Origin of the sequence: Sphingorhabdus sp. EL138, from assembly GCF_945890115.1 — a bacterium.
Taxonomy (GTDB): domain Bacteria; phylum Pseudomonadota; class Alphaproteobacteria; order Sphingomonadales; family Sphingomonadaceae; genus Sphingorhabdus_B.
The window spans coordinates 1-56,312 of the sequence record NZ_CAMDCK010000002.1 but is presented as its reverse complement, the minus strand read 5'-3'; the positions used below and the strand labels follow the sequence as shown (position 1 = coordinate 56,312).

Below are 56,312 nucleotides of genomic sequence, written 5' to 3'. Positions count from 1 at the left end.
CTGGACCATGTCCGCGCCGCCCATGACCGTATTCGCGATTCCATCGTGGCAACGCCGACCCTGCACAGCCAGACTTTGTCGAAGCTGACGGGCGCAAATATTTACCTGAAGTTCGAAAATTTGCAGTTTACGGCAGCGTATAAAGAACGCGGCGCGCTAAATGCGATCCTTCTGCTTTCGGAAGAACAACGCAGCAAGGGCGTGATCGCCGCGTCGGCTGGCAACCATGCACAAGGCTTGAGTTATCATGGCACCCGCCTTGGTATTCCAGTGACCATCGTCATGCCCGTACCAACGCCGACGGTTAAGGTCATGCAGACAGAGAGCGTTGGCGGCAAGGTTGTCCTGTTTGGGGAGACTTTTGACGACGCCTATAAACATGCACGGCAGCTTGAGACCGAGCAGGGGCTGACCTTTGTGCATCCTTTTGACGACCCGAATGTTGCCGCAGGGCAGGGCACTGTTGCGCTTGAGATGCTTGAAAGCATTCCGTCCCTCGACATGCTTGTGGTGCCTATTGGCGGCGGCGGCTTGCTCTCTGGCATGGGGACGGCCGCGCGCGCGTTGAAGCCCGATATCGGCCTCATCGGTGTTCAAGCCGAACTTTACCCATCCATGTATGCTTTGCTGAACAATCTGCAGATGCCATGCGAAGGCGACACTTTGGCGGAGGGCATAGCCGTCAAAATACCCGGCGCATTTACCAGCGAAGTCATCCGCGAACTGGTCGACGACATAGTCCTCGTAAATGAAGCGCAACTGGAAACTGCGGTCAGCCTGCTGCTGCAGATTGAAAAGACCGTTGTCGAAGGCGCCGGTGCGGCGGGCCTTGCGGCGGTGATGGCCCATCCTGAGAAATTTGCCGGCAAGAATGTTGGCATCGTCTTGTGCGGCGGTAATATCGATACGCGGTTGCTAGCAAATGTCCTTTTGCGTGATCTTGCGCGGTCCGGTCGCTTGGCGCGTTTGCGTTTGACCCTTCAGGACCGCCCCGGCGCGCTGTTCAAGGTGATGCGTTTGTTCAACGAGCATAATGTCAACATCATCGAAATTTACCATCAGCGGATTTTTACGACTTTGCCGGCCAAGGGTTTGATTACCGATATTGAGTGCGAAGCGCGGGATGCCAATCAATTACAAGGACTAGTTGATGGTTTGAATGCGGCTGGCTACAAAGTCGAACGGGTCGAGCTGAATAAATGATAAGGCATTGCAAGAAAGATGGTAAATGCGCTTTCCAGCATTGGATGCGCGGTGCATAAAAGGTAAATAATGTATTAAAGGCCAACGCTGCCCAGCGGAGAGAATATGAGTGCACCAGTCCGTTTTCCGCGATTTTTTGTAACCAGCCCTGGCCCTTGTCCTTATCTTCCGGGCCGGACCGAGCGGAAAGTCTTTACCGAACTCAACGGCAACCACGCCGATGAACTGAACGAAGCGCTTGGCCGCATTGGTTTTCGCCGCAGCCAGAATGTCGCTTACCGGCCAAGCTGTCTGGACTGCAAGGCATGCGTGTCGGTGCGCGTGCGAACGAACGAATTCCAGCCCAATGCCACACAGCGCCGAATTTTGCGGCGCAACGCCGATCTGGTTGTGAGCGCCTGCCGCCCTTGGTCAACGACCGAGCAATATGATCTGCTCAGCCATTATCTTTCCTCTCGCCATCCCGACGGTGGCATGGCGCATATGGATGATATGGATTATGCGGACATGGTCGAACAATCGCCCGTGCGCAGCCAAGTGATTGAATACCGGGCTCCGCCGCGTTCCGGCCGGATTGGCGAATTGGTTGGTGCGTGCCTGACGGATCAGCAGAGCGACGGCATGTCGATGATCTACAGCTTTTACAATCCGGAGATTGAAGGTCGCTCTGGTCTCGGCAACTTCATCATCATGGACCATATCTTGCGCGCCAGGGCCGCCGGGTTGCCTTATGTCTATTTAGGCTATTGGGTGAATGGTGCGGCACGGATGCATTATAAGACCCGCTACAGGCCGTTGGAACGCCTTGGGCCTGATGGCTGGGAATGTTTCGATCCCGATGCGGAGACGGTCTAGGGTCAGGATAAAGGCGTTAAAAGGCCGTCAAATTCTGTCAGAAATCATCTGGGCAAGCAGCTCAACGCCCTTTGCGTCTTCGGCATCAAAGCGGTTCAAGGTTGGGCTATCAAGGTCAATGACCGCGACAACCGTGCCATTATGTTTCACAGGCACCACCAGTTCCGAAGCACTCTCGGCATCACAGGCAATATGGCCGGGGAAGGCGTGGACATCTGCCACCAACTGCGTCTCGCCCGATTGCGCCGCGGTCCCACATACGCCTTGGCCAAAGGGTATCCGAATGCAGGCTGCCTTGCCCTGAAAGGGCCCAAGGACAAGTTCGCCATCGACCACGCGGTAGAAACCCGTCCAGTTTACGTCCGGCAAAAACGCCCAAAGCAAGGCGGCGATATTCGCCATATTGGCAATGGCATCAGGCTCACCGCTGGTCATCGCGTCGGCAGAGCGGACCATTTCTGCGTAAACTTCGGATTTCGGCGCGCTGGTATCAATGTCAAATGTGTACATTCTCTGGCCTTATCAATCGAAACTGACCTTGCCACGGTTTTTCTTGATCGTGGATCGGCCCTTTTTGGTATCAACCCGCCGTGCCTTGGCGGCTTTGCTTGGTTTGGTGGCGACGCGGCGGGCTTGGCGGATATGTGCGCGGTCGATCAGATCGATGACCCGGGCGCGTGCGTCCTGCCGATTGGCTTCCCGCGTGCGGTGACTGCGGGCGGTAACAATCAGTTCCCCCGACAACGTCATCTTGCTGCCCGCTAGAATCTTCAACTGGCGAAAGGCATAAGGTTGCAGACCCAGCGCGTAGACATCGACACGCAATTGGCAGGCGGTCGCGACCTTATTGACATTCTGCCCCCCCGGTCCGGTGGAGGCCAAGAAGGTTTCTTCAAGATATTCTTCGGGAAGGTCAAAAGCCATGGTGATGGCAATAGCAGTCAACGCCAGATTTTGCCAATGTCCCACGCATGGATTACCGCGAGTCCACCAGAATGATTTCGGCGTCCTCGACTGCGCATATGGTGATAATGCCTTCGCCGATGGCCACACCATCGCGGGCATGCGCACGCTGCCCGTCAATCTCAATCGCGCCGGTCGCCGGCACCATATAGGCATGACGATTGGCGCCGATAGCATATTCCAGGCTGTTACCCGCCTTGATAGTCGCGCCAAGCACGCGGGCGTCGGTGCGGATAGGCAGGGCGTCACTATCTTCGTCAAAGCCGCTGGCAAGGATTTGCCATACGCCCGAACGGTCATTCTTGGGGAATGGCTTTGCGCCCCAACTTGGCTCACCGCCGGTCCGATTTGGCAGGATCCAGATTTGGAACAAGGTCGTTGGCGTATTTTCTAGATTATACTCCGCATGGCGGATGCCGCTACCTGCGCTCATGACTTGAACATCGCCGGCCGCCGTGCGGCCTTCATTGCCAAGACTGTCCTTGTGCGTGATCGCGCCAGTGCGGACATAAGTGATGATTTCCATATCCGCATGGGGATGGGGTGGAAAGCCGGACTGCGGCGCAATCAAATCGTCATTCCAGACGCGGATTGCACCCCAGCTCATCCGTGCAGCGTCGTGATAGCTGCCGAATGAAAAATGGTGATGTGCATCAAGCCAGCCATGGTTCGCCGCACCAAGCGTTTCAAAAGGCCGAATTTCAAACTTAGTCTTTGTATCGGTCATATCATGTACGCCTTTAGCAGGATGTTTTCGATGTGCCTAAGATAGATCACAGCCTCGCGATGCCAAAGTGGATTTGATCGGAGAAGGTTTTGCCATTGGTTTGCCTATTGCTGCGTCGCTCGATAGCAGTTTGCGGGCGCATAAGCAGCGCGATGTGATGCTGCACAGCTTGCGATCACCTTCGCTGGCCTGCCGCCACGGACGATTGCTATATGTGGCTTAACGACGGGGCGGCAGGCCTGCAAAAGTGATCGTGCTTTCCGCGCCTGTCGCACTTAATGCACTGACCCCAACAAAATGATCATCCACGATCACGCCCTCCAGCAATGTTTCGGTCCCTTGCAGTTCACGGACAAAGACCCAATCCTGTGCATCGGCGCGGCGTTGATACACGCGATAGCGTTGCGCGCCGGGGCTAGCGTCCCAACTGACATTGGTGTTGGAGGTAACCGCGCCGCCCAATGTTGCAGAGGCTGGCGCTGGCGGGGCATCGGCCAAGGCCGTTGCGGTCAGAATGTTTAACATGGTCACCTTTGCCAAATAGGCAAAGTCCATCTTGTCGACGGTGTCGCCATATTCAATGCCGTTTTCGGTGCGCAGATCTTGATGCTGGTGATGATAATTTTCAACGCCGACGGTGTAACGGATGGCCGGAAAGCCAAGCTCGAGCGCGGGCAAATGGTCCCCGCCGCGTGCAAAACGGTCAGGTCGGCGGACGCCAAAGACGTCAAGCTTCACGTCCGGATAGGCCTGCGCCGCAACCTTGTCCGCATAACGCATTAGCGAACGGCTTGGGCCGTCATCTTCACCGCCGCTATTCCGCCGCGCCATTTGCCCAGCCAGATCTTCGGATGCCCGAATGCCTTCGCTAAACACCCGCACGACATTATCAACCTTGCGCCCGTCAGTGCCCAGCGTGCCGCCGACAATATCATTGTTCAACATCGCGCTGACTTTCCAGCCACGTTCCTTGGCAGTTTCAGCGAGCAGCCGCCCACCCATCAGGCCCTGTTCTTCGCCCGACAGCAAGGCAAAGACAATGGTCGCTTCATATTGCGGCTGTTGCGACAATATACGCGCCGCCTCAATCACCAAGGCGCTGCCCGAACCATCGTCATTGGCGCCCGGCGCATCCTTGGTAAAATCCATCACATCGGACACGCGGCTGTCGATATGTCCGGCGATTATGATGACATGGCCCCAGCCCATTTTGCCGGGCTTGATCGCGAGCACGTCGACAATGTTAACGCCATTGGGAATGCGCGGGCCGGACATGTTGCGTTCGAGCAATTCGGTCTGCAAGCAGCCATTGCACGCCTTGGCGATTTTCTCGAACTCGGTATGCGCCCATTTACGGGCCGCGCCGATACCGCGTTTCGGGTCCGTGGCCGATGACAATGTATGGCGCGTGCCAAAGCTGACGAGTTTTTCAACATCCGCCTTCAGGCGTTGTGGATTGGGATTGCTGGGGGGGCTGGCCATTGCGCTTATAGGGGATGCCAAACTAATGGCGATGATGCCTGCATATGCGCATAATTTTTGCATTATCGTTCCTGTCCTATTCCGTCCGGCGCTTTAGGAAAGCGGTCAGCCTTCAACCGCGAAAATCAATCCGGCATTTTTCTGCAATCGGTCCACAAGATGCTCGCTTAAGGCCGCGCCCGGCGTGGTGACGCCGCCAGCGCCGTCAACTTCGCACAACGCAATGGCGGTTTCGCTAATCATCTTGCTGGTCGAACCATAGCCGGGGTCACGGTCGCCCTTGACGCTGAATCGCGCCGTGCGGCCATCGGGATATTCAGCAACGAACAAAACGTCATAAAAGCCGGTTTCGCGTTCTTCCTTGGTCGGGCCTTCGCCGGGTTTGGGGTCATCCGCGCCGCCCATCATGGGGGTGGAGGCGACATGCTTGGCAATGGCCTCACCCTGTTCGCCCGGGCCCGTCAGCATCATTTCATCATAGATAAAATCAGCGCCATATGCATGGCCGAGCAAATGGTTGGTGCGGTGGACATTTTTGGTGTTGATCGGGGCCATGACGAAATTGGTCGCCCAGCTGCCCAAGCTTTCGTCATATTCGGGCTTATTACCCGCAGGTTGCGGCGGGCCCGCAAAATCGGCGGATAGGCTGAATGGATTGGTCAGATAGCCGATGACCGCAGGGTCTTTACTTGCGGCGGCCATCGTCGCTTTCAGGCTGGCTGCGGTGCCGCCCGAAAACGTACCCTTCATGGCGCGAACACGGCCCTTTACCCGAGGCGCAGGCGCGCCGAATGTCGCCACGCAATGTTTTTGCAGCATCATCACGCCCAAGTCGAAGGGGATGGAATCAAAGCCAGCGGAAAACACGATCCGCGCGCCTGATGCCTTGGCAGCGGCATCATGCTGGTCGATTTTCTGGCGCATCCAAGCAGGCTCGCCGCATAAATCGGTATAATCGGTTCCATTGGCAACGCAGGCGGCGACAAGTTCATTGCCATAAAGCTGATAGGGACCAACGGTTGTCAAAACGACCTTCGTCCGCTTAACCATCGCATCGAGCGTAGCGGGGTCAGACGCATCGGCGACAATCAAATCTGTGTCTGCGGCGGCACCAATCAGGTCGCGGACTTCCTCCAGCTTGGAAAGGCTGCGCCCCGCCATCGCCCATTTCAGGCCGCTCTTGTCCTTGAGATATTGGGCCACCAAACGCCCTGTATAGCCCGTCGCGCCATAAACAATGATATCGAATTCGCGTGGGGTATTTGGCATGGATAATCCTCTCTTTGGGCGTGACGGCGTGATAAGTTTACAAACATATATGCATAAGCAGCCTTTTTTGTAAACTTAGGCAGCGCGCGGTTTCACCTTGGCATTGCGGCGCGGCGGGGGCAAGCGCAACACTTTCATGATATGCTTTGTATCAGGGCCAGTTTGGACTTCAAACACGCCGCCCAACCGCATTTTAATCGAGGTGACGCCGTAAATGGCGCGTTCCATGGCATAATCAAACATCATGCCCCGCCCGAACCCCAATGCCCGGTCCCATTCCTCCGCAAAGCTGCCCGCGTCGGCACGTTTTTTGAGGTTATAGGCCGAAATCCGCGACATCCCCACCGCCCGCGCCGCAGCATCAACCGTGCCCAGCGCCGCCAGCGCAACCAAAAACAACCGCTGCCGCTCCGGCGTCCAACCATCATGCCGCACACGGTCAAGCGCGACGGGGGTGAATTCGGGTTCATAGTCTGATATGGTTTGCATGGATTGGCTGTATTAACCTATATGGATAATATAGTCAAGCTGTTGGTTTTCCGGATATGTTTGTTTGTGATAAGTTTTGGACGTTTCATCACTCAAGCAGCTAGCTTGTAGGCGGAAGCATCAATAGCATTGGGTTCTCGACGTTATACATGGAATTTAGCCAACTTGCCTTACCCAGTCTCTACAAATACTCTCGATCCGCTCGATCTCGCTATCCGGTAGAACGCCGGTGTGCATTATTATGTTTCGAGACATCTCAAGATCGGTAAACCGTGAGTTCACCCAAGCCTGAGTGGGAAACAAGTCTGAAAAGTCATCCCACCGGTGAACTATAATTTGGGCCAGATTACCAAACATCGTGTAGCCGATCGAGGCTACTGATCTTTGACTATGGTACCGATTCTTTTCCTCAGTATCTTTGAGCTTTGCAACCGAATCTCTTATTTTGTTTGGAACACAAATTTCCCACCAGTCAATCCCATGACGCTCTGCTAGCCTGTCTGTAATTAGTTCCCGCACGGAGTTTTCCAGACAAAAGAAAACGACATAGATGGATGACATTTTGTTCGCCTGGTGAATAATACGTGGACTAAAATCAAAATTGATTAAGCGTTCGACAGGCATCTCGCTCAGACCATTCCTAACGGTTATCCCATCGGCTTCTAAGCGCTCGAAGGTGTCTCCAAGCAAGATCCCATCGAAAACAAACTTTTTTAAAGTGTCAATATTATTCATATATTTCAATCAAATGATTAGATTATCTCTAAGGCTTTTGAAAATAGCGTTATATACTGATATGTCGGTCGTTGGCGGTAGGTGTATCTGAATATTATAGTGGAAACTGCTCAACCGTTTCCCATCGTCATCCTTTACAGGATCATCAATTTTGGGTTTTTTTTGCTTCTCTTCCTTCTCATTCTCATCTGTCGAGGCTAGAATATTATTGAAATTCGCTAAAGCTATGAGCGTTTTAAACGTGTTATAATATCGCACAACTGTAACTGCATCTTTCCCAGTTACACGCGAGATCGCACCTTTAATCTCGTCTTCCGAACTCTTGTGAATGTCGGTATTGATTGCGTAGATATCAGCGTATAATTCTCGAATTCTCTGGGCGAGCGCTTTGTCTCGTTTTGTTTTGTCCTTCAAGTCGTCATAGTGCTGAGTGGGCACACCGCTCTCGGTCAAAAACCCTAGCCTCTTAAAAAGCGGAATTACGGCGCGGTCGTTTGAACTGTTGAAGCCCAACTTTTTTAGAAATTCGTTTGAAAACGTGGAAGGCTTTGCCGCGCTGTGAATAGCCTCGATGATTGGACTGATTTTGTTGTTTGATACCATGTACGGATAATCATCTGCCATGCTGCCCTCCATTGACCCATGCTAAACAATTACACAAGTTTCTTGGAAACTCAACAACGTAAGATAGGTAAGCAGCGGACCCCCGCAGTTTTGGTTGCCACCGTTTCCCTTAAACAAATGCCTAGCATGTGCAGCTGGACCGCCGATCAAATGCGAAACGCGCGAAATGCGGGATTCGCATCTTTCCTCTTCAAAACCGGACAGTCCGCTCCCACCCATTTCCAACCATCCAACCATCCAAGTCTGTAAACCCCTTCACAGCTTCGGCAATGTCACCCCGCGCTGGCCCATATATTTGCCTGCGCGGTCGGCGTAGCTGGTTTCGCAGGGCTGCTCGCCTTTTAGGAACAGGAACTGGCACGCGCCTTCATTGGCGTAGATTTTGGCGGGCAGGGGCGTGGTGTTGCTGAACTCCAGCGTTACATGGCCTTCCCAGCCGGGTTCCAATGGCGTGACGTTGACGATGATGCCGCAGCGGGCATAAGTGCTTTTGCCAAGGCAGATGACCAGCACATCGCGCGGCACGCGGAAATATTCGACGGTGCGGGCCAAGGCAAAGCTGTTGGGCGGAATGATGCAGACATCGGTCTTGCGGTCCACAAAGCTTCGCGGGTCAAAATCCTTGGGGTCGACGACGGAGCTGTCGACATTGGTGAAAATCTTGAATTCATCGGCCACGCGGGCGTCATAACCATAAGAGGACAGGCCATAGCTGATGCAGCCATCCCGGCGCTGCGCCTCGACAAAGGGTTCAATCATGCCCGTTGCTTGCGCTTGTTCGCGGATCCAGATGTCGGACAATATGGACATAATCACTCCCTGTTAACCGAACCGCTTTTGCCAATTTGCGATGTGCGTGCAAGAGGTGGTCACGAAAAAATTGTGCGTATCTTGCGCACCCCAAAAGCGGATTACTTCAAGCTGGCCGGACCAAAGCCGTGCGGCAGCAATTCCGACAAACGATATGTCGCATAGCCCGTTGCATAAGCGCAATGCACCGGAATGTCGCTTTGGGTGAGGTCGGCCACTTCCTTGATAATCTGACGGCAACGCCCGCACGGCGTGATGGGGTCTGCGCCCGTGCCAACATGTCCGGCCAAGCCGCCCGCGACAGCGATTTCGCGGATCGCGCGCAATTGGCCGTCACTATTGGCTTTAGCGATGGCGACGGTTTCGGCGCATAATGTCATGCCATAGCTGGCATTTTCAAAGTTGCTGCCGGTCACAATCTCTCCATTGTCGAGCAACAAGGCCGCGCCGACATGAAAGTTGGAATAAGGCGCATAAGCGGTCTTGGCCGCGTCGATGGCGGCTTGCACCAAGCGTGCTGTCATCGCGCTCATTTGCGCACCACGACCCAGCGCACTGCACCGTCAATGCCGCTGACGCGGCGCTGCGTGTTGGCGGTCCACATGACCCAAGGCCTTGCGGAATAATCGGGGGAGATGCCGTTCCCCTCAAGCCAGATGTTGCGATCAATCGACTTACCCACTTGATACTCCCGCTCGAATGCGGGCGTGAGTAACAGGATTGCGGGGGTGCCGCTATGCGCCTCAATCTGGTTTAAGAAAGTTGCCAATTCCGCCAAAATCAGCGCACGGTTCGGGCGGCTGTTGCAGCCTTCGGCAAAATCCATTTGTACCGCAGGGGGCAGCGCCCGGTCGTTGCGGGGCACGCTGGTGATAAACATCGTCGCCTGTTCGGACGCCGAACGGCACAGGTCATAATGATGCAGCGCGCCAAAGCGAATACCCGCCTCTTGCACCGCCGCCAGATTGGCCTGAAACTGCGGATCGCGGCCACGCGCGCCTTCGACGGCGGTAATATAAGCGAAATCGACGCCCGTTGCGGCCAATTCCGACCATCTGGGTTGGCCGTTGCTTGCGTTCGCGATGATGCCCTGCACGGGATAGCTGTTGCGCGATGGGGTCCAGCCGGTGACAAAATTCCACAGCCCATAGCCGAGAAAGGCTATAGCCAGCAGCACCACGCCCCAGCGGATCAATTTGCGATTTCGCTTTAGCATGCAACCCCGATTACGTCTTTTGATTCGACTGTATTACTAGGCGCTCCCGCCTTGCGAAGTCGAGGGGTGTTATGGCATGCTGGACGCTACGCTTTAATATGTAGCACGCAGATCAGCGTAAACAGGCGGCGGGCGGTGGCAAAATCCACTTCTACTTTGCCGTCCAGCCGCTCCATCAACAGTTCCGCCGCTTCATTATGTACCCCGCGTCGTGCCATATCGATGGTCTCAATTTCCGCCGCGCTGGCCTTGCGAATGGCTTGGTAATAGCTGTCGCAAATGGCGAAATAATCCTTCAATGGACGCCGAAACCGGCCAAGGCCAAGCACCAAGGTTTCGTGCGGCGTCCCATCTTCCCGGCGGATATCGAGGATGAGGCGGCCTTCGGCCACGCTGATGCTTAAATGATATGGTCCTGCATAGCCGTCGCCCATATCGCGCAGCGGCTTGAAGAAATTATCTTCAATCAGGTCGAAAATGGCGACGCGGCGTTCCTGTTCAATATCGGCATTACGCCGCAGGATCGTCGCTTCGTCCAGTTCCACTTTGATGATGCGCGGGTCCGCCATAGGTCTGTGTTAGCTTCAGATATTTTTGGGGCAAGGGGTTAAGGCGATACAAGCAAATGCGTTGTGCAAAACATTGTCCACAGCCATATCCCCGCACTTCTTTTTTGCCCCCCTTGCGCAGGGGGATATGGTAAAGGATAGGGAGCCATGGCCGAACTCATCAGACTTGCCGCAGCAAATGAAGCTGAACCCCAACGCTTACCGCGCAATATTGAGGCGGAGGCCGCTTTTTTGGGCGCTATCCTCATTGATAACCGCGTGATTGAGGATGTCTCGATCAAGCTGCAACCGGATCATTTTTTTGAACCCCTGCACGGCCGGATTTATGAACATATCTTGCGCCTGATTGACCGCAACATGCTGGTCACGCCGGTTACGTTGAAGCCGTTTTTTGAAGCGGACGAATCGATGCGGGAACTGGGTGGGCCAAGTTATCTTATCAAACTCACCGCCGATGGCGCAGGCTTGATTGGCGCGCGCGACTTTGCGCAGCAGATTTACGATCTGGCCTTGCTGCGGGAACTGGTGACGGTGGGCCGGACTCTGGTCGACAATGCGCTCGACACCAGTGAAAGCGTCGATCCAAAGGGACAGATTGAAGCTGCGGAAAGCGCGCTGTATAAAGTCGCCGAGGGTGAAGGCGAAACCGGCTCCATGAAGAGCTTCCTCACCGCATCGACTGAGGCCATTCGCAATGTCGAGAAGGCGCTTAATTCAGGTGGCAGCCTTTCGGGTATCACCACTGGCCTTAACAGCATCAACACCAAATGCGGCGGCTTACACAATTCCGACCTTGTGATTTTGGCCGGACGTCCCGGCATGGGTAAGACATCATTGGCCACCAATATCGCGTTTAATGCCGCACGGCGCTGGATACGCGAGCGTGAAGACGGCATCGAAGAGTCCAAGGGGTCTGGTGCAAAAGTCGCCTTTTTCAGCCTTGAAATGTCCGCCGACCAGTTGGCGACACGTATCCTCGCGGAGCAATCGGGGATTAGTTCTGAATTGCTGCGCATGGGTAAAATTTCCCGTGACGACTTCCGTGAGTTGTCGCGCGCGTCGCGCGAGTTGCAGGAATTGCCGCTCTACATTGACGATACGCCGGCGCTCACCATTGCGGCATTGCGCACCCGGGCGCGGCGGTTGCAGCGGCGGCACGGAATTGGCCTGATCGTTGTTGACTATTTGCAGCTCCTTCAAGGCTCAAGCCGCGCGAACGACAACCGCGTCAATGAAATTTCGGAAATCAGCCGGGGGCTGAAGACCTTGGCGAAAGAATTGAGCATCCCTGTTATTGCGCTGTCGCAGCTTAGTCGTGCGGTCGAACAGCGCGAAGACAAGACGCCAATGCTGTCCGATCTGCGCGAGTCCGGCTCTATTGAGCAGGATGCCGATATGGTATGGTTCGTCTACCGCGAAGATTATTATGAACTGATGAAAAAGCCCGATGAGGGCACGCCGGCATTTGAGGCTTGGAACGAAAAAATGGAGCGGATTCACGGCATTGCGGAATTGATTATCTCCAAGCAACGCCATGGTTCGACCGGACGCGTGCGGATGAAATTCGAAGCGAAGATCACGCGCTTTAGCGACCTTGCCGATGACCAATATGCCGATGCGGGATATGATTGAGGCGCGTTAGGAACGAAGGTTCATTTAAAGCCTCGTCACCCTGAACTTGTTTCAGGGTCCATCGTGCTAAATGACCGGCGGTTGCAGCTGATGAATAGACCCTGAAACAAGTTCAGGGTGACGAAGTAGGGAGTTCAGGGTGACCAAGTAGGGAGTTCAGGGTGACGGCGGAGTGAGACGGAAAAGGGCGTTCTGAGGAGAAGCCCGTTATCCCCCCCGCAACCGCGCCCGCAGTATATAATTCAACGCCATGTTATCACTCAAATGCAACCCGGACATTGGCGAAAAGGCGATGCCCTGCATGTCCACGACCTCCAGCCCTGCATCTGCAAGCAAAGCGGTCAATTCTTCGGGTGTCAGGAACTTGTCCCAATCATGCGTGCCGCGGGGGACCTGGCCAAGCCGTTCTGCGGCCTCCACCAGAAATACGCGCGACGCTGCTGTCCGGTTGGGCGTCGAGAGCAGCAATAGCCCATCGGGCCTGAGGTGGCGGACCAATTCGTGGATGAATGCCGCTGGGTCCATAACATGTTCAATGACCTCCATGCAGGTCACCACGTCAAACTGCCCAAGGCCCTGCGCAGCGATTTCGCCAGCGCGGTAGTTTATGGCAAGGCCGGACAAATCGGCATGCGCCTGTGCCGCCGCGATATTCTCCGGCGCGGCATCAACGCCCGTAACATTCCCGCCAAGCCGCGCCAGCGGTTCGCACAAAAGGCCGGCGCCGCACCCAACATCCAACACCATTTTGCCTGCCAAGGGGTGTCGCGACTTCGCATCACTGCCCAAATGCGCGTCGATGGCAGACCGGATAAAGCGCAACCGAACGGGGTTTAGCTTATGCAGCATCGCAGAGCTGCCCTTTGGGTCCCACCATTCAGCGGCGAGAGCACCAAAATGCGCCGCTTCCGCAGCGTTAATTGTCTTGGGTAAGCTTGCGTTTGTCATATCCTGTCCCTATCAGGGCACGCGATTGTAATATAGCAATTATTGAAGGTTTTCATGGCGCGCATAGTAATGAAATTTGGCGGCACGTCTATGGCCGGCACCGAACGCATCCGCCGCGTGGCCCAATTGGTGAAGCGTCAGGCCGAACGCGGCGACGAAGTGGCTGTCGTCGTGTCCGCCATGGCGGGTGACACGGATCGGTTGGTCAATTTCTGTCGGGAGGCCAATGCGCTCTACGATCCGGCCGAATATGACGTGGTTGTGGCTGCGGGTGAACAGATTACCGCTGGTTTGCTGGCTATCACCTTGCAAGCGCTTGGCTGCGAAGCGCGCAGTTGGTTGGGATGGCAAATGCCAATCCATACCGACAATGCCCATGCCAAGGCGCGTATTGGGGGCATTGATACCGACGATTTATTGGCGTCGATGCAGGCAGGGGTTATCGCCGTCATTCCGGGGTTTCAGGGGCTGACCGATGATAATCGTATCACCACTTTGGGCCGTGGCGGGTCGGATACATCGGCCGTCGCTATTGCCGCCGCGGTAAAGGCTGACCGCTGCGATATTTATACTGATGTGGACGGCGTCTACACCACTGACCCGCGCATTGTTGCGCGCGCGCGCAAGTTGAAAGCGGTCACCTACGAAGAAATGCTTGAGCTGGCCTCGGTTGGTTCAAAAGTGTTGCAAACCCGCTCGGTCGGCCTTGCGATGAAGGAAGGCGTGCGGGTTCAAGTGCTGTCCTCCTTCCTTGACGACAGTGCACCCGACGCCGACAGCATCCCCGGCACGATGATACTGACCGACGCAGAATTGGAGAATAGCCAAGTGGAACGCCAACTGATTACCGGCATCGCGCATGACAAAAATGAAGCGAAAATAACGCTCACCCGCGTCCCCGACCGTCCGGGCGCAGTGGCCAATATCTTCACGCCCTTGGCAGATGCCAACATTAACGTTGATATGATCATTCAAAATATTGGCCGTGATAAGGGGGAAACCGACGTGACCTTCACCTGCCCGCAAACCGACCTTGCGCGCTGTACCGACATTTTGGAAAACCGCCGCGATGCCATTGGCTATAACCGGCTTATTCCGGACACTAAGGTCGCGAAAATCTCGGTGGTGGGCGTGGGTATGAAAAGCCATGCCGGCGTTGCCGCAACGATGTTTAGCAGCCTTGCCGACCGCAAAATCAACATTCAGGCGATTTCAACGTCCGAAATCAAAGTCTCGGTGCTGATTGATGAGGATGAAACTGAGCTTGCCGTCCGCGTGCTGCATACCGCTTATGGCTTGGACGCGGAGTGAGCCTCAACACGTCGTCGTCACCCCCGCGCAGGCGGGGGCCCAACCCCGACGCTTCCATAATATAGGACAGGAGTTGGATTGCCGCCTTCGCGGCAATGACGATCTATGTATAAAAGGCTCGATATGACTAAACTCCAACATCTCATGCAACGCGGCACCGACTTTCTGGGCTGCGACGTCGCGATTATGTGCGGGGCGATGTCTTGGGTGTCGGAGCGCAATCTTGTGTCGGCCATCTCCAATGCGGGTGGCTTTGGCGTGATTGCCTGTGGCGCGATGACGCCGGAATTGTTGGATACCGAAATTGCCGCGACAAAGGCGCTTACATCCAAGCCGTTCGGCGTAAACCTGATCACTATGCATCCCCAGATTATGGACTTGATTGCGATATGCGCGCGCCATCAGGTGAGCCATGTCGTGCTCGCGGGGGGGCTGCCGCCCAAGGGCAGTATTGAGGCGATTAAGGATTTTGGCGCGAAGGTTATTTGCTTTGCGCCCGCGCTCACGCTGGCGAAGAAATTCGCGCGCTCCGGCGTCGATGCGCTGGTGATTGAAGGCAGTGAGGCGGGTGGGCATATTGGGCCCGTGTCAACATCCGTATTGGCGCAGGAAATCTTGCCCGAGCTTGGCGAACAATTGCCGATTTTCGTCGCGGGCGGTATTGCCCGTGGCGGCGCGATTGCAAGCTATCTGGAAATGGGCGCAGCGGGTGTTCAATTGGGCACGCGCTTTGTGTGCGCGCATGAAAGCATCGCGCACCCCAATTTTAAGGCCGCGTTCCTGCGCGCCAATGCCCGCGATGCGATCGCCAGCGTACAAATTGACCCGCGCTTGCCCGTCATTCCCGTACGGGCGTTGAAGAACAAAGGCACCGAAGAGTTTACCAAGAAACAGGTCGAAGTCGCGGCCATGCTTGATCGCGGCGAAATTGATATGGAAACGGCGCAGCTTGAGATCGAAAAATATTGGGCAGGGGCACTGCGCCGCGCGGTGATTGACGGCGATGTCGAATATGGCTCGGTCATGGCTGGACAGTCGGTGGGCATGGTCCATGTGGAGCGGCCTGTCGTCGATATCATCGCGAAGCTGGTGGATGAGGCCAACGCCGCACTGGCGCGGTAACGAAAATATCCTCCCCATCGACGAGCGATGGGGAGGATTTATAGTGTTGTCTCGAAAAATTGGTCGTGAAGTTCCCCTCCCGCCTGCGGGAGGGGCTAGCGGAGGGGCGAGCGCAGCGAGCTTCGTCCTTTACCCTCCCCCGACCCCTCCCGCAGGCGGGAGGGGAGAAGCATTTTGTCTCACGGGTCCGCTAGATGCCGCCTGCCGAGGTGAAGGACAGATAAACCGTCTTGCCAACACAACACAGTGTGCGCATATCAGCGACATGACCGATGATGCCCCGCCGGAACTGACGCCACTTGACCCTGCATTCATAACGACAAGCCGGATCGCCACCGCTTTTGGCTTGCTGCCATTTGTTGTTGGGGCAGGGGTGTTGGAGTTTGCACAGTTGCTTCCCTCCGGCACCTTCCTTGTCCCCATGCTTTTGGTCTATGCGTTTGGCGCATACACATTGCCAGCCCGCAAATATCGGCATTGGGGCTATGATATGGGAACGGACCGGCTGCGCGTTGTGCGTGGATATATGTTCTACAGCGACACGATTGTTCCCTTTGGACGGATCCAGCATATTGATGTGGACCAAGGGCCAATTGACCGACGCTATGGCCTTGCCAAGCTGACGGTGCACACGGCGGGTAATCACAACAGCACCGTGGCGCTGCCGGGCTTGGCGCATGCCGACGCTCTGGCAATGCGGGAGGCCATTCGCGCCGCCATTCGGCAAGATATATTGTGAACCAAGCCACGGACGACCCTAGGGACGGGACAGGGCAGGACGGCGCGCGTTTGCATATAAGCGGCCTGTTCGTGGGTTTTATTTCGGGCCTGCCGCAACTGCTATTCCCTTTGCTTGCTGCGGTTTTTGGCGCGCGGAAAGCAGATAATCCTGCGCTCATCCCCATCATGATTGCAGCAGTGCTGGTTTTAAGCTTTTTCTTCCGCTGGCTCATATGGCTGCGTTTTCGCTATCATGTGGGGGCAGATGATGTCCGCATTGAAAAAGGCGTGTTGAACCGCACTGCCCGCTCCATTCCTTATGACCGCATTCAGGATGTGAGCATTGAACAAAAGCTGCTGGCGCGCATCATGGGCCTCAGCGAGGTCAAGTTTGAAACGGGCGGCGGCGATGGGGATGATGCGACGTTGCGCTTCGTCACTTTGGAGGAAGCGAACCGGTTGCGCGCGTTGATCCGCGCGCGCAAGGCTGGCGTAACGGTGGCGCAAGATGTTCCACAGACCGTCGAGCCCGAAGATGCAGAAACGATCTTCGCGATGGATGGCAAACGCGTTTTCATCCTTGGCCTCTATTCCTTTTCCCTCATCATATTTGCGGTTCTTGGCGGGCTTGCCCAACAGTTTGATTTTCTGTTGCCATTTGATTATTGGGATCTCAAACGCTGGGTGGGCTTGGCGCAAGAAAGCGGCGTGAACGTCAACGCGATCAATGGCGTCGGCATAGCAGCGCAATTGATCTTGGCCTTTGGTGCGTTCAGCAGCCTGATTTTCATTGGCTTGGCCACCGGTGTTGTGCGGACATATTTGCGCGAACACGGGTTTCGCTTAACCCAGACGGCAAAGGGGTTTCGGCGGCAGCGCGGGCTGTTCACCCTTACCGATGTTGTCATGCCTACGCACCGGGTGCAGGCCGCCGTCGTGCAAACGGGTCCGTTCCGCAAACGGGGCGGCTGGCACAGCCTGAAATTCGTCAGCCTAGCGCAGGATAGCAAGGAAGAAAGCAATTATGTCGCCGCGCCATTAGCCACATTGGATGAGCTGTGGCGCATATCGCAGGCTGCGGGCATTGATGCACCGGATGGCGACGAACGGCTACGCACAGGCGTAGCTTTGCACTGGATAATCCAGCTGGTCCTGCTTGTGCCGCCCTTATTGGTTGCGATGGCGGCATTGGTGCTATTTGCAGAAACGCCCCTTGCGCCGACATTGTTGCTATTGCTGTTGTTGGTCCCTGCCGCATTGCTGTTTTGGTGTGACTGGCGCAAATACCGCTTCGGCTTAGATGATCAGCAATTATACCTTCGGCGCGGCTGGTGGCAGCAGCAATTGACGCTTGCACCACAAGTGAAGGTGCAAAGCGTGGAGATTGCGCAAGGGCCATTGGCGCGGCGCTACGGGCTGGCCTCGCTCAAATTCGGGATCGCAGGCGGCTCGCTGGAAATGGTGGCCCTGCCGCTGGCGACGGCGCAGGCCATTCGCACAGCGGTTATGGAAAAGGTCGCAGCCGTCGATTATTCAGCGATCAATCAATCGCGTTAGCCATCTGCGTTTCGATGATGCTGCCATCATCTTTGCGTAGCGTCATTGTCACCTTCTTTGCCGCCCAATCAATGTCGATCTGACCAAAGTTGGGAATGCCCCAGAACCCGCCAGTCCGGCGTGGGTCGGGTTCACGCTCGCTGCCATCGCCTTTGCCAAAGGCGAAATTGAGCGAGCTGGATGTGAAATCCCATAAGGGCTTGGAAAGGCCCGGTGCATTGGTCTTATAGAAACCGCCGCTATGTCGGTCACCGGTCAGGAAAATGGCGTTGTTCACGCCCTTTTGACCGAGCAACGCATATAGGCGTTCGCGTTCCTTGGGAAAATTGGACCAGCCTTCGAAATTATGTGCGTCGGTAATCACCTGCGTTGATGAAATGATGAAGCGCAGTTCGGCTGGTTTTTCGAGTTGCTGCGCCAACCATTCCCATTGCGCTTGGCCCAATATCGTCGCTTTGGGGTCCATATTGGGAATGTACCAACCCAGCGTCGGGCCGGGGTCGCGATAGGGCATAGTCGCAAGGTCAGAACGGAAAAAGCGGCCATCGAGCATGATGAACTGCACGCGCTTGCCCTCTGGCCCGACTATGCGGCTTTCATACACGCCCGGACGGGACTTTACCTCGTCTGAGGATCCCCAATAAGTTTCATAGGCTTTCTCCGCCCATTCCTTAAACGCAAAAGCGCCGCCTGCGTCGTTGGCGCCATAATCATGATCGTCCCATGCGGTCATCATCGGCACGCTGCGGCGGAAGCGGTCAAATTCCACGCGGCTATTCAGCTTTTTATAGCTTGCCGCCAGCGTCGGGATATCCGCGCCATTGGTGGGCCTTGTGTCGCCATAGACATTGTCACCAATCAGCAGGAAAGCCTGCGGGTTCTGCGCGGCGATGACGTCCCAGAATTTCATGTCGCGATTTTCGTTCTGACAACTCCCAAAGGCGAAACGCGTGATGACCGTATCCGCCGCTAGAGCGGGGTTAGAAGCGGCCTTGGGCAACTTTACGTCTAGGGTCGCGTAATAAGGCCGAAGCGCCTCCTGCGCGCTTTGCGGGGTAACTGCGGCCATGTTGGACGTCGACGTAACGCTCATGGCGCAGCCAGAGAGCAAGAGAGCGATAATCGGGAGGGCATATTTCATGATCTGACCTTGCCTTTGATGAACAACTGGACGGCCCCTTCCTCGTCCTTGAAAAGATTCGCGTCAATCCCGTAAACATGCGCGAGGTTGGCGGCGGTGATGACATCTTCGACGCTGCCTTGCGTGAATAGCCGGCCTTTGTGCAGCAACACTATATGGTCGGCAAAACGCACTGCATGGTGCAAGTCGTGCAACACCGCGACAACCCCTTTTCCGGCTTTGGCCTGTTGTTGCAGCAAGTTTAAAATATCGAGTTGGAACCCGGGGTCGAGATTGGCCAGAGGTTCATCCGCCAATATCCATGAAGGTTCCCCCGCCAGCACCCGCGCCAGCAGAACACGGGCACGTTCGCCGCCGGATAGCTGTGTCACCGGACGATCAGCGAAATCTTCGGTGGCGGTCGCCGACATCGCCGCAGCTATGGCCCTGCGGTCGTCTGCGGATGTCCCTGCACCGCGCATATGGGGAATGCGGCCAAGTGCAACCAAAGCCTTTGACGAGATCGCCCAATGCGTTTCTGCGCCTTGCGGCAACAGCCCGATGTGCCGAGCGCGGTCAGTCGGGGGCATGCGGGTGATGTCTGTGTCATGCAGGCTGGCGGTGCCGGTTTGCGGTTCCAAAAGGCCAGCAAGGCATGCCAGCAAAGTAGATTTTCCCGCGCCATTGGGGCCAAGAATGACGGTGAGCTTTCCGCTTTCAAATGTCGCGTCAATCCCTTCCAACGTGGGCCGACCTGTATGGGCAAAACCAAGATTGCGGACGGTCAGGGTCATGCGGCACCCTTGCGATAGCGCAGAAGCAGCAGAAGGAAAAACGGCGCACCAAGCACGGCCATCGCAATGCCCAGCCGCACTTCGCTGGGGCCGGGAACCAACCGGACAAGGCTATCGGCGGTCAGCGTAAGGATCGCGCCGCCCAAGGCCGACGGCAGCAATATTTTCGATGGCTGCTCGCCATAAATGGCACGGATAAGATGCGGGACGATCAACCCGACAAAGCCGACCACACCTGACACCGCGACCGATGCGCCCACAGCCAGACCAACGCCCAGCACAATGATCCACTGCAGCCGGAACAGGTTGACGCCAAGGCTTTTTGCGCCATTTTCGCCCAAGGTCAGCGCATCCAGTGCGCGGCCCGTAGAAAGCAATAAAGCGACGCCCAGCGCCATGAACGGCAAAGCGGTCCAGACATCGGCCATCAACCGGTCGGTCAGCGCGCCCATCAGCCAATTGATAATTTCACTGGCGGCGAACGGGTTTGGCGCGATGCTGATGACAAAGGCGGTCAGCGCGCCCGCCAAAGTCGACAGCACCATGCCGCCAAGGATGAAGCCCATGGGACCGCCGCCACGTGAAATGGCGAGCAACAACAATATGCTCGCACCAGCGCCCAGCATCGCGCAGGCGAACAGGCCGAAGGGCAGCATGTTGAGCCCAAGGTAAATCGCACCGACGCCGCCCAGCGCTGCGCTCGCCGAAACGCCCAGCACGGTTGGGTCAGCTAAAGGATTACGCAGATAGCCCTGCATGACTGCGCCCGAAAGCCCGAGCACTGCGCCAATGCAAAGGCCAAGTAGCGCGCGGGGCAAGCGCAGTTCCAAGAAAATCCAGCCATCGGCATTGTCCGCCGCCCACGAACTCGGCCAAATCCAAACCTTTCCGGCCATGAGCGACAGCAGGAACGCCGCAACCGTGAGGAGCAGGAGGAGCGATGTTAAGGCGCGCTTATTCATGGCTTATCCTGATGGAAAGTAGCGCGTGTCTTGGACAATATCGATGACGTTTTGATAATCGTCGGCCCGCCGCAATATTGGTCAGGGAATTCGACAATGCGGGTGCGATCACCCAAATGGGCAAGCAGTTTTGACCGAGCGCTCATTTCCAGGGCATCGGAACGGCGCTCGCGGGTTGGCATGAAGATCACTTGTGGCGGGTTGCGCATCAGGGTCTCTAACGGCAACATCCCCCATGATGATAGGCCATATTGCGCGCTGGCATTGCGAAAGCCGTGGCGCATTAACAATTCGTCCTGCAACGTGCCTTTGCCCGCTACAAACTGGCCACTTTGCCAGATAATCGCCGATACAGGCGGTCCGGAAATGGGGGTGCTGGGTAGCGATTCCTGAATGTCGGAAATCAGCCTTTCTCCAGCATCAACCCTGTTGATTGCAGCAGCAATTGTCCGGATCTGTTGCAACTCGTCGGCGACCGTCGGCGCGACCCCCAATGCCACGGTTTTAATGCCGGCGCGCGCCAGAAAGGCGTTGGTGCCGCCGCTTGCAAGATTTCCGGTGAGGACCATCTTGGGCCGCGCCAACAATATTTCCTCTGCGCTTATGCCAATGGCGGGCAATTGCCGCGCCCATGCCAGTGGCGCGGACGCGCTATCCGGTTCATGCGAATAGATGCTGACCGCGCTGATTTGTCCGGGCAAAGCGATCTGCGCCAGCACGGCATCAATGCACGGATTGTTGGACACGATGCCATGCGGCGCAATGACCGGTTGGCTGGCGCATCCCGCCACGGCAAAAGCCGAAAGGAGGCACCAGCCAAAGCGCATCAGAATTTGGCCCGCACGCCAATCGTGGCACGGCGACCAAAGCTGTTATAGCCCGCGACCATAATATAATCGGCATCGAACAGATTGTCGACGCGGCCATACATCTCCAACCCGTCGCTCAGTGGCATCGATGCCCGAAGCCCGACCAATGCATAGCCATCAAGCCGGACGGAATTTGTGGCATTGTCGAAGCTGTCGCCGATGAGCAGTAAACTGCTCCCCACCGACAAACCAAAGGGCGTCTGCCAATCTGCGGTCAGGCTCATGCTATGTTGTGGGCGCAGGGCTTGGCGATTGCCAAAATTGGCCCCTGCGGTGCGGTTGATGGCGTCCACTAAAGTATAGCTTGCGCGGATGTCGACGCGGTCGGTGGGGTTCAGGCTAAGTCCCGCCTCAAGCCCCTTTGACGTTACCTTGTCGATATTCTCCGATGTAAAACTGATCGCCGAAAATGCGATGAGGTCATTGCTGCGGCGATTGAAATAGGTCGTGAAAATTTGGACCTTTCCGTCCAGAAATTGATGTTCAACGCCAAGGTCGAAATTGCGCGCGGTTTCGGGCTTGAGGTCCGGATTGCCATAAGGCGGCTGACCTTCGGTCAATGTCGGTGCGCGAAACCCTTCACCATAGGTCGCCCGGAACATCGTCCGGCCAGCATTGGGCGTAAAGGCGGCGTTACCGCCAAAGGTCGTCTGTCCGCCATAATCGCCATACACATCATGGCGGACGCCAGCGGTGACCGTCAGGCCAGCGACCGGACGCAATATCATCTGGCCAAAGCCGCTGGTAACGTCATTGCGGGCGACATTGGGTTTAGCGCCTTCGAACGACGTGCTGGTGAAACTGCGTTCATATTCTGCGCCCGCAACCAAGGTCAGCGTTTCGTGCACGTCCAACGCGCTATGCAGTTCGGCCCGGTCAATGGACCCGCGCAGGTTGAAATTATTGTAACTGCCCACCACTGGGTCCGTGCCAATGCGCTTTATCTCGGTGCGGGTATACGCAATGCGGTTCTGCATTTTGCCATCGAACGCATCGATATTCGCCCCGACATAGCCTACAAATTGGCGGTTGCGCGACACGGGCAAGCCGTTGGCCCCGACGCCAAAGGCCGAGTCATACGCAACCGTTGCGCGGTTGTAATAAGACCGGACATCAAGCGTGAAACTGTCACTGACACGCGCCTTCAACCGCGCATTGCCCGTCTTATTATCATAACCATCGCGTTCGGTGCCGCCTGCAAGTGCAGAAATGCCGTCGGTGTCGACGAAGGAACCGCCGATGCTGCCTTCCAATAGGCCATTGCTGCCCGCAATATTGGCGTTCAGCCTTTTGGTGTCATGGCTCCCATATTCGCCCGCAATGCGGCCCTCAAACCCGCTGACGGGCGCAATCCATTGGACATTGACGACGCCGCCAATGGCTTGGCTGCCCCAGATGACCGAATTTGGGCCACGCAAGATTTCGACACGGCCGATATTGCCCGTCATCAATCCGCCAAAGTCAAATGCACCATTTGGGCTGGTCAGGTCGTTGATCCGCACGCCGTCGATCAGGACTAAGGTCTGCGCACTGTTTCCGCCGCGAATGAAGGCACTGCTCTGGCTGCCAAGGCCGCCGCGCGTGGCGATGCTGACGCCCGGCACAGTTTGTAAGGCCTCGGATATGGTGGCGCTTTGTAGTTGGTCAAGCCGGTCGCGATCAACAATGTCGATAGCCTGTCCGGTTTCAGATCGCGGCTGTTCAAAGCCGCTGGCGGTCACAATGATGTCCTCCTCTGCGGTTTGCGCAAAGGCGGTTACGGGCAGCATCGCAAATGCGGCTGCCGAATATTTTAACAAGGTCATGTCTTTATCTCCTTCGCATGACGTTCAACCAAATGTCGTCACGCGGAGGAAAACCCCGATTGCGCCAGTGTCCCGCAAGCACAAAGGACAAACCGTAATCAGGCAGGTCTCCTGGCTCCCGGGTCACTGCTTTTGCCCCGCCTTCCCAGTTGCACGGTCACCCGTTTTTCCAGTGGCATTTGGAGCAAAAGCTCGCCGGTTACAGTTGCGGGAACAGCGCCGGATTTCCGCCGGCTTCCCTATTATCCACGCTCTCGCGCAGACCTGATACGTTTCAACGGGTTAGGCGGCTTTTTGATGCGGCGCAAGGGCTTTTGCGATGGGACGATTAATGCCGGGTTTTGCCGGGGCGCTGCATGCCCCAAAATTGGGGGCCTTCGGGGACTTGCCAACTATGTTTGATGGCAAAGCCAAAGCTTTGGTACAAAGGGATATTATGTTCATCGGCGGTTTCCAGATAGGCAGGCAGGCCATCTTGATCGACGCGGTCTAGCCCTGCGCGGATCGCCGCGCCGCCAAATCCCTTGCCCTGATAATCGGGGTCGCAACCGGCAAAATGCAAATACCAGACGGGTTCTTGCGGCAAATGTTTTTCGATCAAATGGGATATTTCAAGCCCGCGCAAAATCGAGAAACGCAATTGCTGTACAAAGGGAATGAACAGCCGCGCCGTGTCGAAGAGCGTATCGCGCGCTTGGCCGGGGCCGCGCCATAAGGTGACCGCTTCTATGCCATCGGTTCCGAACACGGCGCCTTTGCGATGTTCGTCGCGCAAGAACAAATGAAACGCACCTGTCAGCCGCCGTGCGCGCAATTTGGGGTCGGGTATGACATAGCTCCAGCCTGCCTCATTCTGGAACGCCCGCGCCAGCGTTTCGGCAATCTCCAGATTATCTGTGGGCTTGAGTAGCTTTGCGTCCGGCAAAATTACCCCTTTGCCTGCGTCATAATCGGCAGATTGCGGATGCGCTTGCCCGTTGCCGCGAACAAGGCGTTGGCCAATGCAGGTGCAGCAGGCGGAACGCCGGGCTCACCAATGCCGCCCATCGGTGCGCCGCTGTTGAGGAAATGGATATCCTGCACCAACGGTGACTGCGCCATGGTCAGCAACAGATAATCGCTTAGGTTGCTTTGCTGCGCCGCGCCTTTTTCCAGCGTGATCGCCTCGCCAATGGCCGATGATAGGCCCATGATCGTGCCGCCCTCAATCTGCGCCATGGCGGCGTCGGGGTTGACGATGCTGCCCGCGTCAACGACCGTGGTGACCTTATGCAATTTGGGCATGCCATCTTCGCCAACTGAGGCTTCAACGACCATTGCGACGATGGTTTTGAAGCTTTCGACCAAAGCCACGCCGCGTCCGCGTCCAGCAGGCAAGGGTGTGTTCCATCCGCTGCGCGCCGCGACTTCATCCAAAACGCGCAAATGCCGTGTATCCGCTTTCAAATGGTTGCGGCGGAAAATGACGGGATCTTCACCTGCGGCATGCGCCAGTTCATCCATGAAGCTTTCATTGTAAAAGCCTTGTTGTGTTGAATTGACCGACCGCCATGCGCCCGTATTCTGGTTCGACACATGCGCAAAATGCCGACGCGACACGGCGGGCAAGATGTACGGAAATACGGTCTCGCTCTCCGAACTTTCGGGTTGGGCATAATCATTGCGGTAAGCGGCAATGCGTTTCTTGTCCGTCAACGCCGCCGACAGCAAAGCCGAGCTTTGCGGGCGATATGCGCCTTGGGAAACTTCTTCCTCCCGGCTCCAGATCAGCTTGACCGGATAAGGTAATTGCATGGCAAGCTGCGTCACTTGGTCCACAATTTCCATATACATGGGCAAGCGGCGGCCAAAGCTGCCGCCAATGATCATGGGGTGGAACGTGACGTCATCCGCATCAAGGCCCGAAACCTCGACCGCCAGCATTTTGGTCGCCAACGGGTCTTGCATCCCGCCCCAAATGTCGAGCTTGCCGTCCTTGAAATGGGCGGTGAGGGCAAAGGGCTCCATCATCGCATGGTGAAGGAACGGCACCTGATATTTGGCTTGAATGGGCTTGGCGCCCAGCCCTGCTTGCACATCACCTTCGCCCGCTTCGCCATCGGCTTCTCCCTTGGCGATGATATCGTCATGCGCTTTGAAAATCGATGCGGTTGAAACGTCGGCATGGCCACCGTCGCTAAAGCTGGGTGCCAAAGCGCGTAGGCCGGAAATTGCGGGCCAATAGCCCTTGGCCACGACAGCAACGGCATTTTCAAGCTTGATGACCTTTTCCACACCCTTGATCGCCATGGCAGGCGCGGTGTCGACCGACGTCAGCTTACCACCGCGTACAGGGGCGGCTTGAATCGTTGCCACCCGCATATTGGGGATCGCAAAATCCATACCAAATTGCGCGCTGCCATCCACCTTGGCGGGAATGTCGAGGCGCTGCATCGATTGCCGCATCAGGCGATATTGTGTGGGGTCTTTCAGCTTGGGTTCGTTGTCGAGCGATAAGGTCGCTGCTTGCGCCGCAAGCTCTCCATAACGCAACGATTGGCTTGATTTGGCGTGAATGACGCGGCTGTCCTGCGTGGTCAGTTCTTCTACCGGCACATTTAACCGCTTGGCGGCGGTTTCCATCAGTGCAAGCCGCGTGGCCGCGCCCACCTTTTGAAAGGTCATTTGACCTGTGAACCGCAAGGCGGTTGAACCGCCGGTAATCTGCAGATTCATTTGCCGCGCGATGAACGCCAAAAAGGATTGCGGAATGCCATTGATAATTGCCGGTTGACCCGTCATTTCAGTCAGAAATCCGCGACCCAAGCCGACATTGGCAAAGGCCGGTTCCGCAGGCGCAGAAACGATGCGCACCTGTTCCCATGCCGCATCCAATTCTTCGGCGAGCATTTGCGCAAGGCCCGTATTTGACCCCTGACCAATGTCGGTGTGCGGCGAATAAATGGTGACGACATCGTCTTCGCTGATTTTCAGCCATGTCGCAAAGCTATGTTCGCCTTCGCCTGTTATGCGCGCCTTGGCGTCTTTAGCAGCGTTGCGGTCAGCAATCGAAATGCCAAACAAGCCCGCGCCGACGATGGCGACACCGCCGATTAAAAAGGCACGGCGCTTCACGCCTTTGCGCTTGAGCGGAGCTTCTGGTGCAATATCGGGCGTGGGGTTATCGGTCATCAGACGGCTCCCTGAGTAGCTTGGGCGGCCTGTCCGGTGGCGGCGCGAATGGCCTTGCGAATACGCGGATAGGTGCCGCAACGGCATAGGTTGGTCATCGCCGCGTCAATTTGCGCATCGCTTGGCCGACCGGTTTTTTCGATGAGTGCCACTGCGGCCATGATTTGTCCGGACTGGCAATAGCCGCATTGTGGCACTTGCGCCGCAATCCACGCTGTTTGGACCGCGTGCAGCGTGCCATCGGCGGATTTCAGCCCTTCAATCGTGGTGATTGATTTGCCTGCAACGTCGCTAACCGGCACGCTGCATGAACGGGTGGGTTCGCCATCGACATGCACCGTGCAGGCCCCGCAGGCAGCAACGCCGCAACCAAATTTTGTTCCCGTCAGGCCAAGTTCTTCACGGATGACCCATAATAATGGGGTGTCCGGTTCAGCGGACAATGCCACTGCTTTGCCGTTGATTGACGTTTGAATTGCCATGTGAAGAAGCTCCCAACCAATATCGCGTTTCATATAGCAACGCTTCTTTGACTTTGCTAGCGGGTAGCTATGAAAACAGGCAGTGCCAACCATGATCGCATCCTTGCCGCCGCACGTGATTGGACTGGCGCGCCGATGGCGATTGCGACGGTAGTTGAAACGTGGAAGTCTGCGCCTTGTCCAACGGGCACGCATATGCTGGTCCATGCCGACGGGCGGTTTGTCGGGTCGGTGTCCGGCGGCTGTGTGGAGGCCGATGTTCTGGAACGGGCACAGATGGTGCTGGCTGGCGCGCCACCGGTGTTGCGGCGTTACGGCGTTGCCGATGATGCGGCGTGGGACGTTGGCCTGCCGTGCGGCGGCGATATTGTCGTGCTGGTGCAGCCGGTGTCGGATGAAGGATTCCCCGAAAGCGTGTTTGCGGACATATTGCGCGCGCGCAGCAGCGGAGCGACATTATCCGTTGTGACAAACCTTGCCACGGGTCGCAGTAGGATATCGCAGCAGCCAGAGGCTGACGGCTTTATCAACGTCTATTATCCCCCTCGCCGCCTGTTGATTGTCGGCGCGGTGGAGATTGCGGCGGCATTATCGGCGATTGCGGTTTCGCAAGGGATAGATGTCACCTTATGCGACCCGCGTGGACGGTTTTTGACGGCGGACCGCTTCCCCGGCGTGCGCCTTGACGACCGCTGGCCGGACGAAGCGGTCAAGGCCTTCGCGCCCGACAGCCGCAGCGCGATTGTGACCTTGAGCCATGATCCCAAGATTGATGATCCCGCTTTGATATCTGCATTGGCGAGTCCTGCCGCTTATGTGGCGGCTTTGGGCTCATCACGGTCGCATCAGGCGCGGCTGTCGCGCCTGTCTGCGGCCGGTGTCGGCGCGGAACAATGCGCGCGGATAGAGGGACCAGCGGGCGTTGCGATCAACGCGATCAGCGCGCCGGAAATTGCGCTCTCGATTGCAGGCGGGATGATCCGCGCATTCAATCTAGGCCTGCGTTAATGGAGGCAAAGCAGGTCGCAATTGTCTTGCTCGCTGCGGGACATGCGCGCCGTTTTGGTTCGGATAAGTTGATGGCGGATTTGGGGGGCGCGCCACTGGGCATCTGCGCCGGGCGGACCTTGGCCGGCGTGGACGCCGCAGCGCATTTTGCGGTGTGTCAGCCCAAGGCTGGCATAGCGCCACATTATGCAGATTTGGGCTATAGAATTGTCGATAACCCGCGCGCAGCAGTTGGGCTGTCCACTTCGCTGCATCTCGCGGTTGATGCGGCTGCAAAGACGCAGGCGCAAGCCTTGCTAATTGCGCTGGCCGATATGCCATTCATTGCGGCATCCCATATCCACGCGCTGATGGCGGCGTGCCATGGCGACGTCATGGCATCGTCGGACGGAAACCAAGCCATGCCGCCCGCTATTTTCCCGCGATCAAGCTGGCCATTTTTGCTGGAGACCAAAGGCGATGCGGGCGCGCGACAAATCCTTGCGCGCGCCTGCAGCTTGGCCGCGCCCGCAGGCAGTTTGCGCGACATAGATACGCAAGATGATTTGGCTGCTTCAAAATCGCGGCCGCTTGGCTTAGACCAGATGACATGAACCAGCCCTCCGCTCGCCCCGCGATTGAAGCCGCCTTGCGCAACCCCAACCTCATGGCGGCGGCTGTGGCGTTGTCGGAAAACCGGTTGGAGGATGCAGAACCGATTTTGCGGGGCCATTTGCGTGATGCGCCAACCGATGTGGCGGCGATCCGGATGATGGCCGAACTGGCCGCGCGCGTTGGCCGGTTGAAAGACAGCGAGGCCTTGCTGCGCCGTGCATTGGAATTGACGCCCGATTTTGGCGCAGCACGGGCCAATTTGGCAACAGTGCTGTATAAACAAAATCGCTTTCCAGAGGCGTTGGAACATCTCAACGCCGTTTTGGCGCAAGGCGGCGACAACCCCGTTCAGCAAAATCTGAAAGCGGCGGCGCTTGGCCGGATTGGCGGCTATGAAGAGGCGATTGCCCTGTACCAGGAATTGACCACGCGCTTTCCCGACCATGCCAAATTATGGATGAGCTATGGCCATATGCTCAAGACCGTCGGTAATCAGAATGAGAGCGTTGCGGCCTATCGCCGCGCTTTGGCGGTCGAACCCACTTTGGGTGAAGTCTATTGGAGCCTCGCCAATTTAAAAACGGTAAGCTTCTCCGACGATGATGTTGCCGCAATGAACGCGGCTTTGACGTCTGACGGCCTTGGCACAGAGGATGCCTATCATCTCCATTTTGCACTGGGCAAGGCGATGGAGGAGCGCGCTGACCATGCCGCAGCATTCGCGCATTATGCAAAGGGGAACTTGCTACGTAGCGCCGAGCTACATTATGATCCGCAATCCATAAGCGACCAGGTCGATAAAATCATCACGCTGTGCACGCCTGAATTTTGGCGCGCGCGCGCGGGGCAGGGGCATGATGCGCCCGACCCGATTTTCATCCTTGGCATGCCGCGCGCGGGTTCAACGTTGATTGAACAAATTCTTGCCAGCCATTCGATGGTGGAAGGCACGATGGAATTGCCCGATATTCCGGCAATGGCGCTGCGCGAGGGGCGCGGGTCGGACTGGATTGACGCGCTGTCTGGTTTTAGCGCGCAGGACGCCGAACGGCTGGGCGCGGAGTTTATCGAACGCACATATATCCAGCGTAAGACCGACAAGCCGTTCTTCATTGATAAGCTGCCCAACAACTGGAATTATATCGCGTTCATCCGCCTGATCCTGCCCAACGCCAAAATCATCGACGCGCGGCGGCATCCACTTGATTGCTGCTTTTCCAATTATCGGCAGCATTTCGCAAAGGGGCAGGCGTTTAGTTACGACCTTGCCCATATGGGGCAATATTATGCGGATTATGTGCGGTTGATGGCGCATTTTGACGCGGGTAAGCCGGGTCATATCTATCGCGTCATTCACGAAGAATTGCTGGAAAATCCAGAACAAGAAATTCGCGGGCTATTGGATTTCTTGGGCGTTCCGTTTGAAGACAATTGTCTGAATTTCCATCAGAGCACGCGCGCCGTGCGTACGGCATCCAGCGAGCAGGTGCGGCGTCCGATCAACCGTGACGGCGTTGATCAATGGAAGCCTTATGCCGCGCATTTGGAGCCACTGAAACGCGCGCTGGGGTCGCTTTGGGAAATCTATCCTGCCACAGCAATATAGTTGCTGCATTACAACACAGTGACCTAAAATTACAAATAAATGACGCATATTGCGAAAACATATTGCGTGGACGCCTTATTGGGGGCCTATTTATTGCAAGGTAAACAGGGAGGGTTGCGACATGCGCCTAAAAAATCAGAAATCGAACGTTCGCACAGCATTAGTTATGTTGTTAACATCAACAGCTTTTGCCGTTCCTGCAATGGCGCAGGAAGCCGCTGACGCAGACAGCAATGTCATCGTCGTCACCGCGCAAAAGCGTGAACAGAATTTGCAGGACGTGCCGATCGCGATCAATGCCATTGGCAATGAAAAGCTTGACCAATTGCAGGTCAGCGAATTGCAGGATGTTGTGAAATTCCTGCCGTCGGTTACTATTCAGCAAGGCGGACCCGGCTTTGCGCAGGTCTATTTCCGCGGCGTCGCCTCGGGCGAAAACGCGAACCACTCGGCGTCGCTGCCAACGGTTGGTACTTATCTCGACGAAATGCCGATCACCACCATTCAAGGTGCGCTCGATCTGCATGCTTATGACCTTGCCCGTGTTGAGGCGCTCGCTGGACCGCAGGGCACATTATATGGCGCAAGCTCGATGGCTGGCACGTTGAAGCTGGTTACAAATGCGCCGGATCCATCCGGTTTCTACGGAAGCGCTGGCGTTGAGTTGAACACTGTTGCGCATGGCGACATCGGGTCGATTTACGAAGGCTTTGTCAACGTACCGATTGCGGAAGGTGCGGCCGCGCGTTTGGTTGGCTGGTATCGCGATGATGGCGGCTATATCGACAATATTGCGGGTAGCCGGACCTATGCCTCGTCAGGCATTAAGCAGAGCAACACTGCCTTGGTTGAGAAAAACTATAACGATGCCGAAACCTATGGTGCGCGTTTGGCGCTCGGCATCGACCTTGATGACAATTGGACGATTAAGCCAACAGTGATGGGGCAGGTTCAGAATACGCAAGGTAGCTTCTCGCAGGAACGTTCGGGGCAATCCAAGGCCGAACTGCAAACCGTTCAGTATAATCCCGAAGGCAGCCGCGATAAATGGATTCAGGCGGCAATGACGATTGAAGGCACAATCGGCAGCTGGGATGTGACCGCGACGGGCGGCCATTTGCGCCGCAAGACCGAAACGCAGTCGGATTATTCGGATTATGCGTATTTCTATGACGCTTTGTCTGGCTATGGCAATTATTTCTACGACAATGCCGGGACACTTGTGAACCCGAACCAATATATTCAAGGCGTTGATCGTTATAAGAAAAGCTTTGGCGAATTGCGGGTTGCAAGCCCTGCCGACGCGCCCTTGCGGTTCATCGGCGGTGTATTTGCGCAACGCCAATCGCATAACATCGAACAAAATTACATCATCGATAAAATTGCCGATTCCATCACTGTGAAGGGAACCGACAGCAATATCTGGTTGACCAAGCAACAGCGGGTTGACCGCGATTATGCGGCTTTTGGTGAATTGACCTATGATTTGACGGAGAAGCTCTCGCTGACCGGCGGCTTGCGTTATTATAAGTTCGATAACTCGTTGCAGGGCTTCTTCGGCTATGCGGCTGGATTTTCGAGCAAGACCGGCGAATCCGCCTGCCTCAACACCGATGGCACCACGCGGCGCGCCAATCCGGCGGGAACGCCTGTGCCAATCCTCGTCGATGGCAGCCCTTGCACCAATGTGGACAAATCCACGTCGGACAATGGTTTCATCCACAAAATGAACGCCACATATAAAGTCACCGACGATGTTCTGCTCTATACCACATGGTCGCGCGGTTTCCGTCCGGGCGGGATCAACCGTCGCGGCACCTTGCCGCCTTATGGTTCGGACAAGCTCGACAATTATGAATTGGGCTGGAAAACCACCTTCGGTGCATTCCGTTGGAACGGCGCCGTGTTTCAGGAAGATTGGAACAATATCCAGCTTTCATTCTTGGGTGCCAATGGCTTGACCGAAATCCGCAATGCGGGTGTTGCCCGTATTCGTGGTGTCGAAATGGACGCTGGCTTCCGGACGGGCGGTTTCAGCCTGAACGCTGGTTTCAGCTATAATGATGCGAAAAGCCAACGCGATTTCTGTAAGGTAGCCAACGCAACTTTTGATTGCACCACGGCGGGCAATGAATTGCTTGCGCCATCGGGATCGCGTCTGCCTGTGACCGCCAAGTTAAAGGGCAATGCGATTGCACGGTATGAATTCCCGATCGCCGATTGGGATGGTCATGTGCAGTTTGCGGTCAATCACACCGGCAGCCGCCGAAGCGATTTGCGGCCCGTGCAGAATAGCATCAAGGGCAATCTGGATGCGTATACCACGGCTGACGTCTCCGTTGGCGTGAAGCAGGAAGCATGGGCAATTGAGGCATTTGCCACAAACCTGTTCGACACACGCGGCGTGGTCAACACCGGCGTCCAATGTATTGAAACAACCTGCGGAACGGGTGTCACGGCATCAACGCCAACGGGCGGCGCCTTTTACGATGTCGTTATCAAGCCTCGCGTAATCGGTGTGAAAATCTCGCGTGATTTCTAACAATTTTTTTGCTTTTCTTGACGCAGAAAATTTGTAACAAGAGACATTGATAGGTCGTTCAGAAACGTACGACACACAGTTTGTCGCTAAAAGCGACAGGGGGAGGAAGCCGGATCTGAAAAGGTCCGGCTTTTTTGTGACGCTTTGGCTAGTCTAAGCAAATATGCGTTTGAACATACTGCGGTCGGCCAACACCTCTGCCGCGCAATTATGGCCGGGCGCACCTGTTACGCCGCCGCCGGGATGGCTTCCCGCGCCGCACATATACAGGCCTTTTAACGGCCCGCGATACGCGCCATGGCCCAAGATTGGGCGCGCGGACCATAATTGGTCAAGGCTCATATTGCCATGCATGATGTCGCCGCTGACCAGTCCGAATTTCCGCTCTAGCCCCTTGGGGCTGAGGATTTGGCGACCCAGAACCGACGCGCGGAAGCCGGGGGCATAAGCCTCAACTGTGCTGATGATATCGTCGGCGGCTTGGCCTTCTTCGGCATCCCAATCGCGGGGCGACTCATCCGCATTATTGGGCAGCTCAGGCGCAAATTGTTGGCAGAACAGGCTCGCCACATGCTGCCCTGCGGGCGCAAGGCTGTCATCGACGGTCGATGGGATGAGGATTTCCACGATAGGCTTTTGCGACCAGCCATCGCGCTTCGCATCCAAAAATGCGCGGTCCATATAATCCAATGTTGGCGCGATGATGATGCCCGATTGATGGTGCTCGCCCGTTTCGGGCAAGCAGGTGAATTTGGGCAGTTCGGACAAAGCGACGTTCATGCGGAATGTGCCGCTTCCAGCTTTAAAGCCCTTCACGCGGCGTTTAAATTCGGGTTTCAGGTCGGCGTCGTCAAATAGGCGTTCGTACAGCAGCTTTGGCCCGACGTTCGAAATCACGCGGTCCGCGACGATTTCCGCGCCGCTTTCAAGGCGTACGCCCGCGACCTTTTCGCCGTCCACCAAGACGCGCGATACGGGCGCTTCGAGGCTGATTTCGACGCCCAGATCGCGGCATACCTTCGCCATGATCTGCGTGATCGTGCCCATGCCGCCGATGCTGTGGCCCCAAGCGCCCTTATTGCCATTCACTTCGCCAAAGACATGGTGCAGCAAGACATAAGCGCTGCCCGGCGTGTCGGGGCTGGCATAATTGCCGACGACAGCGTCAAAACCAAACGCAGCCTTTACCGCTTCGCTTTCGAACCAACTGTCGAGGAAGCTGCGCGCCGATTTGGTGAACAGTTCCAACACATCACGCTGTTGCGACAGGTTGAGCTTCATCAGCCCGCGTCCCTGCACGGCGGCATCGATAAGGGTTTTTAGGCCGTCGCCGACATTGGGCGGCGACCGTAAAGCAAGATCGCGCAGGACGTCCGCGACACCTTCCAACATGTCATAATATTGCGGCAAGACCGCTGCGTCATGCTTTGAAAAGCGCGCGAATTCGGCCTGTGTGCGTTCCAGCCCGCCACCGAGTTTCAGATAACCGCCATCTTCTTGTGGCAGGAAATTGGAAATGGGCCGTTCAATAACGCGATAGCCATGGTCGACCAGCTTCATGTCAGAAATCACCTTCGGCTGCAGCAGGCTGACGGTGTAACTTGCGACCGAGTTGCGGAAACCGGGGTGGAACTCTTCGGTCACCGCCGCGCCGCCGACAACATCGCGGCGCTCGACAATGCGGACCTTCAGGCCAGCGCGCGCGAGGTAAAAGGCGCAGACAAGGCCGTTATGGCCAGCACCAATGATGAGGGCGTCATATTTCTGAGTCATTTTTTGCTCCAACCCGATGCCGGGCGTTGTTCGAGGCGCGCCTCTGGAATGATGTTGCGGATTTGGCGGCAGAAGCTTTTCAGGCACACTTCCTTGTCGGACAGCGGGCCCATGGAAAAACTGCGGCTCGCCATGCCTTGCTGCACGCGGGTGATGAGGACGGTGTCCTCTGCATTGACTTGCCGGTTGATCCGCCAGTTAAGGTAACGCGCCGCGCGCATTTCACGGCGCCATGCGTAATCGGGCGCGTCCGGAAGGACATAGCTGATTTCACGGATGACGCAGCTATCGGGCCCTGTGGGCAGCCATTGCATGAAATCCACTTGGTCGGGATAAATGTCGAAGGCAACCGACGGCCACAGCTTGAAATAGAGCCAGCGTTTCTGATTGGCGGCGGGCAAATGGGGGACCGGCGGCAGTAAGTTCTGATAAGCGCGTTCCGACCAGTTGGTCGATGGCCGGTCGACAAGGTCGCCCCACATGCGGTCGACATAAGGTTCCGCCTCAACACCATAGCTTTTGCCGAACAGGCGTGTGAGGCCGGGATGCGCGACGGGGATATGCAGGCCGTCAGAATAATTGTCGCCGACATTTTTCCAGTTTACGTCGCGCGGGCGCATGGTGACACGGCCAAGCGCCCGTAATTCTTCAAATCGGTAAGGTGCGACTTGCGCTTCATAAGGGGCCATCATTTCGGCAACCGAAGGCCCGCCGCTTTCCAGACGGACGAAGATAAACCCGCGCCAGATTTCCATATCGACGGGCACAAGGCCGGCCTTATCCTTGTCGAGCGTCGGGTAAGAGGCGCTGTCGGGCACGCCCGTCAATCGGCCATCAAGGTCATAGGTCCATGCGTGATAGGGGCAGACTAATTTCTTCGCGCAGCCAGCCGAACCATCGACCAAGCGGCTGCCCCGGTGGCGGCAGACATTCGTGAATGCGCGCAAATTGTCGTCCGCGCCGCGCACAACAATAACGCTTTCATTGATATAATCGAGGCTGTGCCAGTCGCCCACATGCGCGACGTCGCTGACATGGCACACCACTTGCCAAGACGGCCGGAAAATGCGGTCCACCTCCAGCGCGGCAAATTCGGGATCATCATAGGTCCAGGCCGGCAGGCTCCAGCCTTCCAAATGATCATCCGGTGTTTGAACGCCTGATTCGGACATCTTGCTCCCCTTGTTATACGAGTGTATAACAGCGGCATGCAACCGCGACAAGTCTTCACCCGAAAAAGTGCCGATACACGCCGCGACGCGTTGATTGCAGCCACGGCGCGTTGCCTAGCGACGCGGGGTGCACATGGGACGTCGGTGCGCGCAATTTGCCTGGAGGCAGGGGTGTCGGCGGGGTTGCTACGGCATTATTTTGACGGAATTGATGCGTTGGTGGCCACAACCTATCGCGCGACGGGGGCGCGCGTAGCGGCGGCGTTGCACGCTGCGGTTGAGGCTGTTGCGTGCGATAACCCGCGCGGCCGGTTGCTGGCCTTTGTCACCGCCAGTTTCCGCGCGCCGATTGCGGATCCGGAGCTGCTCGCCACATGGCTGGCGTTTTGGAGCCTGTCGCGCACGGTGCCGGCCATTGGCGACATCCATGACGAAATCTACGCTGAAAACCGGCAGGATATGGAGCGCCTCATCCTTGCCTGCCCACAGGCCCCAGCGGACGCCCGATTGGCGGCAGTGGCGCTGACCGCCTTGGTCGATGGTCTATGGCTTGAACTCAGCTTAGGCAACGCGCCCTTTAGCGTCAGTGAGGCGGAGGCTTTGGCCGAAAAATGGCTGGATAGTTTTATTTAGGACCGCAATCGCGCCTGTCACAGCGCTGCAACAGCAATCGATTAACGCCGATGACGAAGCGTCGTGACAATGCGCCGCAGGGATTGCTGGAAACGCAAAAGGGGAAGCCGATCATGTCATTTATAATCAACCGCCGTCATTTGTTGGCAACCGCTGGATTTGGTCTTGGCGGGCTGATGCTGCCCGGCGGCGCTGCGATGGCGCAGACGCTTCTTGGGCTCACCGGATTTACGCATAATGTCGCCAGCGGCGAGCCGGGGCCGGACTCGGTGCTGTTATGGACACGCTATGTCAACGCAACGGGCGGCGCATCCAAAGTGCGCGTCGAAATTTCCGAAAGTCAGGACTTTATCAAGATTGCGGGCGGCGGCGAAATGGTCACTGGGCCATGGCGCGACCATACGGTCAAAATCACCGTCGATAATCTTGCGCCCGGCAAATGGCATTGGTTCCGCTTCATCGCGCCGGATGGCAGCATTTCGCCTGTTGGCCGCACCAAGACTCTGCCCGTGGGCAAAGCGGCGAAATTCAACATCGCGATATTCTCTTGCTCCAATCTGGGCTTCGGTGAATTCAACGCGTATGGCCATGCCGCCGCGCGCGACGACATTGATCTGGTGCTCCACATGGGCGATTATATCTATGAATATGGTCGTGGTGGCTATGACGGCGGCGCAAAATTTGCCGCGCGCATTTTCCCGGCCGATGAAATCCTGACGCTGGCGGATTATCGTCTGCGCTATTCCAGCTATCGTTCGGACAAGCAGTTGCAGGCGCTGCATGCGAACTTCCCGATGATCGTCAATACCGATGACCATGAAACCGCCAATGACAGTTGGGAAGGTGGCGCGCAAAACCACAGCGTGGATGAGGGTGATTGGAATTCCCGGCGCAACGCCGCGATGCAGGTATGGCGCGAATGGTTGCCTGTCGGTGAGCAGCCATGGAAAGAATATGCGATTGGCGACCTTGCAACTTATTACCGCACAGACACGCGCACAGTGGCGCGGACCAAGCCTTATGCCTATGGCGAACTGCTACGTTCGGGTGATCCGGCAAAGGCACTTTCCGAATATCGCGACGGCGCATGGCGCGATCCGTCCATGACGATGTTGGGTAGCGAACAAGAGGCGTGGTTGTCCCGCGCGATTGTCCGCAACCGTTCCACATGGGCGGTGCTGGGTTCAGGCACCAATATGGGCTATAATTACACGCCAGAAAACGCGATGGATTGGGTTCCCGAAGTTGCGCCTGAACGCGCTAAAAACTATGTGCGGCAGGGTATCGCTGCGACAAAGGCAGGCTTGCCGTATAATCTCGACAATTGGGGTGGTTACCCCGCGGCGCGTGCGCGCTTGTTGGCGGCGGCGCAGCGCGCAGACGCGAACTTGGTCGTGGTCACGGGCGATAGCCACAATGGCTGGGCGTATGACTTGCCCGAAGGCGGAAAGCCAGCCGGCGTTGAATTTGGCGGGCATAGCGTTTCGTCACCAGGCTTTGAAAGCGCGATTCCGTTTACTGACCCAGCCGACGTCGCGCGCAGCTTGCTTAACGGCAGCAAACAGGAATTGCGCTGGGTTGATACCTCCAACCGCGGCTATATGCATTTGTCGCTCACCCCGCAGGCGGCAACCAATGAATGGGTGTTTATGCAGACGGTCAAGGACGTGTCACTCGCCACCAAGACCGGCCATAAAATGAAAGTACGGCCCGGCCGAAAGGTTCTTGAGCAAGCCTAAGGCTTGCTTTTAACCGAACAGTTAAATCGCCTTGATTTTGTGTCCTCCCTCGCGCCATAGATGCAGCATAAGCGTGAGGAGAGAATGACATGCAAATGGCCGGGCTTGGGTATAGCGAAGAACAGATCGAGCTTTTGGATGTAGCCACGAGCTTTTGCCGTGACAAATCGCCTATCGCTCGTGTCCGCAAGCTGATGGATAGCGATTTGGGCTATGACGCCGATGTCTGGGCCGAGATGGCCGCCTTAGGCTGGACCGCTATATCGATTCCCGAGGCACATGGCGGCGTTGGCCTGACGCTGGCTGAGGTTGTGCCGGTGGTGGAACAAATGGGCCGCCACCTGATGGCGTCGCCTTTGGTGTCATCGACCTTGGCGGCGCAAGCGCTCATCTTTGGCGGCACTGAAGCACAAACGTCTGCATGGCTGCCCCGCCTTGCCGAAGGCGCAATCGGCACGCTGGCTTTGTCCGAAGCGCATGGCGACTGGGACCTTCAGAACATCCTAGCGACGGCAAAGCTGGAGGGTGACAATGTGCATCTGTCTGGCGAAAAGCTTTTCGCGGCATGGGCACAGACCGCCGATATCGTCATTGCATCGGTGATGTTGGATGGCAAGCCAGCCCTGGTTTTGCTGACCGCGCAGGACGTCGCGGGTCGCCTGCGCCGTGAGGCGATTATCGACGAAACCAAACGCAGCTTTGCTGTGTCGCTTGATGGCTTGGTCGTATCGCGCGCCGCGTTGCTCGAAGTCGCGCGCGCGACATCCACTTTGTCGCATATCGAACAGGCCGCCAATCTCCTGCAAAGCGCGGAAATGTGTGGCGGATCGCAAAGCGTGATCGATTATACCGTCAGCTATCTGCAAACGCGCAAGCAGTTTGGAAAGTTAATCGGCGAATATCAGGCGCTGAAGCATCCGACGGTCGATGCCTATGTCGAATATGAAAAGGCGCGGTCGCATTTATACAGCGCTGCCAATAGTTTCAGCGACCAAGGCGTTGGCGAAATCGCCGTGCGCATGGCCAAGGCGGCGGCGGATGCAACATATAGCTTTGCCGCCGATCGCGCCATTCAATTTCATGGTGGCTTTGGCTTTACCCATGATTGCGATGCCGGCCTCCATCGCCGTGCCGCGATTTTTCATGCGTCGCAATTTGGGGATGCGGCATGGCAACGGGCAAAGCTTGCCCCTTTGTTGCTCGGGTGAATAAGCTTCAGGACATTTTCGGGGTACTGACAAGGATTGCGCGGTTGATCGAACGCCGTTGATGCGTCTTTAGGTGGAGCGCAAAACGCGTTTGGCCGGTCCAGATATGGTCAACAGGGCGCCAAAGGCTGATGGCATCTTTAGGACAGTAAGAATTTACATCTTCTTACAATATGCCTCTAAGCCCTAGTTTAAGCTAAATTTGTCGAAATAGTTTCAAATTGGCTATATTTACTACCGTTCCGGCGGCGATATGCCGTGCATTTACGTGCGCCCGGCCTAACAAATTGAATATGGGGTATAAGTATCGGGTCGCATTGATACTTTGCCACATTCATTTGAAATAAACGCGGAACGTCGGCGGTCATTGCGAACGCATGCACCAATATTGTCTGCGATGTGGATGGCTGGGAAAATATGTTTGATTCACAGAGCAATACGGATGTGACTGACCAAATGCACACCTTTGACGTTCCGATTAAGCTGACGCGTGCGCAATTGGAGAACATGCTGCGCACAGTAGAGGCAGATGTCAACGACGTAAACGTGCGGCCAAGCACAGCAGCCACGGGCAACGCCTTAACGCATATTGCGGTGAAAAAGGCGGCGGACCTTCTTGAGATTACCAAGCGCCGTTCGCGATTGGTGTCGGTTGCCAATCTTTTCGCCGACCCTGCCTGGTTTATATTGCTCGATTTGTTTGTGCGCCAGCATTCCGGACTCCAGACGAGCGTTTCCAGCGCGTGCCATGCGTCCTTTTCACCTGTGACAACCGCGCTACGGCATCTCGCCATTTTAACGGAGCGTAAAATCATCGAGCGGGAATATGACCCGAACGATCAGCGCCGCGTTTTTCTAAGGCTGACGGAAGAAGCCAGCGCCGAGATCCAGCGTACATTGTTGACCGACAACTTTAAAGATATGGCTATCGCGTCGTAACCATCGGCCCCGATATGGGCTATATGATGCCGCGATTGTCGCCATGATATCGCAAAGTGCATGAATTTAGTTCACACATTTTAGCAAAGCTTTATATTGCGCCTATGAACAGACTTCAGGATGTGGACGCGAAAATTTTGCATGACCTTATGCAGCCGTTGAACATCATCCGGCTGTCCTGCGGGAATATCCGTGCGCGAATGGGAAACGCTTCGACCGAGGATGCAGAATATTTGCTCGCGAAGGTGATGCGTATAGAGGAGCAGGTGGTCCGCGCGACGGACCTTTTGCAGAATTTGAAGACGCAGGATGAAGACCAAGGGCCAGCCAAAGGCGCCTAACGCGCCATCATTTCCTGACAGGCAGGATTCTGTTTATTCGCTTAGTGGGTGCAATTTCCAAGCTGTTTCCAAATAACGCTGCATCGCGCTAACGGCGTCGGGCTCCAACTCTAACAATGTGCGGCGCTTGTCGGTTGGGTCAATCCAACGCCGGACGAGACCAGCGTCAACAAGATTATTGACATGCCGCAACGCCGTGCTGAGCGGAACATGTGTGGACGCCGATGCGCTGGAAGCCGGCACAGCTTCCCCGCGCAAAGTGGCTTCCCCAATATCCAGCAATATTTCCCACGACGGCCCCGCGAGCACCGCTGGGTCGAAAAATTTCGATCTATTATGCTGGAATTTTAACAGCATGCGGGTAAACGCCTGAAGCTCTTCTTCCGTTGGTGTACCCTCCTGTCCTGCCAAGGGGTCGCGCAAGATTGGGGGATCAAGCCGTTTGGTCAGGGCCGTGATCTGAAACCGATAAGCCGTCGCAAAATAATGCACGGATGCCCGGCGCAATGCCTCGGCCATTTGCTCCATCGACACTGGCTTACTCAGCAAATCTATCGCTTGCGATTGCATCGCTTTGGTCGCGACTTGCAAACTCGAATGCCCCGTAAGTGCTAGGGTAACAATAGGTCGATGTGGCGAGAAGCGGTTGGAAATTTCAGACAATAATGAAATGCCATCCATAGTTGGCATTTCAAGGTCGGTAATGACAACACCGATCTCTGGCGACTCCGCGATTTGTTTCAATGCGTCGGGTGCGCTTGTGGCGGATATTACGGTATACCCCAAATTTTCTATCGCATCGCAATATTCTTCGAGACAGGCTGAGTCATCGTCGACCACAAGAATGGAGCAGCCCTTGGATAAATTGCTAATGGCCATGTCACTGTTTGCGTTGCTGACGTCCATAAAATTTTTTCACGCCCGAATCTGATTTCAAGATACTAACGACTTGGACCGCGAGTCCGCATTGTCCCTTATTTTAACTTTAACGTCAACTATTTGACCATCAACGCCATTTTTACAATCGCATACACGCGTTAACCATATATGATCCCCCCAAGTGGCGCAATGGCAGCAAATGTCACACCGAGAAAAATATATCCAAAAACAATTATATCCTTGATAGTGTCTTGCAGATGCTACGCGCGCAAAGATGGCCGCCTGCTGCGTCGTTGCGCATCGGTTCTTCCTAGGCTCCGATACGCTGCCGCCATCATTCCCTTGCGCCTCTGTTCTAAGCGGGCATAGATACAGGCGCGGCTAGGGGCGCGGTGCATATCTGGGGGGGAATAAGCGTGGGCAGGATCGAACAAGCCGCAATTGGCCAGCCATCCGGTCACCCCAAAGGCTTATTTTATTTATCCTTCACCGAAATGTGGGAACGCTTTTCCTTTTACGGCATGTCTGCGCTGCTCACGCTGTATATGGTGAAAGAAGTGCTGCTGCCTGAAAATGCGGCGCAGGTCATTGGGCTGGCAACACTGCGTAATATGTTCGAATTTCGCGGACCGATGAGCGACGTTGCTTTTTCGGCGATCATTTATGGTTGGTATGCGGGCCTTGTCTATTTCACGCCGATCGTTGGGGGATGGGTTGCCGACCGGATATTGGGCGCAAAGCGCACGGTAATGCTCGGCGTAGTCTTGATGAGCGCGGGGCATCTGGCGATGTCCTTTTATGCCAGCTTTCTGTTGGCGCTCTTGCTTCTGATCCTTGGGTCGGGATTTTTGAAGGGGAATATTTCTGCGCAGGTCGGCGCATTATACCCCAAATCGGATGAATCCATGCGGTCACGCGGCTTCACCATTTTTTCGACCGGGATTTGCATCGGCGCGGCGAGTGGGCCGCTCGTCACTGGATTGGTTGCGGCGCTCTATGGTTGGCATGCCGGGTTCGCGGTTGCCGCGGCCTTGATGTTGATTGCGCTGCTCGCTTATGTCTTGGGGCAGCGCCATTTGCCCGATGATCGTCCGGTGGCACGCAAGCGCGAGAGCAATCCGCCATTAACGCGCCAAGAGAAGAAACGCTTAGCGGTCCTTTTATTGGTGATTGCGCTAACGATACCTGCGGAAATCGCTTACCCAATGGTGTGGAGCATCGGCATCTTGTGGGTCGATCAATATGTGAATTTGGCGACATCGCTGGGCGAGGTGCCATCGAGTTGGTTTGCATCGATGGATTCCATCGGCGCGATATTGGCGGCCCCTGCGTTGGTTATGTTTTGGGCATGGCAGGCAAAGCGCGGCAGCGAACCCAGCAGCGTGACGAAGGTCGGTATTGGCTCCGCCATCATTGCCTTTGCCGCCCTTCTGTTCGCTTATGGCAATTGGGGACATAGCGCGCCGGACAGTGTGGACGCCGGATGGGCCATCGCTGGCTGGCTGATCATGGGGCTGGCTTGGATGTATTATTGGCCAACGACTTTGGCCATCGTCAGCAGGGCCGCGCCTGCGGGCATGGGCTCTTTCCTGATGGGCGTTGCGTTCCTTTCCCCCTTTATCGGCCACGTGTTGGCGGGATGGATAGGCAGCTATTTTGACCAAATGCACCCGTCGACTTTTTGGATCATGGATTCTGCGATTGCGCTGGCAGGCGGCATTCTCATCTTGCTGTTCCGCAAACGCCTCCAAGCGGCGCTGGAATCTGATCTCGCTTCGTAAAGCTGCAAACCAACCCTAAGCGTTAGAAAATGCGCGCACCTTGGCGGCGGAGTTCTTGTTGCACGGCGCTGATGTCGACCGCGCAAAAGTCCCGGTCGGACTTGACGGCCAAGGCGGCGGCAACGCCTGCGCCTTGCCCAGCAACCGCGCAACACATCATGTTCCGGACCGCAGCATGGCTGACCTTGTCGCCACCAATCACGCGGCCAGCGGTAATCAAATGCCGGACATTTTTGGGTAACATCGACCGATAAGGCAATTGGAAATAGCGGCCAGTGGTCGGCAAAATAAGATAGCCATAGCCATCGATAAATTCCGGGAAGATGCCGATGCTATCGTCAAAACGGCCTTGCTCCATCACATCGTCGGCGGTCATGTTGTAGACCGCATCAATCTTGCGCGTATCGCGAATGCCTAACGTCATGCCAAAGTTACGCAGCTTGGCATCCTCGCAACCCGGCATGAACGCCTGCAACGCTGATATGGCGTGCATCGCCTGCTTACGCCCTGCCATTTCACCATGCGTCAGCGCATCGGGGTCGGTGCCGTCCAGATATAAATGACACATGTTGAGATAGGTCAAATCCCCCTGATCCGACACGGTGCCCCAAGTGCCAGCCATGGTCTTAACGCTGTCCGGTATCAGGCCAGCCTCCAACGCCTTTTGAAACGGCTTGCGTAGAAAGGGCGAGAACATTTCATCCTCTTTACCGCTGGTGATCACTTCCCACTCCCCGCCCACGGCCCAGTCGCCATAGGTTTGCGGGTCGGCCTTCACCGCATCGATGAACCGCGTTTTGTTCACGCCGCACATGGAAAACATGACTGAGACCGACATCATTTCGTCCACCGGATGCTTATGCGTTGGCGCGCCAGCCCTATGGGCAATGTCGGCGTCCCCTGTCGCGTCAATCACACGTTTGGCAAGGATCGCTTCACGGCCCGCCTTACTCTCCACAATCACGCCGCGGATTATGTTGCCATCCATGATCGGGGCCACACATAATCGGTGCAGCATCGGGATGACGCCTGCTTCTTCAACCAAAGTATCTGCGACAAATTTGAACGCTTCGGCATCCAGGCTGTGGCTGATCGATTGCGGCTCGGGCATGGCTGCGCCCATCAATTTGGCGCGGTCTTCAAACTCGCGCCCGATGCCTTCGCTGTCGATTGTGGCGGGGTGCCGATACCATGCGAAGCCCTCCACGCCGACCTGCGTGATATTGCCGCCGAAACAGCCATAACGTTCGAGCAAGGTGGTCTCGACGCCCGCGCGCGCCGATGCCAACGCTGCGGCAAGCCCACCGGGCCCCGAACCCACGACGAGAACGTCGGTGTGGCGGATCACATCAATATTGCGGGCGGGTTCGAGTATGGTTTCTATCATCGTTGCGCAATATCCCAATTTGGCGAGACGTAAAATGGTGCATTCGACGGGGCGAGCATCGGCTTGCCCAAGATATGATCGGCCGCCTTTTCCCCGATCATGATTGTCGGCGCATTTAGGTTGCCCGTGGTGATGGTTGGCATCACACCGCTGTCCACGACGCGCAGCCCTTGGACACCGATGACACGCAATTCGGGGTCGACCACGGCCATCGGGTCACGCGGACTGCCCATCTTGCAGGTGCAACTGGGGTGCAGCGCGCTTTCGACATGTTCGGCAATGAAGGCGTCAATCTGCGCATCGGTGACAATGTCCGCGCCGGGTTTTATTTCACGTCCGCGAAAGGGCGCAAAGGCGGGCTGTTGAAAAATCTCCCGCGTCAACCGCACGCAGGCCCGCATGTCTGTCCAATCGTCGGGATGGCTCATATAATTGAACAGGATTTTGGGTTTGTCATGCGGGTCTGCGCTTTTGAGCGTGACCGTGCCACGGCTTTTGGACCGCATCGGGCCGACATGGGCTTGAAAGCCATGTTCGGATGCCAGCGACGATCCGTCATAATTGATCGCCATGGGAAAGAAATGATATTGGATATCCGGATATTTGATACCGGCGCGGCTGCGGATAAAGCCGCAGCTTTCAAACTGGTTTGACGCCCCCAATCCCGACCGCCCCAATAACCATTGCGCACCGACCATCGCTTTACCCAGAAGATTGGCCTTGCCGTATAAAGTGATTGGTTGGGTGCAGGCCATTTGGAAATAAAATTCCAGATGATCCTGCAGGTTCGCGCCTACACCCGGCCGGTCGGCGCGCACTTCTATGGCATGCGCTTTTAACTCCTCGGCCGGGCCAATGCCGGAAAGCTTAAGCAACTGAACCGAATTGATGGGGCCGCCCGACAGGATGACTTCGCGGGCCGCGTGCACCTGATGCAATTGGCCTGCGCGTTCATACTCCACCCCAATGGCGCGCGTACCGTCAAACAGGATGCGGGTGACAAGCGCCTTTTCTATGACTTTCAGATTGGGCCGTTTGCGCGCTTCATATAAATAGGCCTTCGCCGCCGAACAGCGCGTGCCGTCCCGTACCGTCATGTCCATCCGGCCAAAGCCTTCTTGGGCATAGCCGTTATAATCCTCGGTCAGGTTGTAGCCCGCTTGCTGCGCCGAATCGAGCCAAGCCTGATGCAGCGGATTGTCGAGCGGGCCATAATTGGTCGACAAGGGACCATCGCCGCCGCGATATTCGTTGCCACCTTCGGCCCGGCCTTCGGCGCGTTTGAAATAAGGCAGGACATCGGCATAGCCCCATCCGCTTGCGCCTTCCTCTTCTTTCCAATGTTCAAAATCGAGCGCATTGCCGCGCACATAGACAAGGCCGTTGATAGAGGAGGAACCGCCCAAGCCCTTACCGCGCGGGCAGTTCAGGCGTCGGTTGTTCAAATGCGGCTCCGGCTCGCTTTCATACCCCCAATTCCACCTTTTGGTGTTCATGGGATAGGCAAGCGCGGCGGGCATCTGAATCAAGACCGAGCGGTCACTGCCGCCATATTCCAGCAACGCGACCTTATGCGTGCCATCGGCACTTAACCGGTCCGCCAATACGCACCCAGCCGACCCTGCGCCGACAATGATATAATCTGCGGCCTCAAGAGCGGGCATATATGGACTCCAGTTCCGCCGCGCCCCCATGCTGCGCGCGCGTTAGGTTGTCGGTAAAAATACCGCCAGACAAAAGGACGATTGCAGAATGGGTGTGTGCACGCATGCCAACGCCATAGCCGTTGGGTAGGGGCAAAGTCGAGACTGTGTTGATGGGAGTGTTGGTGGGGGTTTTCGGGGTGGCCATGCACATTAGCTCCTGTCGCCGTAATGATAGGAGCAACGCCACTCTTTCGTCATCCTGAACTTGTTTCACCTGCGGTGACTGACGTTCCAGGATATTAATTCTGAGACGTTGAAAATTAAGACCCTGAAACAAGTTCAGGGTAACGAAGGGGAGTATGTTCGGGACGGCGGGCTGGCCTCTACGCCCTCTGCGGCTGGGCTCTGCGCCCTCCGCGCCTCTGCGTGAACCATATTAAGAATTACGGTAACCTGCTCTAATAACCGCTTCTTCGCATCCCTACGCGATCAGTTGGCCCAATAGACATATTCCTGATTCTTCTTCCATTGCGCATTGAGCGGCACATCGATGCGGATCGCGCCTTCGAGTAAGCCGGGCCAGAGCGGTTGGGGAAGTCCGGCATTTTGCGCTTCGATCAACGTGCGCAGTGCCGCCACGCGCGCGGGGTCTTTCGCGGCCAGATTGACTTGCTCGGTTGGGTCGGTGGCAAGGTTGAATAGCCATGCCTTTTCGGGACGTTTGGAAATCTGCAATTTCCAGTCCCCTGCGCGGACCACGCGGTAATGGCCCGAACGCCAAAAAGTGATGTCGCGTTTTGGCCCAGTACCCAAAAGGTTGAAGCTGTCCATCTTGCGATCATTGGGCAGGTTTGCGCCGGTTGCCGCCGCAATTGTTGCAAACATATCCAGATGCTGCGCCACATCATTGCGCACGGTCCCCGGCGCGATTCTGCCCGGCCAGCGCATCAGCATCGGCACGCGAATGCCGCCTTCGAAGAAGGTGCCTTTATATCCGCGATAGGGTGTGTTGTGGTCCTTTATACCTGTGTACCACGCGCCGCCATTGTCGCTGGTAAAGATAACTAAAGTATTGTTGTCGAGGCCAGTGTCCTTCAGTTTTTGCAGGACATCGCCAATCCGCCGGTCCAATTGGCGCATCATCGCGCCATAGACGCGCTGGGTATGGTCTTTGATCTGCGGCAGGGCGTCATAATCTGATTTCAGCGCCTGCAACGGGGTGTGCGGCGCATTATACGCAAGATACATGAAAAAGGGCCGGTTCTTGTTTGCGTCAATCGCGGCCAATGCATTGTCGGTGAAATAATCGGTCAAATGGCCTTTGGGGCGAAAGCGCTGACTATCCCCCCAATAGACGGCATAGGGTAGATTTGCCCATAAAAAGCGGTCAATCGGGTCCCAAGGCAGCTTTGCATTGACGACTTGCGGGTCATCTTCGGCCATGAACAAATCCCCGCCGGCACGCATGCCAAGGCTTTCGTCAAAACCCTGCGACGTTGGCCGCAATGGCTTGGCCTCACCCAAATGCCATTTGCCGATGTGGATATTATGATAGCCCTTGGCCTTCAGCACCTCAGGCAACATGATCTCCGCATTGGGCACCCCCATATCCGCATAAGCGGGCAGGTCGCGGTTCAGCTCTTCATGATAGATGGTTGGATGGGGAGAGGGCCCATCATTATGCGCCAAGTTTGAAGCAAAAGCCGCTGGAATAGAGGTAAATTCAAAACCGAAGCGTGTGGGATAACGCCCCGTCATCAAGGCTGCGCGCGACGGCGAGCAGGTGGCGTTGGCGGCATAGCCATTGGCAAAGCTGACGCCCTGTTGGGCAATGGAATCAATATTGGGGGTCGGCACCGCGCCTCCGGCAACCCCGCCGCCATGTAGCGAAATGTCGTTCACCCCTAGATCATCGACGACAATCAGGATGACATTGGTCGGACGCTTGCCCGCGGGTGCGACTGCAGGACCCTGCGCCCAATTGATAGGACGGTTTGCGGCAATGGGTTCACGCCATTCACCGATGATGCCGGGCAGATAGATTTTATACTGCTGAAAACCCAAATAGCCCGCGCCGATCAACAGCATTAAGGCCCCGATCCATTTCCATTTTTTCATTGTTCTGGATTCATCCTTCGCGGACTTTGGGGTTGATCAGCTTGCAACGGTGAGGAAAATGATATGCGCCAAGGCCGCGAGCAACGCCAGCACCAGTGCAACCGTCACGCGCGGGCTGACATAAAAAGACACCACCCGCTGCGTTGGGAAAGAAAAAGTCGCCAGCGTGCCGAGCAGCTTATCGGGATGGCCTTCGGTAAATAAGGGGTCCATCACCAGCTTTATCATATCGCGCCGACTGCGGTAACGCATCAGGCCAAAGATCGTCCAATCGGGGTCCGCCTCGGTGTTCCACGCGTCAATATAGCCGCCGACCTTGCGTCCGACCATGCCGGGGTGGCCGCCTGTGCGGAACAGAGTTGGCATGAAGCGTTTCGAATAACGCTTGAGTAGATCAAAGCCTTGAACCATTTGCCCCGTTTTGGGGTCCTCAACCTGCTCCATCTGCGCTTTGACCAGATTGAGCATGACAAATTCGCGGCCATCATCGGCTTCAAGGAAAGCCCGCATAACCTCCGCGCTATTTCCTGTGCCCTGGAACCGACCCGCCACATGTGCCAGAAACGCCTCAATCTCGGCCGGTTTCAACGGGCCGGACATATTGTCATACCAGAGCCGAAATACCCCATATGCCAGCAACGCCGTGCCCCAGATTATCCATATCGTCATGGCTTTAACTGCTTGTCTTCTTGGCGCGCTCGGCATCGCGCCGCGCCTTTGCGGCCTTTTGACAAGCGGGTGACGTTTTTTTGATATTTTTGATGAGGCAGGCGCGGACATTTTCGCGGCTAAAGCTGCCCAATTCGGCGGCGCAATATTTACGGATATCGGGCATGCATGCTTCGCGCACATTGTCCTGCGCCAATAATGGTGCAGCAGAAAACAAAAGGCCAGACGCCGCCACAATGCGTGTTATTTTTAGCATCTTCATCTTTCACCTCTCCAAAGCTATCCGCAGAATTATATTGGCATTAATTGTGCCAAAATACATTTGCAATCACTTTTGCCTCTTGCGCCCATGTCTGTTTGCCGCAAAGCTAATGGGGCATGGCCAATATATCGCACAAAATGACAGCCCGCCCGACGGCGCAGCACGCCGATGGCCGCCGCGAACGCAGCCGGTCTAGCCGCTCGAAAATCGTCGCGGCTTTGCTCGACTTGGTGGGCAAGGGCGATGTAGCCCCCAGCGCGGCACGTGTTGCGGAGGTGGCAGGGGTCGGACTCCGCTCGGTTTTCCGACATTTTGACGATATGGATGAGCTTTACCGTGAAATGGGCGAGGTGATTGAGGCGCAGGTGATGCCCATCATCCTTCAGCCACCCACGGGCGCTAGTTGGCGGGAAAAGCTGCTCGACATCGCTGATCGGCGGGCGATGGTTTTCGAAACCATTTTGCCTTATCGGATTTCCGCCAATCTCAAACGTTTCCAGTCGCCCTATCTGATGCAGGACTATCGCCGGATGCTGCGGCTCGAATCTGATACCATTGAGTCCTATTTGCCCGCGATGGTAAAGGCCGATGTGGTGGGTACGCATGGCCTCAATGTCATATTGAGTTTCCAGACATGGCGATTGCTCCGGCATGATCAGGAACTACCTGTTGACGACGCTAAGGCTGTTGTGCGGCGCTTGCTGGGCGATGCTATGGCCGGCATGCCGGAGGATTGATGCAACGCTTCGGCTTAGCTCTCGGTCTGGCGTTGGCGCTGGGGCTGTCTGGTTGTAGCGATGCATCCGGGCCGCCCGAGGCTCTGTGCAAGGGCCAGTCCGGCAACAATATGGTTTGGGTGCCGAGCGGTAGCTTTGTGATGGGTGACGATCCGCATTATCCAGAGGAAGGCCCGCCGCAGACTGTGACGGTCAAGGGGTTTTGGATCGATGCCCATGAAGTGACCAACGCCGAATTTGCGGCCTTTGTAAAGGCGACGGGTTACAAGACCATGGCGGAACGTAATCCGCCCAAGCTACCCGATGCGCCGCCGGAAATGTTGGTTCCGGGCTCTGCTGTGTTCAATGTCCCGTCGGACGCCGACCCGTCTTGGTGGCGCTGGGTACCGGGCGCACAGTGGCGGCACCCTTCTGGGTTGCAAGAAAGCATCGTCGGGCGGGACCGCGAACCGGTTGTCCAGATCGCCTATCAGGATGCAGAGGCCTATGCGAAATGGGTGGGGAAAGAGTTGCCGAGTGAGGCGCAGTGGGAATATGCCGCGCGCGGCGGTGCGGCGGCTTTGCCCGAGCCGGTTGATGCGCAGGGCCAGCCGCAAGCAAATTATTATCAAGGCGTGTTCCCGGTGAAAAATCTGAACACCGACGGCTATGTCGGTCGCGCGCCTGTGGGCTGTTTTCAACCAAATGGATTTGGTCTGTATGATATGATCGGTAATGTCTGGGAATGGACGAGCGCCAGCGGATCGCGCGCCGACGCCAGCGAACCGGTTAACATCATAAAAGGCGGATCTTACCTGTGCGCTGCCAATTATTGCGCACGCTATCGTCCCGCCGCGCGCCAGTTTCAGGAACGCGGGCTAGGGACCGACCATATCGGCTTTAGGCTGGTGGATACAAAGAAGCTTGGGCCAGCTTCTTGACCTGTCATTCATAATATGACACTTAAAGTGTCAATATAATTTCTCTTAGGGGTTAATCTTTTGAAAGTCCTTCGCACACCCGATAGCGCCTTTGCCGATATCCATGATTTTCCTTTTAAGCCACATTATGTGGAGATTGCCGATCCCTCCGACGGCACAGATTTGCGTGTGCATTATGTCGATGAAGGACCGCGCGATGCGCCCGTCGTGTTGATGATGCATGGCGAACCAAGCTGGAGCTATCTTTATCGCCATATGATTGGCCCAGTCGTCGCCGCAGGCTTTCGCGTTGTCGCGCCGGACCTGATTGGCTTTGGCAAATCGGACAAGCCAAGCAAAAAAACCGACTATAGCTATGCACGCCATGTTGGCTGGATGCGGCAGTGGGTCGAGGCGCTTGACCTGAATGATATGACGCTCGTCTGTCAGGATTGGGGGTCGCTGATCGGCCTGCGCCTTGTCGCAGAAATGCCGGATCGATTTGCCAGCGTTGTGCTGTCCAATGGCGGATTGCCCGAAGGTGGTCCGCCACCGCGCGCTTTTGCCATTTGGCGCGCCTTTTCCAAATGGAGCCCCTTCTTTCCAATCGGCAGGATCGTCAACGCTGGGTCAAAGCGCGCGCTCAGCCCTGCCGAGATTGCCGCTTATGACGCGCCGTTCCCCGACAGTAGCTATAAGGCTGGAGCGCGGATATTCCCCAGCTTCGTTCCGTTTGAAAATAATGTCGCAATCCCCGATCAGAAGCGCGCTTGGGAAGTATTTGAGCAATGGGACAAGCCGTTCTTATGCTGCTTCAGCGATGGCGACCCAGTAACGCGCGGTGGCGAAAGTCGTTTCATTGGCCGTGTTCCCGGCACTGCGGGTCAGCCGCATTGCACGTTGAAGGGCGGTCACTTCATTCAGGAAAATGATCCGCAAGGCTTCGTCGACTGCATCCTGAAAGTACGATAGCCTTCAAGGTTTCGCGGACCCCAAAGGCTGCTTTCGCCGCCGTCTGCGCCACCAGATTGCGGCGGCTGTTGCCATAACCAATAGCGCGCCCACCGGCCACAACGCGATAAGTCGTGGGATCAGCAACGTGCGCAGCGCGTTGGCCAAAATCTGCTTGGGCGCGGTGTACCCTTCGGGCATCGGCAGCACTTTATTTGCCTTGGCAAAGGCGGCATAATCCTTTTGCATGGCTGCAAAACGGTCGGGGTCTGAACCCGACAGATCTTTGGTCTCGCCGGGGTCCATGGTGATGTTGTACAGCCGCCAGCGGCCATCACCATAAGGCGGCAGATTTTTGACGAGCTTGTAATCGCCTTTGAACAACACCGCATTGCCGGACAATTCATATCCCAAAGGCTTGTCCGCCGAATGGACGGACGATGCAGCACCGGTGAGCATAGGGGATAGGTCCATCCCAATCATTGGCTCGACGCGGCGCCCCGCAAAACTGCCTTGCTGCGGCATGACCCCGGCAAGTTTCAGCAACGTCAGCGGCATGTCGGTGACATGGGCAAAGCCTGCGGCAACGGTGCCGCCTTTGATCGCAGGATTGCCGGGCCAGGCAAGGATCATCGGCACACGCAAACCACCTTCGCTCGCGGTAAACTTATATCCCCGCAGCGGCGAGGCAGATGCGCTTGCAAATCCTGCGCCTTGGGCGGTCAGCGAACCCGGGCGCCCTTGTTGGGCGATGCTTTGATCATAGAGTTGATTGGCGTTCCAACGCGTGAACGCGCCCATGGCCATGGGGTCCGTGGCCTCGGCACCATTGTCAGACAAAAACACGAAGATAGTATTTTCATATGCGCCTATCGCCTTTAGATGCGCGATTAATCGGCCGATTTCCCGATCCATTGCCGTGCCCATGGCGGCATAAGCGGCCATCGCCCCTGCACGTTGCCGTCGCTGCTCTGCCGTCAATTTCGACCAGTCACCGCTGCTGTCCATGGTTACCATCGCAACACCTGTGGGCATTACCCCTTTGGCAATCGCGGCGGCGCGGCGTTGGTTGCGCAATGCCGTCCAGCCATCCGAGTAGCGCCCAGCATAAGCCGCAATATCAGCATCGCGTGCCTGCACCGGAATATGATTGGCGATGAAATTGACAGATGCCAGAAATGGCCTTCCGCTGGCCTTTTCGCCGTCGATATAGCGTATCATCCTGTCGACAATCAGGGTTGAGGAGTAAAAGCGCTTAGGTAGCTTTACAGGCTTTCCATCCTCACTCCATTCGGTCTTGTCATAAATCAGCAGATTGGGCTTATCTTCAAAATTGTCCGCGCCCGATTGCGCCAGCGCCAGCGCCCGATCATAGCCGCGCGCCGTCGGCACAGTATCGGGCGTATGTCCCAAATGCCATTTTCCGGTCAGATATGTGCGGTAACCAACATTGCGAAGCTGGTCAGCAATGGTGACCACGCGGTTGTTGAGCCGCGCTTCATAGCCGGGTTTGCCCAGATGCTCCGGTGGAATTGTCTCTGGCATATTGCCCAAGCCAGCGCGGTGGTTGATCACGCCCGTTTGCAGCATGGCCCGCGTTGGCGAGCAGGATCCAGCCACATGGAAGTTTGAAAAACGCACACCCTTTGCGGCAAGCGCGTCGATATTGGGTGTCGCAATCTCGCCGCCATAGGCCCCGACATCACTAAAGCCCCAATCATCGGCAAGGAGGATGACAATATTGGGGCGCTTCGTTGGTGCCGCCTGCGCGCCCAGCGATGCCGGGCTGAACAACGCCAGCGTTATCAGGAGGGTAACCGCTCCTTTCAGGCGCATGGGTTTCGCAAGGCCTCAAGGCAGCCCGTTTGCGCCAACAGCGGATCGACCTTCGCCAGCGCTGCATTTTCCAAAGCGGCATAGCGCGCGCGCAAATCAGCCAGGCACTTTACCTGATATTTGAAAACACCCTGTGTGTAAGGCAGGCCCATGGCCGTGATGCTGAATGTGTCGTCTCCGGCTTCAATCGCGGCGGCGTTGGCGAGGAGGAAGGGCATGTAGATTGCGCCCACCTGTTCCAGCCAAGCGGTGATGATCGGCGCAAAAGGCGTATCCGCCCCTGCGATCTCGGTATCCCATTGCCCGTTAATCCCCGACATATCGTCAATATGGAGCAGCCATCGGAAACTATAGGGATAATCTGCGCGCATCATTGTCTGTGCGGTTGGATCAACGCCAAGTTGGGACAATTGCCCGTACATCCCGAATTCCGCCATGCTGGGCCGTGTACCGAATAAGCAGTGATTGTCCACCACATGCGTCTCCAGCGCACCTAAAATCGCGCGGGTTGAGGCCTCGATCAGCGGGAAGTTTTCAGCCGCGCAGCCGACAATCGCCATGCGCCCGACCTGGCGTGCGCGGAACTGTTCGGCAAAGGCCTGACTGGTCGCCAGCCCGCCGCCCTTCATCGCGTCAAACGCGAGCCAGCGGCTCATCTGGATCTGGTCCACCTCTTCCAACCAGCGATACCCAAACATGGCCTTTGTCACCCATTCGTCGGCAAAATCCTCAATCAAATGGGCGATAAAGGCGTGCGCCGGATCGGGCGGGATCACGGAGCGTTCGGCGTGCCGCGCTTCCAGATCATAGATTAAAGGCGTTGAATCATTGTGAAATGTCCCATCGGGATATTCCATCACTGGAATGACAGGGGCCTTGACCTTGCTGAGCGCATCGCGCGAGTCTGCGCCATGCACCCACATATGCGGAATGCGCCGATACCGCATAAGCGCACGCATTTTCATGGAATAAGGCGAGCCCAGTGCTCCATTAATCGCGTACATGGGGGGTGGTCCTTACATTAAATTGTCTTGTCATCATGTTTGACGCAATCTAATGACATTATCAATGCCATATTATGAGGGTGAGGGCCGACATTTATTGACCCTGCGCCAATTTTCGGGGACGGAATAGATGAAAAGAACAATGCAAATCCTGATTGGCCTAGTCGGTCTTTTGAATATCGTGATTGGTTTGAGTTTCCTTTTCAATCCGACGAAAATGGCAGCCGAATTCGCGCTTTCTCCGCTGGGGACGCAGGGAATGGCGACAATGCGCGCCGACTTCCCCGCTTTCTTTCTGACAGGCGCTATCTTTTCGCTGATCGGTGCGTGGCGCGCAGACCGTACCCCCCTGATGGTGCCTTTGACGCTTATCACATTTGCGCTTCTCGGGCGTTTCGTCAGCATTGCGTTCGATGGTATCGCGCCGACGACATTCCCACCGATGATAATTGAAGCCGTCATGATCGCGCTGCTTGGTGTGGCCTACAATGCCTTTGGAAAGCCGACGCAGCGTCGCTAGGTCGCCGCAGATGGCGTTTTTGTGGCGGGGGCAGAATAGCTCACTAGGATAAATCGGGCAGTTGCAAGCATCAGAGCGTTCCTCCACCTGCGCAGGCAATAAGTAGCTATCAGTCGCAATTTTATTCAGGCGTACTTTAAGCGACTCTCCGTACTAAATCTATAATCGGAAATTATGGCAACTCTACTCGTTCTAAGACACTCTGATTTGCAGCAGGATCGCCTTTTTCAATTACTACTGCCACGCTACCTGTCGTTATACTGCGACTGTCTGCGTCGCCGATTTGTTCGGCTAAAGCTGTGCCAGTGCTAACGGATGTGACCCGGTAGCGGGCAGCCACAGCACCTTCGGTGCTTGTGACGCTTAGCATTGCACCGGTTTCCAATAGCGGAGCACCATAATTCAATTGAATTCGTCTGCCCCCACCCTGGGACACCACTAAAGGCTGAAAATGAAATGCAATCTTACGAGATGCCGCCAACGCTGTAAGGTTGACGATCTAGCGGGACATCGACTGGGAGAGATTATAGCCTTTCGCGAAGGGCTTCATAGGGTGTTTTTCCGTTGAAAGCACCGTGCGGTCGGTTGAAGTTGTAGAAGTTCTCCCATTCGATGAGCTTGGCCTCGAGATCG

Annotated in this window: 53 protein-coding genes, 1 pseudogene and 1 riboswitch (1 of these 55 running past the window's edge); of the genes and pseudogenes, 21 read left to right on the top strand and 33 right to left on the bottom strand. The window is 56.2% G+C overall.

The window, feature by feature from the left end; genetic code table 11:
• Positions 1–1,203, top strand: partial view of a threonine ammonia-lyase gene (locus Q0O07_RS01435; RefSeq protein WP_295489455.1) — the 3' portion only. The gene continues 18 nt to the left of window position 1, outside the view; 1,203 of the gene's 1,221 nt are visible here — the last part of the coding sequence; the start codon falls outside the window, past its left edge; it ends in the stop codon at positions 1,201–1,203.
• 105 nt (positions 1,204–1,308) lie between these two features.
• The gene (locus Q0O07_RS01430) at positions 1,309–2,058 is read left to right on the top strand and encodes an arginyltransferase (RefSeq protein ID WP_295489452.1); all 750 of its coding nucleotides are present in this window, start codon (positions 1,309–1,311) and stop codon (positions 2,056–2,058) included.
• A gap of 27 nt (positions 2,059–2,085) precedes the next feature.
• On the opposite strand, the gene Q0O07_RS01425 is transcribed toward Q0O07_RS01430, so the two are convergent.
• The 12 genes from Q0O07_RS01425 to Q0O07_RS01370 all read right to left on the bottom strand — a co-directional run bounded on the left by Q0O07_RS01425 (position 2,086) and on the right by Q0O07_RS01370 (position 10,942).
• Positions 2,086–2,568, bottom strand: a complete 483-nt coding sequence (locus Q0O07_RS01425) for a GAF domain-containing protein (RefSeq protein ID WP_295489449.1) — start codon at positions 2,566–2,568, stop codon at positions 2,086–2,088.
• 12 nt (positions 2,569–2,580) lie between these two features.
• On the bottom strand, positions 2,581–3,027 hold the full coding sequence (gene arfB, locus Q0O07_RS01420; protein WP_295489446.1) for an alternative ribosome rescue aminoacyl-tRNA hydrolase ArfB: 447 nt from the start codon (positions 3,025–3,027) through the stop codon (positions 2,581–2,583).
• Between the two features lie 7 nt (positions 3,028–3,034).
• Positions 3,035–3,748, bottom strand: a complete 714-nt coding sequence (locus Q0O07_RS01415) for a pirin family protein (RefSeq protein ID WP_295489443.1) — start codon at positions 3,746–3,748, stop codon at positions 3,035–3,037.
• Positions 3,749–3,967: 219 nt separating this feature from the next.
• The gene (locus Q0O07_RS01410; protein ID WP_295489440.1) at positions 3,968–5,293 is read right to left on the bottom strand and encodes a M20/M25/M40 family metallo-hydrolase; all 1,326 of its coding nucleotides are present in this window, start codon (positions 5,291–5,293) and stop codon (positions 3,968–3,970) included.
• Between the two features lie 42 nt (positions 5,294–5,335).
• The gene (locus tag Q0O07_RS01405) at positions 5,336–6,499 is read right to left on the bottom strand and encodes a trans-acting enoyl reductase family protein (protein WP_295489439.1); all 1,164 of its coding nucleotides are present in this window, start codon (positions 6,497–6,499) and stop codon (positions 5,336–5,338) included.
• Between the two features lie 75 nt (positions 6,500–6,574).
• The gene (locus Q0O07_RS01400) at positions 6,575–6,988 is read right to left on the bottom strand and encodes a hypothetical protein (RefSeq protein WP_295489437.1); all 414 of its coding nucleotides are present in this window, start codon (positions 6,986–6,988) and stop codon (positions 6,575–6,577) included.
• A gap of 156 nt (positions 6,989–7,144) precedes the next feature.
• Positions 7,145–7,723, bottom strand: a complete 579-nt coding sequence (locus Q0O07_RS01395; RefSeq protein WP_295489434.1) for a Swt1 family HEPN domain-containing protein — start codon at positions 7,721–7,723, stop codon at positions 7,145–7,147.
• A 9-nt stretch (positions 7,724–7,732) separates the two neighbouring features.
• Entirely contained in the window at positions 7,733–8,347 is a 615-nt protein-coding gene (locus tag Q0O07_RS01390) for a DUF5343 domain-containing protein (RefSeq protein ID WP_295489432.1), read from the bottom strand.
• 255 nt (positions 8,348–8,602) lie between these two features.
• Complete coding sequence (gene dcd / locus Q0O07_RS01385; RefSeq protein WP_295489430.1) at positions 8,603–9,157, bottom strand: dCTP deaminase; 555 nt, start codon at positions 9,155–9,157, stop codon at positions 8,603–8,605.
• 101 nt (positions 9,158–9,258) lie between these two features.
• Positions 9,259–9,690: a cytidine deaminase gene (locus tag Q0O07_RS01380; protein ID WP_295489428.1), complete on the bottom strand. Its 432-nt coding sequence runs from the start codon at positions 9,688–9,690 to the stop codon at positions 9,259–9,261.
• Complete coding sequence (locus Q0O07_RS01375; RefSeq protein WP_295489425.1) at positions 9,687–10,373, bottom strand: GH25 family lysozyme; 687 nt, start codon at positions 10,371–10,373, stop codon at positions 9,687–9,689. The genes Q0O07_RS01380 and Q0O07_RS01375 overlap by 4 nt, the downstream gene beginning before the upstream one ends.
• Positions 10,374–10,459: 86 nt before the next feature.
• On the bottom strand, positions 10,460–10,942 hold the full coding sequence (locus tag Q0O07_RS01370; RefSeq protein WP_295489423.1) for a UPF0262 family protein: 483 nt from the start codon (positions 10,940–10,942) through the stop codon (positions 10,460–10,462).
• Between the two features lie 147 nt (positions 10,943–11,089).
• On the opposite strand from Q0O07_RS01370, the gene Q0O07_RS01365 reads away from it, so the two are divergent.
• Entirely contained in the window at positions 11,090–12,574 is a 1,485-nt protein-coding gene (locus tag Q0O07_RS01365) for a replicative DNA helicase (RefSeq protein ID WP_295489422.1), read from the top strand.
• Between the two features lie 207 nt (positions 12,575–12,781).
• On the opposite strand, the gene ubiG is transcribed toward Q0O07_RS01365, so the two are convergent.
• Positions 12,782–13,522 carry a bifunctional 2-polyprenyl-6-hydroxyphenol methylase/3-demethylubiquinol 3-O-methyltransferase UbiG gene (gene ubiG / locus Q0O07_RS01360; RefSeq protein WP_295489420.1) on the bottom strand — a complete coding sequence of 247 codons (741 nt, stop codon included), beginning with the start codon at positions 13,520–13,522 and terminating at the stop codon, positions 12,782–12,784.
• 54 nt (positions 13,523–13,576) lie between these two features.
• Here ubiG and Q0O07_RS01355 point away from each other — a divergent pair, with 54 nt between their 5' ends.
• The 4 genes from Q0O07_RS01355 to Q0O07_RS01340 all read left to right on the top strand — a co-directional run bounded on the left by Q0O07_RS01355 (position 13,577) and on the right by Q0O07_RS01340 (position 18,232).
• Positions 13,577–14,833 (top strand): aspartate kinase, encoded by a 1,257-nt coding sequence (locus Q0O07_RS01355; protein ID WP_295489418.1) that lies wholly within the window; start codon positions 13,577–13,579, stop codon positions 14,831–14,833.
• Between the two features lie 123 nt (positions 14,834–14,956).
• A complete protein-coding gene (locus Q0O07_RS01350; protein WP_295489415.1) occupies positions 14,957–15,955 on the top strand; it encodes a nitronate monooxygenase in 999 nt (332 codons plus the stop codon).
• A gap of 265 nt (positions 15,956–16,220) precedes the next feature.
• Positions 16,221–16,694: a PH domain-containing protein gene (locus tag Q0O07_RS01345; protein WP_295489413.1), complete on the top strand. Its 474-nt coding sequence runs from the start codon at positions 16,221–16,223 to the stop codon at positions 16,692–16,694.
• The gene (locus Q0O07_RS01340; RefSeq protein WP_295489410.1) at positions 16,691–18,232 is read left to right on the top strand and encodes a PH domain-containing protein; all 1,542 of its coding nucleotides are present in this window, start codon (positions 16,691–16,693) and stop codon (positions 18,230–18,232) included. The genes Q0O07_RS01345 and Q0O07_RS01340 overlap by 4 nt, the downstream gene beginning before the upstream one ends.
• Here the strand turns inward: Q0O07_RS01340 and Q0O07_RS01335 are convergent.
• The 8 genes from Q0O07_RS01335 to Q0O07_RS01300 all read right to left on the bottom strand — a co-directional run bounded on the left by Q0O07_RS01335 (position 18,216) and on the right by Q0O07_RS01300 (position 27,435).
• Positions 18,216–19,373, bottom strand: a complete 1,158-nt coding sequence (locus tag Q0O07_RS01335; protein WP_295489407.1) for an alkaline phosphatase D family protein — start codon at positions 19,371–19,373, stop codon at positions 18,216–18,218. The genes Q0O07_RS01340 and Q0O07_RS01335 overlap by 17 nt on opposite strands.
• Positions 19,370–20,146, bottom strand: a complete 777-nt coding sequence (locus tag Q0O07_RS01330; RefSeq protein ID WP_295489404.1) for an ABC transporter ATP-binding protein — start codon at positions 20,144–20,146, stop codon at positions 19,370–19,372. The genes Q0O07_RS01335 and Q0O07_RS01330 overlap by 4 nt, the downstream gene beginning before the upstream one ends.
• Positions 20,143–21,108 (bottom strand): iron ABC transporter permease, encoded by a 966-nt coding sequence (locus Q0O07_RS01325; protein WP_295489400.1) that lies wholly within the window; start codon positions 21,106–21,108, stop codon positions 20,143–20,145. Before Q0O07_RS01325 ends, Q0O07_RS01330 begins: the two co-directional genes overlap by 4 nt.
• Positions 21,105–21,935 (bottom strand): ABC transporter substrate-binding protein, encoded by an 831-nt coding sequence (locus tag Q0O07_RS01320; RefSeq protein ID WP_295489397.1) that lies wholly within the window; start codon positions 21,933–21,935, stop codon positions 21,105–21,107. Before Q0O07_RS01320 ends, Q0O07_RS01325 begins: the two co-directional genes overlap by 4 nt.
• A complete protein-coding gene (locus Q0O07_RS01315; RefSeq protein WP_295489394.1) occupies positions 21,935–23,782 on the bottom strand; it encodes a TonB-dependent siderophore receptor in 1,848 nt (615 codons plus the stop codon). The genes Q0O07_RS01320 and Q0O07_RS01315 overlap by 1 nt, the downstream gene beginning before the upstream one ends.
• A gap of 83 nt (positions 23,783–23,865) precedes the next feature.
• Positions 23,866–24,065: riboswitch (cobalamin riboswitch) on the bottom strand.
• Between the two features lie 45 nt (positions 24,066–24,110).
• Complete coding sequence (locus Q0O07_RS01310; RefSeq protein WP_295489391.1) at positions 24,111–24,707, bottom strand: GNAT family N-acetyltransferase; 597 nt, start codon at positions 24,705–24,707, stop codon at positions 24,111–24,113.
• Positions 24,708–24,709: 2 nt separating this feature from the next.
• Entirely contained in the window at positions 24,710–26,953 is a 2,244-nt protein-coding gene (locus Q0O07_RS01305; RefSeq protein ID WP_295489389.1) for a molybdopterin cofactor-binding domain-containing protein, read from the bottom strand.
• Entirely contained in the window at positions 26,953–27,435 is a 483-nt protein-coding gene (locus Q0O07_RS01300; protein ID WP_295489386.1) for a (2Fe-2S)-binding protein, read from the bottom strand. Before Q0O07_RS01300 ends, Q0O07_RS01305 begins: the two co-directional genes overlap by 1 nt.
• A 69-nt stretch (positions 27,436–27,504) precedes the next feature.
• Between Q0O07_RS01300 and Q0O07_RS01295 the strand changes: the two genes are divergently transcribed.
• From Q0O07_RS01295 to Q0O07_RS01280, 4 genes are all read left to right on the top strand, one after another.
• Positions 27,505–28,443 carry an XdhC family protein gene (locus Q0O07_RS01295; RefSeq protein ID WP_295489383.1) on the top strand — a complete coding sequence of 313 codons (939 nt, stop codon included), beginning with the start codon at positions 27,505–27,507 and terminating at the stop codon, positions 28,441–28,443.
• Positions 28,443–29,036, top strand: coding sequence for a nucleotidyltransferase family protein (locus Q0O07_RS01290; RefSeq protein WP_295489381.1), 594 nt, complete (start codon positions 28,443–28,445; stop codon positions 29,034–29,036). Before Q0O07_RS01295 ends, Q0O07_RS01290 begins: the two co-directional genes overlap by 1 nt.
• On the top strand, positions 29,033–30,643 hold the full coding sequence (locus Q0O07_RS01285) for a tetratricopeptide repeat-containing sulfotransferase family protein (protein ID WP_295489379.1): 1,611 nt from the start codon (positions 29,033–29,035) through the stop codon (positions 30,641–30,643). The genes Q0O07_RS01290 and Q0O07_RS01285 overlap by 4 nt, the downstream gene beginning before the upstream one ends.
• A gap of 166 nt (positions 30,644–30,809) precedes the next feature.
• Complete coding sequence (locus Q0O07_RS01280) at positions 30,810–33,185, top strand: TonB-dependent receptor (RefSeq protein WP_295489377.1); 2,376 nt, start codon at positions 30,810–30,812, stop codon at positions 33,183–33,185.
• A gap of 153 nt (positions 33,186–33,338) precedes the next feature.
• On the opposite strand, the gene Q0O07_RS01275 is transcribed toward Q0O07_RS01280, so the two are convergent.
• Entirely contained in the window at positions 33,339–34,958 is a 1,620-nt protein-coding gene (locus Q0O07_RS01275; protein WP_295489375.1) for an NAD(P)/FAD-dependent oxidoreductase, read from the bottom strand.
• Positions 34,955–36,130, bottom strand: a complete 1,176-nt coding sequence (locus tag Q0O07_RS01270; RefSeq protein WP_295489372.1) for an aromatic ring-hydroxylating dioxygenase subunit alpha — start codon at positions 36,128–36,130, stop codon at positions 34,955–34,957. Before Q0O07_RS01270 ends, Q0O07_RS01275 begins: the two co-directional genes overlap by 4 nt.
• A 36-nt stretch (positions 36,131–36,166) precedes the next feature.
• Between Q0O07_RS01270 and Q0O07_RS01265 the strand changes: the two genes are divergently transcribed.
• From Q0O07_RS01265 to Q0O07_RS01245, 5 genes are all read left to right on the top strand, one after another.
• The gene (locus Q0O07_RS01265) at positions 36,167–36,763 is read left to right on the top strand and encodes a TetR family transcriptional regulator C-terminal domain-containing protein (protein WP_295489370.1); all 597 of its coding nucleotides are present in this window, start codon (positions 36,167–36,169) and stop codon (positions 36,761–36,763) included.
• Between the two features lie 113 nt (positions 36,764–36,876).
• Complete coding sequence (locus Q0O07_RS01260) at positions 36,877–38,502, top strand: alkaline phosphatase D family protein (protein ID WP_295489368.1); 1,626 nt, start codon at positions 36,877–36,879, stop codon at positions 38,500–38,502.
• An 89-nt stretch (positions 38,503–38,591) separates the two neighbouring features.
• On the top strand, positions 38,592–39,710 hold the full coding sequence (locus tag Q0O07_RS01255; RefSeq protein WP_295489366.1) for an acyl-CoA dehydrogenase family protein: 1,119 nt from the start codon (positions 38,592–38,594) through the stop codon (positions 39,708–39,710).
• A 417-nt stretch (positions 39,711–40,127) separates the two neighbouring features.
• Positions 40,128–40,649, top strand: coding sequence for a hypothetical protein (locus Q0O07_RS01250; RefSeq protein WP_295489363.1), 522 nt, complete (start codon positions 40,128–40,130; stop codon positions 40,647–40,649).
• A 104-nt stretch (positions 40,650–40,753) separates the two neighbouring features.
• The gene (locus Q0O07_RS01245; protein ID WP_295489360.1) at positions 40,754–40,990 is read left to right on the top strand and encodes a hypothetical protein; all 237 of its coding nucleotides are present in this window, start codon (positions 40,754–40,756) and stop codon (positions 40,988–40,990) included.
• A 33-nt stretch (positions 40,991–41,023) separates the two neighbouring features.
• On the opposite strand, the gene Q0O07_RS01240 is transcribed toward Q0O07_RS01245, so the two are convergent.
• Entirely contained in the window at positions 41,024–41,869 is an 846-nt protein-coding gene (locus Q0O07_RS01240) for a response regulator (RefSeq protein ID WP_295489356.1), read from the bottom strand.
• A 416-nt stretch (positions 41,870–42,285) separates the two neighbouring features.
• On the opposite strand from Q0O07_RS01240, the gene Q0O07_RS01235 reads away from it, so the two are divergent.
• Positions 42,286–43,650, top strand: a complete 1,365-nt coding sequence (locus Q0O07_RS01235) for a peptide MFS transporter (protein ID WP_295489353.1) — start codon at positions 42,286–42,288, stop codon at positions 43,648–43,650.
• A 22-nt stretch (positions 43,651–43,672) separates the two neighbouring features.
• Here Q0O07_RS01235 and Q0O07_RS01230 read toward each other — a convergent pair whose 3' ends face one another.
• From Q0O07_RS01230 to Q0O07_RS01205, 6 genes are all read right to left on the bottom strand, one after another.
• On the bottom strand, positions 43,673–45,037 hold the full coding sequence (locus Q0O07_RS01230) for an FAD-dependent oxidoreductase (protein ID WP_295489350.1): 1,365 nt from the start codon (positions 45,035–45,037) through the stop codon (positions 43,673–43,675).
• The gene (gene betA, locus Q0O07_RS01225; RefSeq protein ID WP_295489348.1) at positions 45,034–46,701 is read right to left on the bottom strand and encodes a choline dehydrogenase; all 1,668 of its coding nucleotides are present in this window, start codon (positions 46,699–46,701) and stop codon (positions 45,034–45,036) included. The genes Q0O07_RS01230 and betA overlap by 4 nt, the downstream gene beginning before the upstream one ends.
• Positions 46,688–46,888 (bottom strand): hypothetical protein, encoded by a 201-nt coding sequence (locus Q0O07_RS01220; RefSeq protein WP_295489345.1) that lies wholly within the window; start codon positions 46,886–46,888, stop codon positions 46,688–46,690. The genes betA and Q0O07_RS01220 overlap by 14 nt, the downstream gene beginning before the upstream one ends.
• A 284-nt stretch (positions 46,889–47,172) precedes the next feature.
• Positions 47,173–48,801, bottom strand: a complete 1,629-nt coding sequence (locus Q0O07_RS01215; protein ID WP_295489343.1) for a sulfatase-like hydrolase/transferase — start codon at positions 48,799–48,801, stop codon at positions 47,173–47,175.
• A gap of 36 nt (positions 48,802–48,837) precedes the next feature.
• Positions 48,838–49,470 (bottom strand): hypothetical protein, encoded by a 633-nt coding sequence (locus tag Q0O07_RS01210; RefSeq protein WP_295489340.1) that lies wholly within the window; start codon positions 49,468–49,470, stop codon positions 48,838–48,840.
• Positions 49,471–49,474: 4 nt separating this feature from the next.
• Complete coding sequence (locus Q0O07_RS01205) at positions 49,475–49,732, bottom strand: hypothetical protein (protein WP_295489339.1); 258 nt, start codon at positions 49,730–49,732, stop codon at positions 49,475–49,477.
• Positions 49,733–49,848: 116 nt separating this feature from the next.
• Between Q0O07_RS01205 and Q0O07_RS01200 the strand changes: the two genes are divergently transcribed.
• The 3 genes from Q0O07_RS01200 to Q0O07_RS01190 are packed head-to-tail and all read left to right on the top strand — an operon-like array spanning position 49,849 to position 52,340.
• The gene (locus Q0O07_RS01200) at positions 49,849–50,469 is read left to right on the top strand and encodes a TetR/AcrR family transcriptional regulator (protein ID WP_295489336.1); all 621 of its coding nucleotides are present in this window, start codon (positions 49,849–49,851) and stop codon (positions 50,467–50,469) included.
• Positions 50,469–51,389 carry a formylglycine-generating enzyme family protein gene (locus Q0O07_RS01195; RefSeq protein WP_295489334.1) on the top strand — a complete coding sequence of 307 codons (921 nt, stop codon included), beginning with the start codon at positions 50,469–50,471 and terminating at the stop codon, positions 51,387–51,389. Before Q0O07_RS01200 ends, Q0O07_RS01195 begins: the two co-directional genes overlap by 1 nt.
• 60 nt (positions 51,390–51,449) lie before the next feature.
• Entirely contained in the window at positions 51,450–52,340 is an 891-nt protein-coding gene (locus Q0O07_RS01190; RefSeq protein ID WP_295489332.1) for a haloalkane dehalogenase, read from the top strand.
• Positions 52,341–52,343: 3 nt separating this feature from the next.
• Here Q0O07_RS01190 and Q0O07_RS01185 read toward each other — a convergent pair whose 3' ends face one another.
• Together Q0O07_RS01185 and Q0O07_RS01180 are read right to left on the bottom strand one after the other, a co-directional pair.
• Positions 52,344–54,155: an arylsulfatase gene (locus tag Q0O07_RS01185; protein ID WP_295489329.1), complete on the bottom strand. Its 1,812-nt coding sequence runs from the start codon at positions 54,153–54,155 to the stop codon at positions 52,344–52,346.
• Positions 54,146–55,159: a glutathione S-transferase N-terminal domain-containing protein gene (locus Q0O07_RS01180; protein ID WP_295489327.1), complete on the bottom strand. Its 1,014-nt coding sequence runs from the start codon at positions 55,157–55,159 to the stop codon at positions 54,146–54,148. The genes Q0O07_RS01185 and Q0O07_RS01180 overlap by 10 nt, the downstream gene beginning before the upstream one ends.
• Positions 55,160–55,289: 130 nt before the next feature.
• Between Q0O07_RS01180 and Q0O07_RS01175 the strand changes: the two genes are divergently transcribed.
• Positions 55,290–55,679, top strand: coding sequence for a DUF4345 family protein (locus tag Q0O07_RS01175; protein ID WP_295489325.1), 390 nt, complete (start codon positions 55,290–55,292; stop codon positions 55,677–55,679).
• A 524-nt stretch (positions 55,680–56,203) separates the two neighbouring features.
• Here Q0O07_RS01175 and Q0O07_RS01170 read toward each other — a convergent pair.
• A pseudogene (locus Q0O07_RS01170) lies at positions 56,204–56,312 on the bottom strand (IS481 family transposase); the annotation flags it as partial.

Excerpts from the sequence above, each read along its gene's own strand:
- Q0O07_RS01430 (WP_295489452.1), top strand. The coding sequence starts at position 1,309 with ATGAGTGCACCAGTCCGTTTTCCGCGATTTTTTGTAACCAGCCCTGGC.
- Q0O07_RS01425 (WP_295489449.1), bottom strand. The coding sequence starts at position 2,568 with ATGTACACATTTGACATTGATACCAGCGCGCCGAAATCCGAAGTTTAC.
- Q0O07_RS01415 (WP_295489443.1), bottom strand. The coding sequence starts at position 3,748 with ATGACCGATACAAAGACTAAGTTTGAAATTCGGCCTTTTGAAACGCTT.
- Q0O07_RS01410 (WP_295489440.1), bottom strand. The coding sequence starts at position 5,293 with ATGCAAAAATTATGCGCATATGCAGGCATCATCGCCATTAGTTTGGCA.
- Q0O07_RS01405 (WP_295489439.1), bottom strand. The coding sequence starts at position 6,499 with ATGCCAAATACCCCACGCGAATTCGATATCATTGTTTATGGCGCGACG.
- Q0O07_RS01400 (WP_295489437.1), bottom strand. The coding sequence starts at position 6,988 with ATGCAAACCATATCAGACTATGAACCCGAATTCACCCCCGTCGCGCTT.
- Q0O07_RS01395 (WP_295489434.1), bottom strand. The coding sequence starts at position 7,723 with ATGAATAATATTGACACTTTAAAAAAGTTTGTTTTCGATGGGATCTTG.
- Q0O07_RS01390 (WP_295489432.1), bottom strand. The coding sequence starts at position 8,347 with ATGGCAGATGATTATCCGTACATGGTATCAAACAACAAAATCAGTCCA.
- dcd (WP_295489430.1), bottom strand. The coding sequence starts at position 9,157 with ATGTCCATATTGTCCGACATCTGGATCCGCGAACAAGCGCAAGCAACG.
- Q0O07_RS01380 (WP_295489428.1), bottom strand. The coding sequence starts at position 9,690 with ATGAGCGCGATGACAGCACGCTTGGTGCAAGCCGCCATCGACGCGGCC.
- Q0O07_RS01375 (WP_295489425.1), bottom strand. The coding sequence starts at position 10,373 with ATGCTAAAGCGAAATCGCAAATTGATCCGCTGGGGCGTGGTGCTGCTG.
- Q0O07_RS01370 (WP_295489423.1), bottom strand. The coding sequence starts at position 10,942 with ATGGCGGACCCGCGCATCATCAAAGTGGAACTGGACGAAGCGACGATC.
- Q0O07_RS01365 (WP_295489422.1), top strand. The coding sequence starts at position 11,090 with ATGGCCGAACTCATCAGACTTGCCGCAGCAAATGAAGCTGAACCCCAA.
- ubiG (WP_295489420.1), bottom strand. The coding sequence starts at position 13,522 with ATGACAAACGCAAGCTTACCCAAGACAATTAACGCTGCGGAAGCGGCG.
- Q0O07_RS01355 (WP_295489418.1), top strand. The coding sequence starts at position 13,577 with ATGGCGCGCATAGTAATGAAATTTGGCGGCACGTCTATGGCCGGCACC.
- Q0O07_RS01350 (WP_295489415.1), top strand. The coding sequence starts at position 14,957 with ATGACTAAACTCCAACATCTCATGCAACGCGGCACCGACTTTCTGGGC.
- Q0O07_RS01345 (WP_295489413.1), top strand. The coding sequence starts at position 16,221 with ATGACCGATGATGCCCCGCCGGAACTGACGCCACTTGACCCTGCATTC.
- Q0O07_RS01335 (WP_295489407.1), bottom strand. The coding sequence starts at position 19,373 with ATGAAATATGCCCTCCCGATTATCGCTCTCTTGCTCTCTGGCTGCGCC.
- Q0O07_RS01330 (WP_295489404.1), bottom strand. The coding sequence starts at position 20,146 with ATGACCCTGACCGTCCGCAATCTTGGTTTTGCCCATACAGGTCGGCCC.
- Q0O07_RS01325 (WP_295489400.1), bottom strand. The coding sequence starts at position 21,108 with ATGAATAAGCGCGCCTTAACATCGCTCCTCCTGCTCCTCACGGTTGCG.
- Q0O07_RS01320 (WP_295489397.1), bottom strand. The coding sequence starts at position 21,935 with ATGCGCTTTGGCTGGTGCCTCCTTTCGGCTTTTGCCGTGGCGGGATGC.
- Q0O07_RS01315 (WP_295489394.1), bottom strand. The coding sequence starts at position 23,782 with ATGACCTTGTTAAAATATTCGGCAGCCGCATTTGCGATGCTGCCCGTA.
- Q0O07_RS01305 (WP_295489389.1), bottom strand. The coding sequence starts at position 26,953 with ATGACCGATAACCCCACGCCCGATATTGCACCAGAAGCTCCGCTCAAG.
- Q0O07_RS01300 (WP_295489386.1), bottom strand. The coding sequence starts at position 27,435 with ATGGCAATTCAAACGTCAATCAACGGCAAAGCAGTGGCATTGTCCGCT.
- Q0O07_RS01295 (WP_295489383.1), top strand. The coding sequence starts at position 27,505 with ATGAAAACAGGCAGTGCCAACCATGATCGCATCCTTGCCGCCGCACGT.
- Q0O07_RS01290 (WP_295489381.1), top strand. The coding sequence starts at position 28,443 with ATGGAGGCAAAGCAGGTCGCAATTGTCTTGCTCGCTGCGGGACATGCG.
- Q0O07_RS01285 (WP_295489379.1), top strand. The coding sequence starts at position 29,033 with ATGAACCAGCCCTCCGCTCGCCCCGCGATTGAAGCCGCCTTGCGCAAC.
- Q0O07_RS01280 (WP_295489377.1), top strand. The coding sequence starts at position 30,810 with ATGTTGTTAACATCAACAGCTTTTGCCGTTCCTGCAATGGCGCAGGAA.
- Q0O07_RS01275 (WP_295489375.1), bottom strand. The coding sequence starts at position 34,958 with ATGACTCAGAAATATGACGCCCTCATCATTGGTGCTGGCCATAACGGC.
- Q0O07_RS01270 (WP_295489372.1), bottom strand. The coding sequence starts at position 36,130 with ATGTCCGAATCAGGCGTTCAAACACCGGATGATCATTTGGAAGGCTGG.
- Q0O07_RS01265 (WP_295489370.1), top strand. The coding sequence starts at position 36,167 with ATGCAACCGCGACAAGTCTTCACCCGAAAAAGTGCCGATACACGCCGC.
- Q0O07_RS01260 (WP_295489368.1), top strand. The coding sequence starts at position 36,877 with ATGTCATTTATAATCAACCGCCGTCATTTGTTGGCAACCGCTGGATTT.
- Q0O07_RS01255 (WP_295489366.1), top strand. The coding sequence starts at position 38,592 with ATGCAAATGGCCGGGCTTGGGTATAGCGAAGAACAGATCGAGCTTTTG.
- Q0O07_RS01250 (WP_295489363.1), top strand. The coding sequence starts at position 40,128 with ATGTTTGATTCACAGAGCAATACGGATGTGACTGACCAAATGCACACC.
- Q0O07_RS01245 (WP_295489360.1), top strand. The coding sequence starts at position 40,754 with ATGAACAGACTTCAGGATGTGGACGCGAAAATTTTGCATGACCTTATG.
- Q0O07_RS01240 (WP_295489356.1), bottom strand. The coding sequence starts at position 41,869 with ATGGCCATTAGCAATTTATCCAAGGGCTGCTCCATTCTTGTGGTCGAC.
- Q0O07_RS01230 (WP_295489350.1), bottom strand. The coding sequence starts at position 45,037 with ATGATAGAAACCATACTCGAACCCGCCCGCAATATTGATGTGATCCGC.
- betA (WP_295489348.1), bottom strand. The coding sequence starts at position 46,701 with ATGCCCGCTCTTGAGGCCGCAGATTATATCATTGTCGGCGCAGGGTCG.
- Q0O07_RS01220 (WP_295489345.1), bottom strand. The coding sequence starts at position 46,888 with ATGGCCACCCCGAAAACCCCCACCAACACTCCCATCAACACAGTCTCG.
- Q0O07_RS01215 (WP_295489343.1), bottom strand. The coding sequence starts at position 48,801 with ATGAAAAAATGGAAATGGATCGGGGCCTTAATGCTGTTGATCGGCGCG.
- Q0O07_RS01210 (WP_295489340.1), bottom strand. The coding sequence starts at position 49,470 with ATGACGATATGGATAATCTGGGGCACGGCGTTGCTGGCATATGGGGTA.
- Q0O07_RS01205 (WP_295489339.1), bottom strand. The coding sequence starts at position 49,732 with ATGAAGATGCTAAAAATAACACGCATTGTGGCGGCGTCTGGCCTTTTG.
- Q0O07_RS01200 (WP_295489336.1), top strand. The coding sequence starts at position 49,849 with ATGGCCAATATATCGCACAAAATGACAGCCCGCCCGACGGCGCAGCAC.
- Q0O07_RS01195 (WP_295489334.1), top strand. The coding sequence starts at position 50,469 with ATGCAACGCTTCGGCTTAGCTCTCGGTCTGGCGTTGGCGCTGGGGCTG.
- Q0O07_RS01185 (WP_295489329.1), bottom strand. The coding sequence starts at position 54,155 with ATGCGCCTGAAAGGAGCGGTTACCCTCCTGATAACGCTGGCGTTGTTC.
- Q0O07_RS01180 (WP_295489327.1), bottom strand. The coding sequence starts at position 55,159 with ATGTACGCGATTAATGGAGCACTGGGCTCGCCTTATTCCATGAAAATG.
- Q0O07_RS01175 (WP_295489325.1), top strand. The coding sequence starts at position 55,290 with ATGAAAAGAACAATGCAAATCCTGATTGGCCTAGTCGGTCTTTTGAAT.